The organism is Nostoc sp. NZL (assembly GCF_015714705.1).
GTDB lineage: Bacteria > Cyanobacteriota > Cyanobacteriia > Cyanobacteriales > Nostocaceae > Nostoc > Nostoc foliaceum_A.
The window spans coordinates 1-57,671 of sequence record NZ_WBKL01000028.1; the positions used below are offsets into that span (position 1 = coordinate 1).

Annotated in this window: 46 protein-coding genes and 1 pseudogene; 32 read left to right on the forward strand and 15 right to left on the reverse strand. The window is 41.0% G+C overall.

Annotation, left to right across the window (positions count from 1 at the left end; translation table 11 throughout):
* The first annotated feature begins 340 nt into the window (after positions 1 to 340).
* The 14 genes from F8R90_RS03240 to F8R90_RS03305 all read left to right on the forward strand — a co-directional run bounded on the left by F8R90_RS03240 (position 341) and on the right by F8R90_RS03305 (position 16,847).
* The gene (locus tag F8R90_RS03240; protein WP_196509537.1) at positions 341 to 994 is read left to right on the forward strand and encodes a prepilin-type N-terminal cleavage/methylation domain-containing protein; all 654 of its coding nucleotides are present in this window, start codon (positions 341 to 343) and stop codon (positions 992 to 994) included.
* 64 nt (positions 995 to 1,058) lie between these two features.
* Positions 1,059 to 2,045, forward strand: a complete 987-nt coding sequence (gene hpsC, locus F8R90_RS03245; RefSeq protein ID WP_196509538.1) for a hormogonium polysaccharide secretion pseudopilin HpsC — start codon at positions 1,059 to 1,061, stop codon at positions 2,043 to 2,045.
* A gap of 38 nt (positions 2,046 to 2,083) precedes the next feature.
* Positions 2,084 to 2,779: a prepilin-type N-terminal cleavage/methylation domain-containing protein gene (locus F8R90_RS03250; protein ID WP_196509539.1), complete on the forward strand. Its 696-nt coding sequence runs from the start codon at positions 2,084 to 2,086 to the stop codon at positions 2,777 to 2,779.
* Positions 2,780 to 2,965: 186 nt separating this feature from the next.
* Positions 2,966 to 3,934 carry a hormogonium polysaccharide biosynthesis glycosyltransferase HpsE gene (gene hpsE, locus F8R90_RS03255; RefSeq protein ID WP_196509540.1) on the forward strand — a complete coding sequence of 323 codons (969 nt, stop codon included), beginning with the start codon at positions 2,966 to 2,968 and terminating at the stop codon, positions 3,932 to 3,934.
* 11 nt (positions 3,935 to 3,945) lie between these two features.
* Positions 3,946 to 4,941, forward strand: coding sequence for a hormogonium polysaccharide biosynthesis glycosyltransferase HpsE (gene hpsE / locus F8R90_RS03260; RefSeq protein ID WP_196509541.1), 996 nt, complete (start codon positions 3,946 to 3,948; stop codon positions 4,939 to 4,941).
* A complete protein-coding gene (locus tag F8R90_RS03265; RefSeq protein WP_196509542.1) occupies positions 4,934 to 5,923 on the forward strand; it encodes a glycosyltransferase in 990 nt (329 codons plus the stop codon). Before hpsE (F8R90_RS03260) ends, F8R90_RS03265 begins: the two co-directional genes overlap by 8 nt.
* Positions 5,924 to 5,951: 28 nt before the next feature.
* Complete coding sequence (locus F8R90_RS03270; RefSeq protein ID WP_196509543.1) at positions 5,952 to 6,518, forward strand: pilus assembly FimT family protein; 567 nt, start codon at positions 5,952 to 5,954, stop codon at positions 6,516 to 6,518.
* A gap of 32 nt (positions 6,519 to 6,550) precedes the next feature.
* Positions 6,551 to 7,195, forward strand: a complete 645-nt coding sequence (locus F8R90_RS03275; RefSeq protein WP_196509544.1) for a TIGR04282 family arsenosugar biosynthesis glycosyltransferase — start codon at positions 6,551 to 6,553, stop codon at positions 7,193 to 7,195.
* Positions 7,196 to 7,556: 361 nt separating this feature from the next.
* Positions 7,557 to 8,399 (forward strand): hormogonium polysaccharide biosynthesis protein HpsJ, encoded by an 843-nt coding sequence (gene hpsJ-B / locus F8R90_RS03280; RefSeq protein ID WP_196509545.1) that lies wholly within the window; start codon positions 7,557 to 7,559, stop codon positions 8,397 to 8,399.
* 126 nt (positions 8,400 to 8,525) lie between these two features.
* A complete protein-coding gene (locus tag F8R90_RS03285; protein ID WP_196509546.1) occupies positions 8,526 to 9,434 on the forward strand; it encodes a glycosyltransferase family 2 protein in 909 nt (302 codons plus the stop codon).
* A 520-nt stretch (positions 9,435 to 9,954) separates the two neighbouring features.
* Complete coding sequence (locus F8R90_RS03290; protein WP_196509547.1) at positions 9,955 to 10,716, forward strand: DUF502 domain-containing protein; 762 nt, start codon at positions 9,955 to 9,957, stop codon at positions 10,714 to 10,716.
* 370 nt (positions 10,717 to 11,086) lie between these two features.
* Entirely contained in the window at positions 11,087 to 11,728 is a 642-nt protein-coding gene (nusB, locus tag F8R90_RS03295) for a transcription antitermination factor NusB (RefSeq protein WP_196509548.1), read from the forward strand.
* Positions 11,729 to 12,125: 397 nt separating this feature from the next.
* Complete coding sequence (gene ftsY / locus F8R90_RS03300) at positions 12,126 to 13,799, forward strand: signal recognition particle-docking protein FtsY (RefSeq protein ID WP_196509549.1); 1,674 nt, start codon at positions 12,126 to 12,128, stop codon at positions 13,797 to 13,799.
* 1,656 nt (positions 13,800 to 15,455) lie between these two features.
* Positions 15,456 to 16,847, forward strand: a complete 1,392-nt coding sequence (locus F8R90_RS03305; protein WP_196509550.1) for a PP2C family protein-serine/threonine phosphatase — start codon at positions 15,456 to 15,458, stop codon at positions 16,845 to 16,847.
* 563 nt (positions 16,848 to 17,410) lie between these two features.
* On the opposite strand, the gene F8R90_RS03310 is transcribed toward F8R90_RS03305, so the two are convergent.
* Positions 17,411 to 18,694, reverse strand: a complete 1,284-nt coding sequence (locus F8R90_RS03310) for an ankyrin repeat domain-containing protein (protein WP_196509551.1) — start codon at positions 18,692 to 18,694, stop codon at positions 17,411 to 17,413.
* A gap of 286 nt (positions 18,695 to 18,980) precedes the next feature.
* Here F8R90_RS03310 and F8R90_RS03315 point away from each other — a divergent pair, with 286 nt between their 5' ends.
* Positions 18,981 to 19,451 carry a DUF4079 domain-containing protein gene (locus F8R90_RS03315; protein ID WP_196509552.1) on the forward strand — a complete coding sequence of 157 codons (471 nt, stop codon included), beginning with the start codon at positions 18,981 to 18,983 and terminating at the stop codon, positions 19,449 to 19,451.
* A 57-nt stretch (positions 19,452 to 19,508) separates the two neighbouring features.
* Here the strand turns inward: F8R90_RS03315 and F8R90_RS03320 are convergent, their stop codons facing one another.
* Positions 19,509 to 20,183 (reverse strand): DUF1997 domain-containing protein, encoded by a 675-nt coding sequence (locus F8R90_RS03320; protein WP_196509553.1) that lies wholly within the window; start codon positions 20,181 to 20,183, stop codon positions 19,509 to 19,511.
* Between the two features lie 178 nt (positions 20,184 to 20,361).
* On the opposite strand from F8R90_RS03320, the gene F8R90_RS03325 reads away from it, so the two are divergent.
* Positions 20,362 to 21,021, forward strand: coding sequence for an NAD(P)H-binding protein (locus F8R90_RS03325; protein WP_190896812.1), 660 nt, complete (start codon positions 20,362 to 20,364; stop codon positions 21,019 to 21,021).
* Positions 21,022 to 21,241: 220 nt separating this feature from the next.
* Positions 21,242 to 21,934, forward strand: coding sequence for a glycoside hydrolase family 24 protein (locus tag F8R90_RS03330; RefSeq protein ID WP_196509581.1), 693 nt, complete (start codon positions 21,242 to 21,244; stop codon positions 21,932 to 21,934).
* A 14-nt stretch (positions 21,935 to 21,948) separates the two neighbouring features.
* Here the strand turns inward: F8R90_RS03330 and menH are convergent, their stop codons facing one another.
* The 5 genes from menH to metG all read right to left on the reverse strand — a co-directional run bounded on the left by menH (position 21,949) and on the right by metG (position 27,226).
* Positions 21,949 to 22,770, reverse strand: coding sequence for a 2-succinyl-6-hydroxy-2,4-cyclohexadiene-1-carboxylate synthase (gene menH, locus F8R90_RS03335; RefSeq protein ID WP_230966072.1), 822 nt, complete (start codon positions 22,768 to 22,770; stop codon positions 21,949 to 21,951).
* A gap of 343 nt (positions 22,771 to 23,113) precedes the next feature.
* Positions 23,114 to 23,515, reverse strand: a complete 402-nt coding sequence (locus F8R90_RS03340) for a metal-sensing transcriptional repressor (protein WP_196509554.1) — start codon at positions 23,513 to 23,515, stop codon at positions 23,114 to 23,116.
* 102 nt (positions 23,516 to 23,617) lie between these two features.
* A complete protein-coding gene (lptC, locus tag F8R90_RS03345) occupies positions 23,618 to 24,826 on the reverse strand; it encodes an LPS export ABC transporter periplasmic protein LptC (protein ID WP_230966073.1) in 1,209 nt (402 codons plus the stop codon).
* Positions 24,826 to 25,455 carry a LabA-like NYN domain-containing protein gene (locus F8R90_RS03350; protein WP_041565095.1) on the reverse strand — a complete coding sequence of 210 codons (630 nt, stop codon included), beginning with the start codon at positions 25,453 to 25,455 and terminating at the stop codon, positions 24,826 to 24,828. Before F8R90_RS03350 ends, lptC begins: the two co-directional genes overlap by 1 nt.
* A 166-nt stretch (positions 25,456 to 25,621) precedes the next feature.
* Positions 25,622 to 27,226 carry a methionine--tRNA ligase gene (gene metG, locus F8R90_RS03355; RefSeq protein ID WP_196509555.1) on the reverse strand — a complete coding sequence of 535 codons (1,605 nt, stop codon included), beginning with the start codon at positions 27,224 to 27,226 and terminating at the stop codon, positions 25,622 to 25,624.
* A 378-nt stretch (positions 27,227 to 27,604) separates the two neighbouring features.
* Here metG and F8R90_RS03360 point away from each other — a divergent pair, with 378 nt between their 5' ends.
* The 7 genes from F8R90_RS03360 (at position 27,605) to fabD (ending at position 35,972) form a co-directional block, all read left to right on the forward strand.
* A complete protein-coding gene (locus F8R90_RS03360) occupies positions 27,605 to 28,330 on the forward strand; it encodes a lysophospholipid acyltransferase family protein (RefSeq protein WP_196509556.1) in 726 nt (241 codons plus the stop codon).
* Positions 28,331 to 28,488: 158 nt separating this feature from the next.
* A complete protein-coding gene (locus F8R90_RS03365; RefSeq protein WP_196509557.1) occupies positions 28,489 to 29,316 on the forward strand; it encodes an alpha/beta fold hydrolase in 828 nt (275 codons plus the stop codon).
* 414 nt (positions 29,317 to 29,730) lie between these two features.
* On the forward strand, positions 29,731 to 30,918 hold the full coding sequence (locus F8R90_RS03370; protein ID WP_196509558.1) for an EcsC family protein: 1,188 nt from the start codon (positions 29,731 to 29,733) through the stop codon (positions 30,916 to 30,918).
* Positions 30,919 to 31,075: 157 nt separating this feature from the next.
* Positions 31,076 to 32,557, forward strand: coding sequence for a leucyl aminopeptidase (locus tag F8R90_RS03375; RefSeq protein WP_196509559.1), 1,482 nt, complete (start codon positions 31,076 to 31,078; stop codon positions 32,555 to 32,557).
* 283 nt (positions 32,558 to 32,840) lie between these two features.
* Positions 32,841 to 33,863, forward strand: coding sequence for a phosphate acyltransferase PlsX (gene plsX, locus F8R90_RS03380; protein ID WP_190896829.1), 1,023 nt, complete (start codon positions 32,841 to 32,843; stop codon positions 33,861 to 33,863).
* A 112-nt stretch (positions 33,864 to 33,975) separates the two neighbouring features.
* Positions 33,976 to 34,968 (forward strand): beta-ketoacyl-ACP synthase 3, encoded by a 993-nt coding sequence (locus F8R90_RS03385; protein ID WP_196509560.1) that lies wholly within the window; start codon positions 33,976 to 33,978, stop codon positions 34,966 to 34,968.
* A 122-nt stretch (positions 34,969 to 35,090) separates the two neighbouring features.
* Positions 35,091 to 35,972: an ACP S-malonyltransferase gene (gene fabD / locus F8R90_RS03390; RefSeq protein ID WP_196509561.1), complete on the forward strand. Its 882-nt coding sequence runs from the start codon at positions 35,091 to 35,093 to the stop codon at positions 35,970 to 35,972.
* 313 nt (positions 35,973 to 36,285) lie between these two features.
* Here the strand turns inward: fabD and F8R90_RS03395 are convergent, their stop codons facing one another.
* Complete coding sequence (locus tag F8R90_RS03395; protein ID WP_196509562.1) at positions 36,286 to 42,156, reverse strand: trifunctional serine/threonine-protein kinase/ATP-binding protein/sensor histidine kinase; 5,871 nt, start codon at positions 42,154 to 42,156, stop codon at positions 36,286 to 36,288.
* A gap of 307 nt (positions 42,157 to 42,463) precedes the next feature.
* Here F8R90_RS03395 and F8R90_RS03400 point away from each other — a divergent pair, with 307 nt between their 5' ends.
* From F8R90_RS03400 to F8R90_RS03410, 3 genes are all read left to right on the forward strand, one after another.
* The gene (locus F8R90_RS03400; protein WP_196509563.1) at positions 42,464 to 43,102 is read left to right on the forward strand and encodes a lysophospholipid acyltransferase family protein; all 639 of its coding nucleotides are present in this window, start codon (positions 42,464 to 42,466) and stop codon (positions 43,100 to 43,102) included.
* A 154-nt stretch (positions 43,103 to 43,256) separates the two neighbouring features.
* Positions 43,257 to 44,294, forward strand: coding sequence for an AI-2E family transporter (locus F8R90_RS03405; RefSeq protein ID WP_196509564.1), 1,038 nt, complete (start codon positions 43,257 to 43,259; stop codon positions 44,292 to 44,294).
* Positions 44,295 to 44,371: 77 nt separating this feature from the next.
* A complete protein-coding gene (locus F8R90_RS03410; RefSeq protein ID WP_196509584.1) occupies positions 44,372 to 44,668 on the forward strand; it encodes a DUF2288 domain-containing protein in 297 nt (98 codons plus the stop codon).
* Here F8R90_RS03410 and F8R90_RS03415 read toward each other — a convergent pair.
* Both F8R90_RS03415 and F8R90_RS03420 read right to left on the reverse strand, forming a co-directional pair.
* Positions 44,665 to 46,614: an SPFH domain-containing protein gene (locus F8R90_RS03415; RefSeq protein ID WP_196509565.1), complete on the reverse strand. Its 1,950-nt coding sequence runs from the start codon at positions 46,612 to 46,614 to the stop codon at positions 44,665 to 44,667. The genes F8R90_RS03410 and F8R90_RS03415 overlap by 4 nt on opposite strands.
* A 19-nt stretch (positions 46,615 to 46,633) precedes the next feature.
* Positions 46,634 to 47,308, reverse strand: coding sequence for an OB-fold-containig protein (locus tag F8R90_RS03420; RefSeq protein ID WP_196509566.1), 675 nt, complete (start codon positions 47,306 to 47,308; stop codon positions 46,634 to 46,636).
* Between the two features lie 586 nt (positions 47,309 to 47,894).
* Here F8R90_RS03420 and F8R90_RS03425 point away from each other — a divergent pair.
* Together F8R90_RS03425 and F8R90_RS03430 are read left to right on the forward strand one after the other, a co-directional pair.
* Positions 47,895 to 50,312 carry an endonuclease MutS2 gene (locus F8R90_RS03425; protein ID WP_196509567.1) on the forward strand — a complete coding sequence of 806 codons (2,418 nt, stop codon included), beginning with the start codon at positions 47,895 to 47,897 and terminating at the stop codon, positions 50,310 to 50,312.
* 111 nt (positions 50,313 to 50,423) lie between these two features.
* Positions 50,424 to 50,543 (forward strand): annotated as a pseudogene (locus tag F8R90_RS03430) (IS5/IS1182 family transposase); the annotation flags it as partial.
* Between the two features lie 260 nt (positions 50,544 to 50,803).
* On the opposite strand, the gene F8R90_RS03435 reads toward F8R90_RS03430, so the two are convergent.
* Positions 50,804 to 50,956: a hypothetical protein gene (locus tag F8R90_RS03435; protein WP_196509568.1), complete on the reverse strand. Its 153-nt coding sequence runs from the start codon at positions 50,954 to 50,956 to the stop codon at positions 50,804 to 50,806.
* 970 nt (positions 50,957 to 51,926) lie between these two features.
* Here F8R90_RS03435 and F8R90_RS03440 point away from each other — a divergent pair.
* The 3 genes from F8R90_RS03440 (at position 51,927) to F8R90_RS03450 (ending at position 54,963) form a co-directional block, all read left to right on the forward strand.
* Positions 51,927 to 52,532: a DUF3038 domain-containing protein gene (locus F8R90_RS03440; RefSeq protein ID WP_012406938.1), complete on the forward strand. Its 606-nt coding sequence runs from the start codon at positions 51,927 to 51,929 to the stop codon at positions 52,530 to 52,532.
* A gap of 230 nt (positions 52,533 to 52,762) precedes the next feature.
* Positions 52,763 to 54,409, forward strand: coding sequence for a DUF4335 domain-containing protein (locus F8R90_RS03445; RefSeq protein ID WP_196509569.1), 1,647 nt, complete (start codon positions 52,763 to 52,765; stop codon positions 54,407 to 54,409).
* 269 nt (positions 54,410 to 54,678) lie between these two features.
* The gene (locus F8R90_RS03450; RefSeq protein ID WP_190896852.1) at positions 54,679 to 54,963 is read left to right on the forward strand and encodes a YiaA/YiaB family inner membrane protein; all 285 of its coding nucleotides are present in this window, start codon (positions 54,679 to 54,681) and stop codon (positions 54,961 to 54,963) included.
* Between the two features lie 130 nt (positions 54,964 to 55,093).
* Here the strand turns inward: F8R90_RS03450 and F8R90_RS03455 are convergent, their stop codons facing one another.
* From F8R90_RS03455 to F8R90_RS03470, 4 genes are all read right to left on the reverse strand, one after another.
* The gene (locus F8R90_RS03455) at positions 55,094 to 55,555 is read right to left on the reverse strand and encodes a ferredoxin (protein WP_196509570.1); all 462 of its coding nucleotides are present in this window, start codon (positions 55,553 to 55,555) and stop codon (positions 55,094 to 55,096) included.
* Positions 55,555 to 55,941 (reverse strand): DUF1257 domain-containing protein, encoded by a 387-nt coding sequence (locus F8R90_RS03460; protein ID WP_196509571.1) that lies wholly within the window; start codon positions 55,939 to 55,941, stop codon positions 55,555 to 55,557. The genes F8R90_RS03455 and F8R90_RS03460 overlap by 1 nt, the downstream gene beginning before the upstream one ends.
* A 39-nt stretch (positions 55,942 to 55,980) precedes the next feature.
* A complete protein-coding gene (locus F8R90_RS03465; protein WP_012406943.1) occupies positions 55,981 to 56,190 on the reverse strand; it encodes a DUF2997 domain-containing protein in 210 nt (69 codons plus the stop codon).
* 496 nt (positions 56,191 to 56,686) lie between these two features.
* Positions 56,687 to 57,448 carry a hypothetical protein gene (locus tag F8R90_RS03470; RefSeq protein ID WP_196509572.1) on the reverse strand — a complete coding sequence of 254 codons (762 nt, stop codon included), beginning with the start codon at positions 57,446 to 57,448 and terminating at the stop codon, positions 56,687 to 56,689.
* Positions 57,449 to 57,671: the final 223 nt, after the last annotated feature.

Consider the following 57,671-nt stretch of genomic DNA (forward strand, 5'->3'; position numbering starts at 1 on the left):
ATATTAATCAAGTTCGTGTAGATTGGCGTTTTCGTACAGAAGATGCCAGAGTTAAGCTGTCAAAGATTTATCCAACCCCGCAAAATTAATGGGACAGACCACTAGTGGTCTGTCTCATTAAATATGATCGGTAAACTCATTCTTAATTTTTCTTCCTTTGCGCCCTTTGCGTCCTTTGCGGTTCGTTTCTCAACCCCCTCAAAATTAATGGGACAGACCACTAGTACAGCACGGCGCAAATAAACCACCCATCTGAAATATCTGAAATCCTTGCAAAAACGAATTACGAATTACTCGCAGCGGTACTAGTACTATTTTAGATTTTGGATTTTAAATTTCTATGAACCCACACCAACTACAAGAATCATCTGCTCAGTCTAGCCAGTCTGGTTTTACGATCATTGAGTCGCTGGTGGCAATCCTCGTGGTTAGCGTTTTGCTGGTTGCGATCGCACCTGTCCTAGTCATCTCAACCGCAACTCGTGTGCAAGCTAGACGCATAGAATTGGCAACAGGAGCGGCTAAAGCCTTCGTTGATGCTATTAAGTCTAAAACAATTTCAGAAACTCAAGTATCAAATGTAACTTCTTTACTTGCTAGCGAAAATGCCCCTACAGTCACAACTAATTTGTATTGCTTTCACAAAGATGGAAAAATCACTCCCCCAACTGAGTGTACAACGTACAAAACAAACACCAGCCCAGTGCAGTTTTACATTCAGGCTTTTGGTAAATCAGATGTAACTATCAGTACGAGTACCGCTCAAATCGATAGAGGTCAAGGCTATAGTTTGGGAATTCGGGTGTATCGTTCAGATGCAGAGTTTGGCTCTCTCAAGAAAACTTCTGATGACAATGGCAACCAAAAAACAACAGCAACGTTCACTGGGGGATTAGGCGATCGCAAAGCACCACTAGTAGAAATGACAACTGAAATTGTTAGGGGTCAAAGCTCCTATAGCGCTTTATGCGGAAGGCTTGGTGGTTGTCAATAATTAACCCAGCAAACATAAATAATTTTATGACTAAGTATCCGTCACTAAGGAGAAATGTAGCAAGATGAATATATTGAGGTGGCTGTTAAGTACTCAGCTAAAACTCTCTCACAAGCAAAACAAAAATAGTGGCTTCACGCTGATTGAATTACTAGTAGCTATGATCATTGCATTCCTGGTAATTACGCCGTTACTAGGTTTTATGATCAGCGTTTTAAACACTGACCGCCAGGAACAAGCCAAAGCCAACTCTGAGCAAGAAATTAGAGCAGCACTAGATTATATTACTCGCGATCTCCAACAAGCACTATATATATACGATGATGTAGGTATAGCAGCTATCAACTCCCAGATCCGTCCGGTAACAGATGGTGTTCCAATTCTAGTATTTTGGAAGCGAGAATTTACCAAAGACGCTGTTCAAAGTACAAATACTGCCGGTGAATCTCAAACAGATGATTCTTTTGTATATTCATTGGTAGCTTACTATTTAATTAAAGACGATAATACTAACTGGTCTCAAGCTGCCCGCATCGCCAGATGGGAAATTAAAGATGGGGTTACAAATAGTAGTGGTATTACTTGTACTGGATTTACTGAAAAATATAGACCAGGGTATTGTCCAGATAAAGGTTTTAAGCCTTTTGATTTATCACAAAAGGGTATAACATTACAAGCAAAAATGAATAGTTGGACAAATAGTTTGGCAACAGGGGACACTTACGGACAAGGACAAGTTCCCGTAGTTTTGGTTGATTTTATAGATCAAACAACAACAGTACCAGTACAGGGAGCGCCAGCAGTGACATGCTCTAATGGCTTTAGACAAATTCCAGCAGCAACAGCAACCATTGTCAGAACAGGATTCTATGCTTGTGTAAATTCAGTTAGCGCAAATAATAGAAGTGCTGCTGAAGTTTATTTAAGAGGTAACGCACAAGCTCGCTTATTAGAAGATGAAACTAAAGTACGTTACGCAGAGAGTAAATCTAGTTATTTTCCGAGTGCAAACATTAAGGTTCAAGGAAGCAGCTTTATATTTAGCAAATAGCTTCTATCTTTGACAAAGATTAATAAAAGCAGGATAGTATGCAGAATATTCCTAGTTTAAAATTATTCGATTATTTTCAGTTACACAGCAAAAAAACAAAACAAAAGCAGCAATATTTAGTAAATCGACACTATAGCTACAATCGACATGATGCTGGTTTTAGCCTGATAGAATTAACAGTAGTACTGTTATTGGTAGCAATTTTAGCAGCGATCGCAGCTCCTGGTTGGGTTGCTTTTGTGAACCGACAGCAGCTAAATAAAGCTAATGACGCTGTTTTAGCTGCACTACAAGACGCACAGCGCGAAGCTAAAAAGCAAAAACTTAACTACAGTATCAGTTTTCGCAAAAATAGCACAACCAAAAATGTAGAGGTTGCTATTTATCGTACAGATACTGGAATCAGCACATGGAAACCTTTAGGAACGGATGTAGGAATTAGCTCTGATAAATTTATACTAGGTGCAAATCTCAGTGGCGAAAACACTGTCAATTCTACTGATTCTACTGTACAGTACCCTCCTTCAAGTACGCCAACAAAAATTACCTTTGACTATATGGGGGCTTTACCAACTTCATACTTTGGGACAGGAACAGAGCCACCTGGGTTAAAAATAGTCGTAGCTATACCAACTGCTACAAATTCTACATCTGCCAGTAGCGTCAAGCGATGCGTCATTGTGAAAACTCTCTTAGGCTCAATGATGACAGCAAAAGACTCCCAATGTAACTAAGTAATTTTCATAGCCTAAATTTATAAAAATAAGCAATAATACTGAGCATAAAACTGCACATTGATAGCAAAATTGAAACATCATATGCAGTTTTAATGTTTGATATATTTATTTAAGAGCCATTGATAAATTAGCCCTCGGCTTAATATATAAAAAGCGTCCTAATCAAAATATACCTTTTGACAAATGACTGAAAACCTTGACTTTACTGTAGCTATCCCAACTTACAACGGTGAAAGTCGTTTGTCTGAACTACTAGAGCGACTACAAAACCAACTTTATACGGAAAATTTATCTTGGGAAATTATAGTTGTAGACAATAACAGCACTGATAATACAGCTAAAGTTGTTCAAGCATATCAAAAAAATTGGCAATATCCTTACCCTTTAAAATATTGCTTTGAACCAAAACAAGGTGCAGCGTATGCTCGAAAAAGGGCAGTTGCAGAAGCTAAAGGTAGATTCATAGGTTTTCTAGATGATGACAACTACCCATTATCCAATTGGGTATCCGCAGCTTATGCTTTTGGTGAAAAATATCCTCAAGCGGGAGCTTATGGCAGCCAAATTCACCCAGATTGGGAAGTAGAACCACCAGAAAACTTTCAGCGAATTGCTCCCTTTTTGGCAATTACAGAACGGGGTAATTTACCGCTGTTATATGAAGCAGCTAAAAAAATACTGCCACCTTCTGCTGGACTTGTTATCCGTAGAAAAGCTTGGTTAGAAAGTGTACCAGAACAGTGTATTTTAACTGGTAGAGTTAAAGGTAATATGCTCACCAGTGAAGACTTAGAAATGTTGTCTTATATCCAAAAGGCAGGATGGGAAATTTGGTATAACCCAGAAATGGAGATTTATCACAAAATACCCAGTTCCCGATTACAAAAAGACTATTTAATTCCATTTTTTAGAGGTATTGGACTTAGCCGTTATGTAACTAGAATGGTAAATGTCAAACATGTGTATAGACCAGTTGTTCTTTTAGCTTATATGATAAATGACTTGCGTAAAATTGCTTTACACTTGGTCAAATATCGGACTATTTTGAAAACTGATTTAGTCGCTGCTTGTGAGATGCAACTGTTTGTAAGTAGCCTGATTAGTCCTTTTTATCTGTGGAAAAATGGTTATTTAACTAAAAAATCTAATTAGAAAATCAATATATGAATGAAATATTTAAAAATATAGATTTTACTGTGGCTATTCCTACATATAATGGTGCAAAACGGCTGCCTAAAGTTTTAGATTTACTCTTTAATCAGACGGGGCTAAAAAATATAAATTGGGAAATAGTTATTATTGATAATAATAGTAACGATAATACATATGAGGTAATCCAGGCTTATCAAAAAATAGGTAATAGAAATTTCTTGTTAAAATATTTCCTGGAAAAGCAACAGGGAATTGCCTTTGCAAGAATGCGGGCAATAAATGAAGCTAGAGGCGAGTTTATTGCATTTGTAGATGATGATAACCTACCAGCAAATGACTGGGTTTTACAGTCTTATACTTTCGGCAAAGAGCATCCTCAAGCTGGTGCTTGGAGTGGTCAAATTCACGGTAATTTTGAAGTAAGTCCCCCAAAGGATTTTACAAGAATTCAAGCATTTCTAGCTATTAGAGAACACGGAATAGAACCATATTTATTTGATGCAGATAATTTAAGACTTCCTCCGGGTGCTGCGCTAGTAGTCCGTAAGCAAGCTTGGTGTGAAAGTGTTCCAGAAGAATTGGTTTTTAAGGGAAGACTTAGTAAATTGATGGTTAGCGGAGATGATACAGAAGCTCTCTTATACTTACACAAAGCAGGTTGGGAAATTTGGTACAATCCTGCAATGCATATCGATCATCAAATTCCACATTGGCGGCTAGAAAAAGACTACTTACTAGTACTAGCACGTGGTTGTGGTCTATGTATTTTTCAGCTACGCTTGATCAATGCTAAAAATTGGCAAAAACCAATAGTTTTGGTTAAGACTATCTTGGGTAATTTACATCGCGTATTACAACATATTATTAAGTATCGAGGGCAATTAAAAAGTAATTTAATTGCACTTTTTGAAATTAATTTTTACTGGGCTAGTATGATGAGTCCTTTTTATTCTTTAAAATGGAAGCTAGACAAAATTTTAGAAAATACAACTATACAAAATGATTAATTCAAATTTCAATACAGTAAAGATTTCTGTAATCATCCCAGCTTATAATAGCGAAAAAACCATTAAAGAAACAATTCAATCTGTTTTAAACCAAACTTTTACTAATTTGGAGTTAATTATAATAAATGATGGTTCACAAGATTCCACTTTAGATGTTATTGCAGAAATTCAAGACTCACGAATAAAAGTATTTTCTTACCCTAATGCTGGCGGAAATATTAGTCGTAACCGAGGGCTAAACCTTGCTGTTGGAGAATTTGTTAGTTTTTTAGATGCGGATGATCTTTGGACACCTGATAAGCTTCAGTCTCAGTTAAAGGCTCTGGAAGAAAACGTTACTGCAAAAGTTGCTTATAGTTGGACTAATTATATTGATGAAAACAGTGAATTTGTCCTTTCTGGTACACACTTTACCGCCAATGGAGACGTTTATGAAAAGTTATTGGTAACAAACTTTTTAGAGAATGGCTCCAATCCGTTGATTCGTAGAGAGGCTTTAATCGAATTAAGCGGATTTGATGAATGTCTAAGTGCTGCTCAAGATTGGGATATGTGGCTACGATTAGCCTGTAAATTTGATTTTATATGTGTATCATCTGTACAAATCTTATACCGTATAAGTGCTAATTCAGTTTCTTCCAATCTTGTCAGACAAGAAAAAGCTTGCTTGCAGGTACTTGAGAGAGCATATAAAGAAAGACCTTTAGCAAAGCATACTTGGAATTTAAGTCTAACAAATTTATATAAATACCTGACATGTAAATCCCTACAAAAGCCATTTAACAGACAAAAGGGTTTAGCTGCGGCTAAATTTTTGTGGAATTATATCCTTAATGACTCTTTAAGATTGAAGCGTATAACTTTCACCTTCAAACTATTATTGAAAATTATCATAATTTTGCTAATGCCTGCGTTGCTTGATAGCATTACTAACGAGCGCAAAGTCAGAAGTCAAGAAACTGAAACATTGCTCACCAGCTAGATAGCTGAAAAATCACCAGAAGACAAAAATGAATATCCAGGTGCATTTACAGTCTCTAGTTAATGCAAAAAATCTTTTGAATAAGTCCTCTAGCAGTGGTTTTTCTCTACCAGAGTTGTTAATAGTTGTTCTATTAATTGGTATATTAGCCACGTTGGGAATACCCAACTGGTTCACTTTTGTGGAGACTCGCCGCCTCAACACTGCACAAAACGAGGTTTACTATGCAATGCGCCAAGCCCAAAGGCAAGCCACCAAAGAAAAAGTGACTTGGCAAACTAGTTTTCGTGAGCAAAATGGCATCCTTCAATGGGCAGTTCATCCTGCTACAGTAAATCCATCCAACGCTAACTGGAATAACTTAGATAACAATGTGCGTTTAGATGCGGAAACTACCTTACAAATCTCAAATGGCGTTAGGCAAATTAAATTTGATTACAGAGGTAATATTGTTTCGCTACCGCGAAGTATCACTATCTCCAGTCAGTATGGTGGTAAAGTTAAGCGTTGCGTCTATATCTCTACGATTTTAGGAGCAATGCGAATGGCAAAAGAGCACTCTACAGCAAACAATGAGGGTGATTATTGCTATTAAGATATTTGTAGTTTATTCAAATAAGGTATTGCGTGCTGAACTTACCAGCAAACCCAAAACAGCACTTGATTATTTTCACCCGCTATCCAGAACCAGGTAAGACAAAAACCCGATTGATACCTGCTTTGGGAACTGTTGGTGCTGCCAATCTTCAACGCCAGATGACTGAATATACAATATTTCAGGTTCAAGAATTGCAAAAAACCATTGCCATATCTGTGGAAGTGCGGTTTGCAGGTGGCGATTTGCAACTTATGCAAGACTGGCTGGGGTTGGATTTAGTTTACCAGTCTCAAGGTGAAGGGGATCTAGGTTCGCGGATGGCGCGATCGCTTTTCGATGCTTTTGAATCTGGAGCAGAAAAAGTAATTATCATCGGTACAGATTGTCCTGGAGTGAATACCCAGATTCTAGCCACAGCGTTTGAGAAGTTACACGCCTTTGACCTCGTACTTGGCCCTGCGATCGATGGTGGATATTACTTAATTGGTTTGCGTCAACCCATCCCGGAGTTATTCGTTAACATCGAGTGGGGAACTGCTCAAGTATTCCAAAAAACCGTGGACATTTCCCAGAAACTAAATTTATCACATGTGAACTTATCGCCTCTAGCTGATGTTGACCGACCGGAGGATCTGCCGATTTGGGAACAAGCCTTTGCAGGGGAGATGGAATAATCAGCGAGATGTAGTCTAAACTCCAGTAGAACGCTTGCTAAACCTAACGTCTAGGTTAATTTGACACGAATGGCAAGATGCCCACCGCACAAGAAGTAGTTGAGTATTTTTATTTGGAGATACTTAATAAGCCTTTTTCTACAGCCCCGCACTAGGTCAGTATTTTAAAACACTAGGAATTTCCTGAAGACACTGTACATAACAAATGCTACTGTGGCCTAGTTGAAAACCTAGAGGCAGATAGCCTTTACCAATATTGAATCTGCTTTATATTTGTACACAACAGTTACGGTCATGGGCACAATATTTAAGTAGCTTGAAATATGAAAATCACTCGTATTCACCGCCAGTTTGAAAAACTATGGTCAACCGTTTTGCTTCCGTAAGTACTGCCCTCACACTTAAGGTAGTTGGAATAATCTGCATTTTGTCGTTTCTTGTTGACTTTTTGATTCTATTGTTACCCTTTCAACCGACTGATCGGGTATGGCAAATTAACTTGGCAACAGCGCTAGTTGATCGAGGAATCGTTCCTTTAGTTGGTTTGGGGCTGCTGTTTGCTGCCTATTGGATTGATAGTGCTGATGCAGGAAGCGATCGCCCCCAAGGTATCGATTTAAGATTTCCCGCCGTGATCCTCTCAAGTATTTTAGGGTTGATGTTCTTGCTGATTTTTCCCCTGCACCTCAATAACGTCAATCAAGCTAAGACTCAAACACTCAACCGAATTACCCAAGAAGCAGATCAGGCAGAAACTCAACTGAATACTCGGTTATCGCAATTGCAAGCACAACTAAATACTGAGCAAGGAAAAGCTCAATTAGAGCAACTGCGAAACCAAACCAAAGCTCAGTTTAGTGAAATACTCAAAGATGATCAGAGATATAAGCAAGCACTTGAAAGCTCTCAAATTCCAGCAAATATAAAAGAGTTACTGAAGAAGGCTAAAACAGATCCTCAAGTACTTGACAAAGCTATCCAACAACAAACAGATATTCAAACGCTGCGAACTCAACAACTGAGCCAAGTTCGCCAGCGCAGAGACGAAGCAGAGAAACAAGCTAAAGATACTGCTTGGAAATCTGGACTGCGGATTGGGATTAGCAGTTTGCTGTTGTCCATTGGTTACATTATCATCGGCTGGACAGGCTTAAAAGGTAGAGGTGCTATACAAGGTGGTAAACCTAGAGCTACCGCACGTTAATGCACTATCGGTATGGCAGTAGGACGTATCCAATAATTATTGATGGCTTATACTGCCATACGCCTAATAGCTAATAACAATAAAAAGGCAATTATCACTGACTAAAATCGCTATAAAACTTGGGTAATGTTCTCAATTTACATACTGACATATAACGAAGAGTTAGATATTGCTGCTTGTATCGAATCGGCGATGCTATCGGATGACATCATTGTTGTGGATTCGTGCAGTAGCGATCGCACTGTAGAAATTGCCAGTCGCTATCCCATTCGCGTCGTCCAACACGCTTTTGAAAGCCACGGACGCCAACGCACCTGGATGTTAGAGTCTATCCCCCGGAAGCACGAATGGGTTTACATTCTCGAAGCTGACGAGCGCATGACACCAGAACTGTTCGCGGAATGCGAAAAGGCCAGTCAGAATCCAGACTACATCGGCTACTACGTGGCTGAACGTGTCATGTTCATGAATCGCTGGATTCGTTACAGCACACAGTATCCCCGTTACCAAATGCGCCTCTTCCGCCACGGTAAAGTCTGGTTTACAGACTACGGCCATACTGAACGGGAAGTTTGTGAGGGTGCAACTAGCTTTTTAAAAGAAACATACCCACACTACACTTGTAGCAAAGGCTTGAGCCGCTGGATTGACAAGCATAACCGTTATTCTACAGATGAAGCTCAAGAAACGCTGTATCAACTAGAACAGGGAAACGTAAACTGGCGAGATTTATTTTTTGGCAAATCGGAAGTCGAAAAACGCCGCGCCCTAAAAGATTTGTCTTTGCGTTTACCCGCCAGACCGTTGCTACGGTTTGTATATATGTATTTTATATTAGGCGGCTGTTTAGATGGACACGCTGGACTTGCTTGGTGTACATTGCAGGCATTCTACGAATATCTGATTTTGCTCAAAGTTTGGGAAATGAAGTATCTACCAAAACCCAATTTAGACGCAACAGCAATTCTGGCGCAAGAGAGTACACAACAGTTGCAGTGTGCGGATTCTGAAACTACACAGGTTGATGTCGCGTAAAGGCGACTGGAGATTAGAAGCAGCGATCGGTTACGGCTGACTGGTACGCGATCGCAAAATCAGAATTCAGAGGGACGCACAGCTAGCTATGCGTCCTTATCGCGTTTTCCACCTAAACGAGAACTAGCATAATAAATTAATATTTTTAACAGAACATTTTCATAAAAGCCGCTCTTGCTCAAATGTGAATGACTGACAGATAAAATAATTCCTTAGTTTACCTGCTGGTACTTTCACAATCATGAGCAGCTTTTGATTGAGCGCGGTAGATTAGTAATACCTAAGGGCTTGCAACAATCATTTACAAGTCTTACAAAGAAAAGTAACATCTTCTGGAAATAACCAGCCGCTATCGGATTGGTTGATGTCTATGTGTATGCTTGTAGGAAAATAGCTGATTTCCAGCAACAAGTACGTGTTTTTGCGGCAGCAGCCCAGCTGCTAGCTTCTTGGACAGTTAAGTAACTTGCGGTAGAAGCTGCTTCAAGTAAAGCCTTTGCTATTTGATGAATTTGCTGGTATGGATACCAATAACAAAAGTTCCTCTAGCTTAAAACAGGAGAATCGGGGCTTGGTAATCGATCGCCTAAAACAGGACTTAAAAAACGACCTGATTGCTGGTTTGTTGGTAGTAATTCCCCTAGCAACCACTATCTGGCTGACAATTACCATTGCTAATTGGGTAATCAACTTCCTCACCCAAATACCCAAACAACTGAATCCCTTTGATGGCTTAAACCCAATTTTAGTAAATTTACTGAATTTACTAGTAGGATTGGCTGTGCCGCTACTAAGCATCTTGTTAATGGGCTTGATGGCTCGCAATATTGCTGGGCGGTGGTTGTTAGATTTTGGTGAGCGGTTATTACAGGCAATTCCTTTAGCGGGACAGGTATACAAAACTCTCAAACAGCTTTTAGAAACCATACTAAAGGATTCTAATGGCAAGTTTCGCCGGGTAATTTTGGTAGAGTATCCCCGTCGAGGAATTTGGGCGATCGCCTTTGTCACTGGTGCAATCAGCAGTGATATCCAAGCCCAGATCTCTCGCCCCGTGCTAAGTGTTTTTATCCCTACTACCCCGAATCCGACTACCGGATGGTACGCAATAGTTCCTGAAGACGAGGTAGTGAACCTCTCCATCTCGATTGAAGATGCCTTTAAAATAGTTGTATCAGGTGGCATTGTCGCCCCCAATACGCCCTTGCTTTTCCCCGAATCCACACTAGAAGTAAAACACGACGAAATCAAGCCGCAGATTATTCCCGTTGAAGAAACGTGAATTATCCAAGTATGGTGTAAGCTCTCGCAATTCATCGGGAATAGGCAATAAAACTCCGTAGTTTTATTGGTCTTATATTCCCTCCTTTTGTCAGAAGTAGTGGTTCCCAAGACCCAAATCTTTCTCTTGCGACCTGTTTTTCGCTTACGGCATTTAAGTTCAATGTGTGGAATTTAACCAGAAAAAGAGTTCGTTTTCTCCATATCCTCTTGCAGGAGCAAAGAAAGTCAGAAGATAGTTTTAGTTAAAATCAATCTGGCAAAGTCACAAGTAAATGCGTAATGTTGTTGTTTGACTGTGCCAAAATTGATATGATTATAAATTTGTCCCGCCTAATTAATCAGTTCTCGCACAAGCACCCCTCAGTTTTATGCAACCTCGTAAACCCCAGCAAATTGCTCGTGAATTGGCGCTTTTAAGCCTTAGCCAATTGCCAGTCAACCCAAAGAAATTAGATAAATTGGAAGACGATCAACTAGTATCCAAGTTGGTGCTAGGAGCAGTACGCACTCTGACCTCAGAAGTGCAAGATACCCTCGATAATGCCGCAGGTGAACTGCAACGCAGCAACGAGCGCCTCTTAAGTAGCCAAACTCGGGCCTCCGATCTCAATACTGCCAGAACAATGCTTCAAGAAGCGATCGCCTGCACCCAGACAGCAATCAATCAGTTGGGTACCGCAGTTGATTTCCCAGTATTGATTCAGTTAGCTAATCAGGACAAGGGAGTTCGGAATTACGCTAAAGAGCTTGTGATTACCGTTAACGAAAATCGACACATTATAGATGAACTCATTTCTACTGCCTTAGTAGATTGGCAAGTAACTCGCTTGGCCCAAATTGACCGCGATATTTTGCAAATCGCTGTGGCAGAAATGAAGTTTTTAGGAGTTCCAGACAGTATCGCCATCAACGAAGCTGTGGAGCTAGCCAAACGCTACAGTGGAGACGATGGTCATCGGTTTATTAATGGTGTTTTGCGCCGAGTCACTGAGCAGAAAAAAACAGCATAAGTTAAGTCGACGTAAATAATTGTCCTTGGGATAAGGCAAAAGGCAAGAGGCAATAATAAGGGTTAAAACCCTTGTTCATTTTTCTTCAGATAGTTTGATTTTATTGTGCCAACTTACTTAGTACCACTTCGTAATTCCTATACTACCGTAGAGCAAAGTCTGTAGCCGCTTCTGCGGCTTTCTCCGAGCGGAATTTCTCCCTTGGTGCTAGCCTCTCTTTTTGGGAGAAGGGGAGACACTGCGCGAACGGAGGAAAGCTTCTGTTGTACCGATTCTTTTCAAACTGCGTTGAAAAGGTGAGGATAACCCGGAAGTTTTCACTCCAGGAAAAAGTGCAAAGTTAAATTAAACTCATAACTTATAACTCATAACTCATATAACAACTAAAACTGCTGCAATGGTTTTTAATTGGTTCCGTCGTCAATATAACGATTCCTCTGACACTCCCTCTGATAAGAAACAGGAAGAAACTCCTCCTGCACAAGAACCCCAAGCAGAGCCAGCCGAAACGCCAACATCAATAGATGAAACTGCACCAGACACAACGGCAGACTTGTTAGCGTTTGCTAAAGCTGCTTACAAAAATATTCAGCAAAAACAACAAGCCGAGGTAGTAGAAACCTTACCTGATGTAGCAGATACCTCAGCACTATCAGCACAACCTGAAACCGCAGAAACGACAATTGCGGAAATCACCGAACCAGAAACAACTGAGGAACCTGCTGGTACGACCGTAGAAACATCACAGCAAGAAGTTATCCAAGCAGCTACTGAGGAAGGAAGTACGGAAGATTCCTCAGTGGCAGCAATTGCTGAAGAGCCAGATGTAAAAAGCCCAGAACTAACGGGAATTGAAGTTGAACCAACACCCACCGAACCAATAGCTACGCCAGAGGCAACACAGCCAACAGCACCAGCCACCTTATCCTTCTTAGAACGGGCGGCGGCAGAACGGCAAGCCAAGTTGGAACAACTAATAGCTACTGCTATTGATGTCCCAGAACCGGAGGTAGTACAGCCAGTAGCTACAACCTCAGAGACAGGAGAGGAAATTCCCGGACTGGTATTTGATGATGGGTTTGTCTGGTCAGCGAAAGTTTTAGCAGCCCAAGGTAGAAATCCAGAAGACGTTTCTATTGAGGAGATTACTTGGCTGAAAAAGCTCCGGCAAGGGTTAGACAAAACTCGCCGTAGTATTCTCAACCAACTGAAGGCGATCGTTGGTCAAGGGCCGCTGAACCAAGCTGCTGTAACGGAAATTGAGGCATTGCTCCTGCAAGCTGATGTGGGTGTAGAGGCGACAGATTTTATTATCAATGCCTTACAGACAAAACTTCGAGAAGAAGTCACCGCACCAGAAGAAGCGATCGCTTACCTGAAAAAAATCCTTCGGGATATGCTGGATGCACCGAGCAAAACATCCCACAAAATTAGCTTTACCCCAGAAAAAGAAACCTTGAATATTTGGTTAATCACTGGGGTAAATGGTGCCGGTAAAACTACCACTATCGGCAAAATTGCCCACCTGGGACAAAAATCTGGTTATAAATGCTTGATTGGCGCAGCAGACACCTTCCGCGCCGCCGCCGTGGAACAGGTGAAGGTTTGGGGTAGTAGAAGTGGTGTAGAAGTAATTGCCAATCCTGGAAAAAATACAGATCCGGCAGCAGTTGTATTTGATGCGATCGCAGCCGCCCAAGCGCGGCAAACAGAATTACTTCTGGTAGATACAGCTGGACGACTGCAAAACAAGAAAAATTTAATGGATGAACTCAGCAAAATCCGGCGAATTATCGACAAAAAAGCCCCAAATGCTAATGTAGAATCTCTTTTGGTTCTAGATGCCACTTTAGGACAAAATGGACTGCGGCAAGCCGAAGTTTTCTCCCAAGCTGCCCAACTGAGTGGCGTTGTCTTAACCAAGCTAGATGGCACAGCCAAAGGCGGTGTTGCCCTTGCCGTTGTGCAACAGCTAGGTTTACCTATTCGCTTTATTGGTGCTGGCGAAGGAATTGAAGACCTGCGCCCCTTTTCTAGCTATGAATTTGTCGAAGCTCTCTTGAGTGGCTAATGAAAAAATTTGGGGTTATAAATTTTTCTTGACTACTGATAAGTTTAGGGATGACTGGTCTGCTATTATCACTTGAACTAATTAGAAACAAAATACTAGAAACAGATCAAGTCCTAAAATCATGAGTTTGTCACAACAAATAAGTGACTTTTGCTAAAATTTCAAGCTAATGCCCTTTTTTTACTCTCTAAATGGCATTTAGTTGCGACACACAAGAGCCAGGAAGCTTGCATCTTGCAGTAATGTAAAGGGCAAGCGAGACACTTACCCCCACAAATATAACTATAGCTGTAGGATGGATAGCAGTCTGAGCGGTGAATAGTGCTTTGGAGAGCCAACGGGGGTGAGTCCAGCACTAGGGGAGGAGTTTCCCTCCACAGTTTCTTAGTGTTGACTATGGCGATTTGTACCCCTGTGGGGAAGCAAGCTAGGCGGCATCTCTGAGAGGAGAAGCAACTGCGTTGGCGAGTAGGGAGATATGTACGTAATTTTATTTAATAGTAGGAGGACAAGCGTCAGCTATTTTACCAGCAGCGACATCAGGAAAAGGACAGCTTCCGATGATCATAACTTCGGAAAATCGTCCACTGTGGACTCAAAAAATGAATTGGTGTAAGTAAGCTGGTTCAACACTCCCAGGCATTTTCTCATATCATAGTTGCTGAAGTATCTACAATATTTTCTGTAGTAAATTAAGAGGTTTTAAGTCTGATATTTAAACAACAACACTTTTTCTAGCTTTTGACTTAAAGTTATTGGAGGATATTTTTTTAGATTTAATGTCATCTCTTCCATTCATAGTCTTACACTTACCAAATGAATCCCCCCTAAAATCCAATACAGTTCAGTTAAGCATTTCTTCGTTATTTTTCTTTGCGTCCCGTAGAAAAAAAGGCTGTAGCCTGTGGAAAGCCTCTTTGTGTCTATGTTATAAAAAATTGACTTTGATAAAGAGTTAAGTCCTAACCCAAGCTTATTGCCCTAAAATCAATGACGGGCTAATGGTTTAAATCTCTTGCCACGGACTCTAAAGATTAGGTTGTCTTACTTTTATCCCGTTTCAAGGGGTTTAAATTTTGCATATTCAGTAACTTAAAAATTCGCAAAACGATAAATTAAAAATGGAAAACCTCAATCTTGGCGATTATCCGGGTAATTATGGTATATAAATTAAGTATTTGAAGACTTATTTATATATTCTTAGGTTGGGTAATGGGTATAAGTCTGCTTTTTACCAAACTAAGCTACGATGTGAGCGTCTACAAAATTTTTCACTCAAAAGACTTCTAGTCTCCTAGTTGCCTCTGCCAAAAAAGTTATTCTGAAAGCGTTATGAATTATTCTTTTAATAAAGTATTTTTATTACTTTAGGGATATGCTTTGGTAATTAGGTTATGAAAAAATGAAAACCTTTCTGAACTATCACCGAAGCTAGTAATTTTTACGGGTTGTGTTTTGAATAAAAATACATGAATTTAAATTTTTAAGATTCAATCAAAAAGACAAAAAACAAATAAAATACTTATAAAACTTGCCTGTTACGTCTTTATACTCTTGCTAAAGTGACAAGTCTTGTCTAAATATGGTTTAGCAATGCCAAAGCCAAAAGATTTATAAGTAATCTGAAATTTACCAATATAAAGTGCAATAGTACCTGTGCCTGTGTCTCAACTGCCCTCTCAACCCACTGACAACAATACTAGTGCCGCGACAGATGTCACACCAGTCGTGGCACTCAAAGAACTCGTGGCAAGGTTGCACCGGGAACAGAACAAAATTCAAGATTTGCTAAGTTCTTTAGGCTTTGCCCTGAGAAGTTTCAATAATTTGAATCAGTTTTTGGAACTGATCCCACTGATGGCAACAAGAGTGACAGATGCAGACGGCAGCGCTCTGTTTCTCTACAAACCTAATGGTCAAGTCAGGTTAGAGCAGTTACATTGGCAAGATAGTGGTCAGCGAAAGAATATCCGTAAAGCGCTAGAAATAGCTAGTAGTCAAATCACGCTTCTACCCAATAATGCCCCTCTAGCGAATGCCACGGGGATTTTGGATGACCAGATGCATCGCTATCTGGGGCCTGATGTGCAAATCTTTGGTACGGCAATTCTAGTGAAGCATACAGAACGGGGATGGCTCTACGTCTTGAGCCGTGATCCAGAATATAGTTGGACAGAAACTAGGCAAAAGTTAGTTAGGTTAGTAGCAGACCAAACAGCGGTAGCAATCGAAAACGATGAACTAGCCGTAGAACTAAGAAAAAAAGAACGCCTAGACCAAGAACTAGAAATTGGTGCAGAAATTCAACGGCGACTTCTACCACGTCAATGCCCCACAATCCCTGGTGCAGTACTTGCGGCACGCTGTAAACCTGCCAATCGGGTTGGCGGAGACTACTACGACTTTATTGCTACCAATCACAATAAGATTCAGCCCAAGGCCAAAAGCGGTACGGAAACTAGTCGCTGGGGTTTGGTTATTGGAGATGTCATGGGCAAAGGTGTCCCCGCTGGGCTGATTATGACGATGATGCGGGGAATGCTACGAGGAGAAGTGCTACATGGTAATTCCCCAGCCGGAATTCTGCAAAACTTAAATAGAGTTATGTATGCGGATTTGGAAAATTCCCACCGCTTTGTAACGCTATTTTACTCAGAATATAATCCCCATACCCGAATTTTGTCTTATAGCAATGCGGCACACAATCCTCCCTTATGGTGGCACGCAGCCACGAAAACTGTCAGCCGTTTAGATACTCTAGGAATGTTAATCGGTTTGGATGCCAACAGCCAATATGAAGATGCACAGGCACAGTTAGAGCCTGGGGATACAATTATTTACTATACAGATGGCTTGACCGATGCCGCTGCTGCTGGTGGTGATCGCTTCGATGAAGATAACTTTGTCGCTGGCTTCAATACGGCTTGCAAGTACTGCAATGGGCCAGAGGAGATTGTGGATTACCTATTTGACCAAGTTGAGCAATTCATCGGTGCTGATAAGCAAAACACTGATGATATGACACTAGTTGTTCTGCAAATTTTATAGTCATTAACCATTTTTGCTTGGTCAAGTCATGATTAACCCGATGGTGACTGGGGATTCACCATAGTGATTATACTAAATTTAATTTTTTATTTATTTTTTCCTTGGCTTGCCGTAGCGATCGCTCAAATGTTCGCACATCAACCTTTTTTCAGATTCATTTTTATTCAGCCTTAGGGAGGATACATAAAAAATGATCGTTAGAATACTTTTCTCTTAAAGTAAAAACTATATATTTTGCACATCTAGCACAGTAGGAAACGCCAAGGGGGAGACTAGGTAAAAGGTAAAAGTACAAGGTAAAAAGTAAAAGGTAAATTTACTTCTTCATTTTTTCTTTCTTTCTATCCTTGTGACGCAAGCATTTAGCCTGCTCCCTCTTGTCGTTTTAATTTTTTCTTTCTCCGCCGTAGTAAGTTCACAACAGCTACGACGGAGTTTTGCTTTCTTTGTTTCTTACGCCTAGACTTGGTTTTTTAAATCTCCTCAGTATTTAAGTAAATAACCTTCATTTAATGATTTGTCAACACATTTCTGAAAATATTTTAGTTAAAGAATTCAGATAGCTATTCTTGCGCCCCAGCTTTTTGCAGACTCCGCACCACATTCTTATAACCATTAAATTCTGCAATCATCAAAGCAGTATAACCACCCCGGTTTTTCAAATTCATATCTGCCCCAGCTTGCAGTAACAACTGCACAATTTCGCCGTAACCTGCTGAGGCAGCCCACATCAATGCTGTTGCCCTCGCCGAGTCTTGAAAATTCACATTTGCTCCCTTTGCTAGCAGCAAATGTATTATCTCTATGTACTTGCGTTCGGTTGCCTTGAGCAAAGCAGTTTTGCCATCATCGCCCGGAGTGTTGGCATCAGCACCATAGTCTAGCAGCACTTTCACTGTTTGGGTGTGTCCTTGTAATACAGCCAGCGTCAAAGGTACTTCACCAAGATTTTTCTCAGTAATATCTGCCCCAGAACGTAGTAGTGTCTCGACAATTTGGTTATGTCCCTGCAATGCAGCTACAAGCAGTGGTGTATCACCCAGATGGTTCCTAATTTGGACATCTGCACCCCTGTTAAGTAACAGTTGTACGACATCAATGTAGCCTTCCACAACGGCAAGGTGTAAAGCAGTTTCACCATCTTGGTCTTGGAGATTAATTTCAGCACCTCGATCCAGTAAAACTGCTGCGATCGCACTGTGTCCAGCCGCCGCCGCCGCCGAGAGGGCAGTTCCACCATCAGCATTTTTCAGATTCACATCAGCACCTGCTGCTAGTAGTGCTTCCACAACACCCAGATGTCCCAAATCTGCCGCTAATGTTAAGAGTGTCTCACCCTCCTCATCTCGGATATTGACATCGACACCAGTTTGAACAATTGCTTGTAAAACTTCTATTTGTCCCTGCTTAACTGCTAGTTTCAACGCAGTATCATCATCTTTATCTGCGATACTTACCTTCGCACCAGCAGCCAATAAAACTCGCACTACATGGATATGACCTTTGAGTACAGCTGCCATTAAAGCTGTGCTGCCATCTTCATTAGTGGCATTTACATCAGCACCTTTGGATAGTAAAAGCTGCACAATGTCAAGCTGTTTGGCACTAGCTGCCAACATCAAAGCCGTCAAACCATAGAGTTTTCTGGGCAAGTTGATATTTGCCCCAGCATCCAGCAGCGATCGCACAATTTCGGTGTAGCCTAAATTGGCAGCAAACATTAACGCCGTCGTGCCTTGGCGATCGCACGCGTCCACCCTCGCACCAGCAGCCAGTAGCGCATACAGATGCTTAATATCGCCACTTTTAGCAGCTTTTAGCATCAAAGTATCGTTGTTTTCAATCATGGATGAGATCCCACACAGGGGGTTTTGTTCGTCTACCCTCAAAATTTAGTCTGAGATTGTTTATCCACTTTGGCAAGAGGGTTATGCAATTCAAAATTAAATATTAAATATTAAAATTTAATAAAAGCAGTCTTGGCAAACATTCTGGCTATTGGCTTGATGAAAAGTACAGCGAGGGAGGCTTCACTCTTCTCTTTCTTAGCCTCTTTTAGTTTGTGCAACTTGCAGCACAGGAAATAGAGTTATGCTAATTTTTATGAAGATTTAATAATTGGGCGAGAACACGATGAGTCTGGAACTTTCTGCGTCGGTGAAATATTGGCTGAACTTCTTTCATCCGGTGATCATGTGGGCGCTATTAGTACTTTCAATTTATGCTGCCTACTTGGGGCTGCAACTACAGCGTACCAGAAATGCTCAGGGGGAAGAAAAGAAAGAACTGATTAAAGGTAGATATAACGTCAGACACTACCAAATCGGGTCTATACTCCTAGCTTTGATGGTAGTAGGTGCAATTGGAGGGATGGGTGTCACTTACATCAATAATGGCAAGTTATTTGTCGGGCCTCACCTGCTGGCAGGACTCGGTATGACGGGCCTGATTGCATTTTCTGCTGCTTTGTCTCCTTATATGCAGAAAGGAGCAAATTGGGCGCGTGCAACTCACATTCTGTTGAATTTTACCCTTTTGGGACTTTTTGCTTGGCAGGCTGTCACCGGCGTGCAAATTGTCCAAAGAATTCTCACTAAAGCATAGTAAGTAGTACTTTGTCATTTGTCATGAACTTTTGACAAATGACAAATGACTGTTGAATCACTGCTTTTGCTTGGAATTCTCTGGAAAGGGTATTTCTAAAGATTTATGAAAATCTTCCTGAACTTTGCGAGTTAAGCGGCGGGAGACTTGGCGGACAATTTGGTTAAGTAAGCGATCGCCTGTAGATTGAATTATAGACTTGGGTAATCGCTGAATAAACCGGGGAAAGTGCAAATAAACCATTAAATCCAATTCCCATTCAACCCTGGTAACCTCACCAACGCTAGTGCAAGCATCGTTTTCTATTAACTGTAGAGATGCCCGATAGTCTACGTCATAACCAGGCGGTTGGTAATCAGGAATGGGGATTGTACGGATGCGGTAAATACTCTCCTCTGGAGGCAACAATTCCAAACCAATTTTTGGTTCTACATCATAACCAAAAGCACCAAAACGACCAATTACTAAAGCGTAGCCGTTTTCCCCCAATGGTTGCACCTTCATAGGTTCAGCGCAACGCGAAAACCATGAGGAGTGAGCATTAAGATACTCAGCAACCTTTTCCACTGGGGCAGGCATTTCCATAAAATCTTGATAACGACCGGAAAACTTTGTGAGCGTCGCTACATTTGCTTCTATTAATGTGTCCTCGGCTTCTTCTTGGCTGGAGGCTACAGGTAAAACTGCTTCTGTTATTTCCCAGGATTTATATTCGCCTTTTCTTGAAAGCATAAATGCATTAATGTATACTTTGGCGTTCGTCTATATTAATAATTCCCCATGTGCCTGGGTGATTTCGCACTAAGATCCTATTTTGACTGAAACCTCATTAATCTGCCATCAGCTCCATAGAATTACTAAAATAAAGAACTGAACAAGCACACAATAGTTTCCCAGGATAGCATTTATCATGAAAGCATTTGTAGCAGGGGCAACGGGTGAAACAGGTCGCCGGATTGTGCAAGAGTTGATAGCGCGGAATATTCCCGTCCGAGCCTTGGTGCGGAATATAGAGAAAGCTAGGGGTATTCTGTCTCCTGAAGCCGAATTGGTAGTAGGCGACGTGTTACAACCAGAAAGTTTAAATGCTGCGTTGGGAGATAGCACAGTTTTGTTAGTTGCTACTGGGGCAAAACCTAGCTTTGACCCTACTGGCCCCTATAAAGTGGATTTTGAAGGGACTAAAAATTTAGTAGATGCTGCCAAGGCAAAGGGAATTGAGCATTTTGTCTTAGTGTCTTCTTTGTGTACTTCGCAGTTATTCCATCCACTGAACTTGTTTTGGCTGATTTTAGTGTGGAAAAAGCAAGCTGAAGAGTACATCCAGAAAAGTGGTCTTACCTATACCATTGTGCGCCCTGGTGGGTTGAAGAATGAAGATAATTCCGACGCGATCGTGATGCAGAGTGCTGATACACTTTTTGACGGTAGCATCCCCAGACAAAAAGTTGCCCAAGTTGCTGTTGAGGCGCTGTTTGAAGTAGATGCACGCAATAAAATTGTCGAGATTGTTGCCAAACCTGAAGCTACCTCCAAAACTTTTGGGGAATTATTTGCTAACGTCGCTTAATCAACCAGTGACGAGTTAGGGGTTAAAACTCTTATAGCGTGTCTTACTTGGATACACACGCGCTTTGGGAATAGCATTGCTGTGCCCCTACGAATAGACTGTATTGGATGGAAGTGAACTTTGCCAGAATGAGTTCGTCAATCATTGTTGTTAGCAAAGAGAGCAAATTTGAAGGAGTCGGACTCTGAAAGGCTTTGAATTCAAAGGTGTCGAAAAACTTATTGGCCCAATAGCCGCGCTTCTCGGCTTTGTGTATTTGTTGCAATGGTATATTGGAGACTTGCGATCGCCTTCTGATCCCATCTTTGCAGTTAAACAGCCGCCTTTGGTCATGAAAGAGGGCGACCCATATATCCGCGCTTTAATGCGAACTATCTCGGCAAGTGAGGCCAGTGGGAACCGCCCCTATTCGTTATTGTATGGTGGACAGCAAGTCAACGACCTTAGCCGACATCCTGAGATATGCGTCACAATTGTTACAGGCCCCAATACAGGTAATTGTTCCACAGCTGCTGGCAGATATCAAATTATCAACATTACTTGGTATCGTTTAGCGCCCCGTTATCACCCCAACCCTATGCAGATGGTGTTTTGGACTGCTTATAGTTTTGAGGCAGAATATCAAGATGTAGTCGTTTACCGTTGGTTAAATGATTCTAAAGTTTGGGGAACTGATATTTCTCAACTGTTGCGTCAGGGAAAGTTAAATGATGTTTTGCGGCGACTTTCTCCCACCTGGACAAGTCTAGGATATGGTATAGAAACTAATTCTGTTAGTAGCTCTTTACCTAAAATTTATCAGAAAATGTTGCAAGAGGAATTAACCCCAGCTAATCAACCAACAGCCCCGAATTTGACACCATCGCCAACTCCTTCTAACAATGCAGTAAAGAAGTTGCTAAAAAAGCAGTGATTTTATCCTAATTCTTAACTTGCTGCGGATAAAAAATCTTTGATATTCTCCACAAATATCAAGGGATTTTCAAAATGAATATTATGTCCAGCGTTCTTAATTATTTTTAGCTGGGCAAATTCACATAGTTTAGCCATTTCTGTATTAATAGATATAAATTTTTCATCATATTCACCAACTAGTAAGAGCACAGGAATTGTGTTCTCTTTTAGTTTTTCCCACAAAGAAGGTTGACATCCAGTACCCATGAAGCGTAACGATTTATCTAATTCATGTGGATTATTCTGCAAGCGATTTTCTATCATGCGATCGTATTCTGGCTGATTTTTTATATAACCAAAAATTGGTTGATTATACCAATTTGATAAAAAAGTTGCCAAATCGCTTTTTTCAACACTTCTTGTTAACTTTCTGCCTATTCGTGTATCAAGTTTAATGCGTTCTAATCGTTCTACTTCTGTTAGCAAACCAGGGGAAGCTGACTCTAGCACCACTTTATGAAAACGTTCTGGAAAATGAAGGGTGAGGTATAAAGCCAATCTCCCACCCATTGAGTAACCAACTAAAAAACATTTGGAAATTTTTAACTCATCTAAGAAGCTGATTAAAGCATGAGCAGTGTTTGCCATTGTGTAGTACTCGTCTCCACCCAAAACTTGAGTTTTGCCGTGTCCAGGAAGATCAAATATTAAATAAGAAAATTCGTCAAATAGGAATTTTATGGCTTCATCAAATTCATTGATATTACCCATAAAACCGTGCAGAAAAAGAATCAGTGGTTTATTTAATCTGTCAATGAAAGAATAGTGAAAATGATATTTTTCTAGTAGGATCATAGTCTAGCTAATCACTATCACGGCTGCATATTATATTAAAGTCTGGTTGGTTACAAGATTGATCATCTAGGGTTTTAACGAGAATGGATAGCTTACCGCCATAGGCATCACATTTTCGATCATTGGCAAGATAGGTAAGACAAAATATCCCCGGTTTAATATAGTTTAGAGGGTATATTTACCACCATGCAATTGCTTTAAAACTGCCTAAACCATCAGTTATGACTGTGAGATACTTGTGTTAAGTTTGGCATAAAAAAATTTATGCCTGAGCCAATACATCAAATCTCGTATCTCTACAAAATGTCTTGTCGTGCTAGTTAATTTTTTATTTTTCTAATTCTTAAGGTAAAAACCGATCTAAAGCAGCTTTTAACTGTTTAATTTCAACGTCAATATTACCCTCTTGTGCAGCTCTACCAATACACTCAGTTAAATGTTCATCCAAAACAATTCGCGCTACCCTATCTAATGCGCCTCGCACTGCGGCAATTTGCAGTAGAACATCAGGACAAGGGCTATTTTGCTGCACCATTGTTTTAATACCCCGAACATGTCCTTCTATCCGCGATAATCTATTGGCAATTCGCCGTAACGACTCTTCGCTATGGATGTGAGGATGAGCCGGCTCTCCAGTCCCATGAGTATGATCTGTATGCTCGTGGTTTGTATCGTGATGGTGGGAATGTTCTGCTTGCTGGGATTGTGGCAAAAATTCCTTGCCTAATCGGTTTGATCCATTCATGGGTTATCAAAAGACTTTTATTACTAAGATCCTAGCCTAGTATTCGACCAACCCAAAACCAAAATTTCTGGGTGAAGGTGGGTCCCATTCACCCTAACTTTACTACTGACGATTGGCTCTTTCTTGGGGAATAATTTCTGTTACTACCCTACCGCTAGAACTACCGCCTTTGACAACAATATTTTCTGTTTGCAGATTACCAACGGCTGTTTCACCCGTAAAATTTAACTGTGGATCAACTTGTCGATAAACGACATTTCCCTGAGCTTCAACTAACTTATTGTCTAAATACCAAGTTAATGTATTAGATTTCAAAGACTGGCGACGCTGACCAATGGCGTTAACATTACCTGTTAAATAAACCGTTTTTTGCGGTATTTTCATTTCACCTTGATTGGCGGTGACGGTAAGATTTTCGGCACGCTGGAACATCCGCACGGGGGAATTTGTAGTAACAGTTTCTGCCTTCATGTTCCAGGTCATAGAGTTGCTAGCTATTTGCACTGGTGGGTCTATTAACTCTAATTGAGCATTTTGTTTAATAGTGGCAATTTTCGTTTTTAAGTTGACTTCGGCAGATTTTCCCTTGCCGCGATCGCTAATTTTATTATCTTTGTAGCGATCAATTTCTATGGGGCGATCGCCAATCAGTTTTTCTTCTTTAATATTCCAAATCAAATGCTCGGTTCTTACTTGCATCTGGGGATCAGCGGAATTTGCTACTACCCCTCCAGAAAATTCCATGCGCTGTTCGCGGGTTTTGACTCGCGCTTCTTTCGCCACAGCTTGTAGTTGTTTATGACTACCGTTAATTTGGTTGCGAACAATCAACAAATCTTCTTTGGGACGCCATTCTAATTCATTGCCTTGCAACACAATTCCATTGCTTGGGTCTGTGGCAAATATCTTACCTTTAAGAAACAACTGCTTCCCATCTTGTTCAATGTCTGCAACATCTGCCTTGATTTGGTAAACTACTTTGCCATCTTGGTATAGTTCACCATAAGGGCTTTCAGCTTGGCCAATTTGTTTTTCTTTGGTATATTTTGCGGTTTTAGCCCGGACTTTCCAAATCGGTCTTCCGACTTCATCAGCTTGTTCTAGGGTGACATCAAAGAAAGTTAAATTACTATCTTGATCAGATGAATCCACAGTATTTTGTTGATAAGCTGGCGGGGATTTACCTCCGCAGCTAAGTAAACCAAATACCAAGAACAAGGTCAAAGGTAAAATAAGAAAAGAGGGAGTGGAGGAGAAATTTTGAATTTTTCTCTTTCCTAGTCTCCCCTTTTGATCAAATTGATACGGCATTATTCTTGGATTTCTAGGTGTCCATCACTAGTTCTGGGGTCTTCCAAAAAACCGATACCAGATAAAGGTCGGTATGGATAGCTTTGGCGAGGGGTTTTTTGAATATCCTCTTTGATGGCTTCTAAATCAATGTAGCGATCGCTTACATTAATTAAGCTGTCGCTGGTCATTGATCGCAAGCTTACTACTTCTACCCGCACGCCGCGATAGCTGACTGAATTTACCGCATATGCCAAATCTCCATCACCGCTGACTAAAACTGCGGTATCATAAGAATCGACTAGCGCCATCATGTCTACTGCTATTTCTACATCCAGGTTAGCTTTTTTAGAGCCATCTGGTAGCTGGACTAAATCCTTAGCAATGACCCGATAGCCATTGCGACGCATCCACAGCAAAAACCCCTGTTGCTTCTCGTTTGTCCGGTCTACACCAGTGTAGAAAAAAGACCGCAGTAATCTAGAACCTCCAGTTAATCGACACAGTAGCTTCGTGTAATCGATTTCAATCCCTAGTTGTAGTGCAGCATAAAATAGATTTGAGCCATCAATAAATATGGCGACCCGACCCCGATTCTCCAAAACTTGTTCTGGCGTAAATATTGAATCGGTTTCAAAATTATTCAACATCATTGTGATACCTCAATTTTTATCCCTGTTATTTTTGATACAAATTACCAACTTTTAGATGCTAGTCACAGCGGCTTATGATAATGTTCCGGGGCTAATTTAAGTTCAGCCCCGATAAATTTTTTGAGAAAATAAGAAATTGAACAAAATCAGACTTTGATAAGGACTAATCGTTTTTTGGGAGTTCTATTCGCTTAAAAATTGGTTGGGGTGTACCCAACTGTTGTTTACTGGATAGTATCCCCCATGTAGCATGGATAGCAAAAGGAGCGGTAATTGAACTTTGTATTTGATCGTTAAAGTTTATTCCGAAGCCTAGCTGCTGATAAATATCGCTACTGATGTTCGGAATAATTGGGGATAGCAGATAAGCTGCTAGTCTAACTGATTCTAGAACTGCGTAGAGAACTTTTTCCACCGACTCCTGCTGTCCCTGTTTATATAATGACCAAGGAGCTTGTTCATCAATAAACTTATTACTGGCTTGCACCAGTGAAAGGATAGCCCCGCAGGCTTGATTGAAAGCTAGCTCCTCATAGGCTTTTTCCACCTGTTTCCCTAGACGTAAACCAATTGTTTTTAAAGGATTTTCGTCAGGAATCCCTTCATTGCCGATTGATGGGACATGATTCTCTGCGCAGTATTTCTTCACCATGTTCAAAGTGCGATTGAGCAAATTACCTAAGTCATTTGCCAAATCTGCATTCAAAACATTAATGAACCTAACTTCATTAAAATCTCCATCCTTGCCAAATTCGATTTCCTTAAGGAAGTAATAACGAACGGCATCACTACCATAGCGCTGAACTAGGGCTATAGGATCAAGGGTATTACCCAGACTTTTACCCATCTTCTGCCCATCTTTGGTCAAAAAGCCATGCCCAAATACTCGCTCTGGCAAGGGTAAGCTAGCCGACAACAGCATTGCTGGCCAGTAAACTGCATGGAAGCGCAGAATATCTTTACCAATTAGGTGCAAGTTAATCGGCCACCATGTTTCTAAAGCATTTGCTAAAGTCGGTTCTGCATCTGGTTCTAGTAATGCCGTTACATAACCCAGCAGCGCATCAAACCAGACATAAAGGGTGTGCTTGGGATCAACTGGTACGGGAAAACCCCAATCTAGATTCACCCGTGAAATAGAAAAGTCTTGCAGCCCTTGATTGACAAAGCTGAGGACTTCATTACGCCGACTTTCTGGTTGAATAAAATCCGGTCTAGATTGATAGAATTCTGTCAGATGATTTTGATATTTGGATAAGCGGAAAAAATAGTTTTGTTCGTCTCGCCACTCAACTTCTTTGTTAGTATGAATCGGGCAACGATGTCCTTCTAGCAGATCCCGTTCTTCTTTGAATTCTTCGCAGGATACGCAGTACCAGCCTTTTTGTTGTCCCTGGTAGATATCACCAGATTTCCAGACTCGCTCAAAGAATTCTTTGACGATCGCTTCATGACGAGGTGCAGTAGTTCGACTAAAGCGATCGTATTGAATGTCTAGTAACTGCCATAAATTCACGAAACTAGGGACAATTTCATCGCAAAACTCTTGTGGTGCTTTGCCTAAACTTTCTGCCGATCGCTGAATTTTTTGCCCATGTTCATCTGTACCAGTAATTAGTAATACCTGATGCCCCAGCAGCCTCTGAAATCGCGCTACTACATCTGCTGCGATCGTCGTATAAGCACTGCCTATATGGGGGACATCGTTTACATAATATAGGGGTGTCGTTAGTGCAAATGTCTTTTCTGTTTTATTCACTAGATTCATGCAAAATAAAAATTAACTTATTAAAAAGTTTTACACGTTACTTTGATTGGCAAAACCACGCAATTATACAATATTATTCCTATTTTTTCCAATAATACCTTAATACTAGCAAACTTATCAGACCAAGAATTGTTTTGTAATGTGCATCAATTCAACTCATTTTTACTAAAAGATGAAAATTAACTAATCATAATTTTTTTGAATACTTTCTATTAGATATTATTGTGATCAAAAATACAAAACCGAAAAAGCAGAAAAACTTGCTACTTTTGTAGATTAGACATTTCTATCTTAAGACGGTCATGGCAATAGTAAAGAAATGTAAAAATTAAATTAAGTTAAACCGCCATATTTACCGGAAAAATATATTGATTAGGTATGAGTCGAAATAGCCCCCTGGAGATTTCTCGCGCTTTCCTGGCGGCGCTTTCAACCCAAATGTTTCGTTATTATGAGGATCGCATTCCCCAGGATGCCAGCGTGTTGGTAGTCAGCAATCACCGCAGCTTTATGGATGCATTTATTTTAATGGCGGCGTTATCGAGTCCGATTCGCTTTGCTTGCCATCACTATATGGGACAAGTGCCAGTAATGCGGGAGATTGTCACCGGTCAATTGGGGTGTTTTCCTTTGGAAGAAACTCAAAACCGCCAGCAAAGCTTTTTTTCGCAGTCACAGTTGCTATTGCAGTCCAAGCAGATGGTGGGAGTATTTCCAGAAGGGACTGAACCAATGGTGAAATTTACTCAGCCAAACCAAGTAGGTGAGTTTCAGCGAGGATTTGCCCATTTGGCATTGCGAGCGAATGTGCAGGATCTAGCTATTTTGCCGATCGCGATCGCCTCCTTAGACGAGGTAAACACTTCTGGTTTCCCCTTAAGGTTTTTGAGTTTATTTGACCCTTCAGAACCTTTATTTAATCAAGCTGGCTGGCATCCTCTGGTAATTTATCGTCGGGTTGCGGTGTTAATCGGTCGCCCTTATTGGATTACGCCCCAACATCAGCAAAAATATCACGGCAAGCAAGCCAGAACTGTTGTGGCTGAACTGACAGAACACTGTCATGGTGAAATTAGTACCTTACTGCGTCAAGGTTGCTATTAAAGCCATTCGATTTTGAATTTTGGATTGTCTCCAAAGCTTTCATTAGCTTGCTCTGAGACCTTTTTTGTTTTTGCTCAAAAGTACCGAAGCTAGCAAAAGCAACAATCAGCAGTCCAAAAGTTTTATACCATTGACTAATGACTAATGACTAATGACCAATGACTATCTCAGAAGTTGAGCTAAACCCTTGTTTCCTGACTCCTAAACGAGTACAGCCAGAGTATCCGCTGTTGGTATATTTGCCAGGAATGGATGGAACTGGTCAACTATTGCGATCGCAAACCGCTGGATTAGAAACTGGCTTTGATGTCCGTTGTTTGGCGATCCCACGCCAAGACCTTAATACTTGGGATGTGCTAGCTAAGAGTGTATTGGACTTAATCCACGCCGAATTAGAAAAAAGTTCTCAGAGGCCAGTTTACCTGTGTGGTGAGTCGTTTGGTGGTTGCTTGGCAATGAAAGTAGCAATCCAAGCACCGCATTTATTTAAGCGAATTATTTTAATTAACCCAGCTTCTGCCTTTCGTCTTCGCCCTTGGTTGAATTGGGCATCCCAACTAACTTACTTGGTGCCATCCGAGTTGTATGATGTTGGCGCACTGGGGTTGTTGCCATTTCTAGCATCTTTGCCACGAATTTCTCGGAGCGATCGCCATGAACTGCTGAAAACTATGCGTTCTGTCCCGTCAGAAACCGTTCTTTGGCGGTTGTCTTTACTACGAGAATTTGATGTAGATGACGAGAAATTAGGTCGCTTAACTCAACCAGCTTTGCTGATTGCCGGTGGTAGCGATCGCCTTTTGCCTTCTGTAACTGAAGTGAAGCGGATAGCTAATATCTTACCAAACACCAAAATTGTGGTGTTGCCGAATTGTGGACATGCTTGTTTGCTAGAGGAAGACATTAATCTCTATGAAATTCTTAAAGATAATGACTTTTTAGAAAGTAATGCTGATATGAGTACGGGGCTAGAGGTGAGACGATAGCCTACTAGTATTCCTAGAGGACAGAACAGCAAGGAACTTGACGTGCTGTAGTGGTCGGTATACCTTGGGGAAAAGTACCCAACGCTAATAATTGCACCTTTAACTACCAAAATGGTTCTTGGGTGTTCAATAATCTCAGTTTATAACAGCGCTTTTCAGCCGATGCTGGTGCTTTGTCTCTGTCTTTCATTGTCTTGCTAGATCAAACGCGGGAATTAGATATAAATCGAGTTTTGGCGTATTTGGGAACACTCACCCTTGAGCAATATGTTCCTATTATGACCGATTAAGATAGTAGTTTGGATAATAAAATAGTTAATCTTAAACTGATATTTACGTTTATAGAGGGATGTAAAGCCGCTCATATTTCGCTACAAGTTTAAATAGAGAGGCTTTACAAGATGGTGTCAAGCAATGGCAGACAAACCCCAAAAAATAGAGGTGAATAAATCTGTTAATTCACCCAGAGAAACTTCAGAAGTAAATATCCAAGCTCAATCATCAGTAGAAAATGAACCGTCTATATTAGAGTCTTTTCTTACAAATGTTGCTCAGACTGGCAAAGCAGTTTTAGACACAGCAGTAGGGGTGGGAGAAGCGACGGCGAAACAAACACACAAGTTAATTGAGCAAACAACTCAAACCAGCGGTCAGGTTGTGAATCGCCTCAGCGAAAATTGGTTGATTAGAAAACTATCTGGAGTATTAAATCTAAATTGGCTGATTGGTAATACTGACGCTGTTGATTTGGAAAAAGCAGAAGCTGCGGTAAACAAGCTCAAGCAACAGTATCCAAATGAATCACCCAGCCAGATTGCTCACCGAATCATGTTGGAAAAAGCGACTCAAGCAGGCACAGTTGGACTAGCTACTAGTATTTTGCCAGGAGTAGCAGTGGCGTTGTTGGCAATTGATTTAACAGCGACAACAAAATTGCAGTCAGAAATGCTTTATCAAATTGCATTTGACTATGGGCTAGATTTAAAAGATCCTGCCCGTAAAGGCGAAATTTTAGCAATTTTTGGTCTGGCTTTGGGTGGAGGGCGTCTTTTGAAAGCTGCGGGATTAGGCTTGCTGCGAAATGTGCCGTTTGCAGGTGCAGCGATCGCAGCTAGTTCAAATGCGACGATGATTTATTCATTGGGATATGCTGCTTGTCGATTTTACGAAGCCAAGCTAGATGAATCAACTTCGCTTACATCGCCACAGACAATAGCAACATTGAAAGCTGAAAGTGAAAAGTATCTAGAAACTGCGATCGCTCAAGAAGCAGTCATGGATCAAATTTTAGTTCACATGATCCTCGCTAGTCATCCAGAGAAGACTTTGCAAGAAATTTTGCCAGAATTACAAGCTGTAAATCTTAGTAATAACTCATTGGATGCCATTGCCCAAAATATCAAATCACTTAAGTCTTTAGATATATTACTCAATCAGCTGAATCGTGATTTTGCCATACCCTTGCTGGCTCAATGTTACAAAATTGCCCAGCTTGACGGTAAGACTACACCAGTTGAGCAACATATAATGACAGCGATCGCCAGCAAATTTGACATTGATACAAATGCAATTGAGTCATTGGTCATTGGGCAGAGGAGGTAAAAGAGTGGAATTCTCAGCGGAGTTCACGAGTATATAAAGACAGAATTAGCCTTTTAAAGGTGATTCAAAAGGTTGAATGATCCCCACTCCCCTCAGCCTGAAACAAGAATTTTGAGCAATACTGGTACAAGTAGGAATATTTACACAAAATCCCAACATGACAATTCAACCTAGTGATAAGCCTTTGCTAGAGTGGGCAGGCGATAGTTTGGCAATTGGATTATTTGAAGATGCAGTAGAGTTAACTGGAGAATTGGCAACTTTAGATCAAAAGTTTTCCGGGGTTTTAAAAGAACTAATTGCTGAAGAAGAATTTAAAGGTAAAGCCAACAGTACCATCTTCACTCGTGTGAATCCTGGTAGCCCGGTGCGTAAATTGATTCTGGTAGGTTTAGGCAAACCAGATGCACTAAAACTCGATACTTTGCGACGCGCTGCTGCTGCTGTAGCCAGAGTGGCAAAAAAGCAAAAAAGCAAAATTCTGGGATTTAGTTTCCCATTGTGGAATAACGATCCAGCCGCAAGTGCCCAAGCGATCGCAGAAGGCGTAGAATTGGCACTTTACCAAGATAATCGTTTTAAATCAGAACCAGAAGATAAAGGTTCACAAATAGAAACCGTAGATTTACTAGGATTTGGTGGACAAGAAGCAGCCATCACCCGCGCCAATCAAATTGTCTCAGGGGTAAATTTGGCACGGCAGTTAGTGGCAGCGCCAGCCAACGCGGTAACACCAATTACTTTGGCCGAAACTGCTCAAGCGATCGCTAAAGACTACGGTTTACAAGTAGAAATTCTGGAAAAAGAAGACTGTGAAAAGTTGGGTATGGGTGCATTTTTGGGAGTAGCGCAAGCTTCCGAGTTGCCCCCTAAATTCATTCACCTGACTTACAAGCCAGAAGGTACACCCAAAAAGAAACTAGCAATTATTGGCAAAGGTGTAACCTTCGATTCCGGCGGACTCAACATTAAAGGTGCTGGTAGCGGCATCGAAACCATGAAAATTGATATGGGCGGTGCAGCTGCTACCTTGGGTGCGGCAAAAGCAATTGCTCAAATTAAGCCAGATGTTGAAGTTCACTTCATCTCGGCGGTGGCTGAAAATATGATTAGCGGTCGTGCTATGCACCCTGGAGACATACTTACAGCATCAAACGGCAAAACAATCGAAGTGAACAACACCGACGCTGAAGGACGTTTGACCCTAGCAGATGCCTTGGTGTATGCCGACAAATTAGGATTAGATGCGATCGTGGATTTAGCTACCCTAACCGGTGCTAACGTGATTGCCTTAGGTGAAGATATTGCTGGTTTGTACACTCCCGACGATGCTGTTGCTTCCCAGTTAGAGAAAGCCGCCCAAACCTCAGGAGAAAAGATTTGGCGGATGCCAATGGAAGAAAAATATTTTGAAGGGCTAAAATCTGGCATTGCCGACATGAAAAATACTGGCCCGCGTCCAGGTGGTTCCATTACCGCAGCCCTTTTCCTTAAGCAATTCGTCAAAGAAACACCTTGGGCGCACTTAGATATTGCTGGCCCAGTGTGGACAGATAAAGAAAATGGCTACAACGGCTCTGGGGCAACTGGCTACGGCGTTCGGACGCTAGTTAACTGGGTGCTGGAGATTGGGGAGTAGAGGAGGCAGGGGAGCAGGGAGCAGAGAGCAGGGGGAGATGAGGGGGACAAGGGGGACAAGGGAGAATTATTGAACAAGTTTCTTCCTTGTCTCCGCCCTCTTCCTTGTCTTTTCCCAATGCCCAATGCCCAATGCCCCATTCCCCATTCCCAATTCGTGCTATCTTGAGCTTGCCAGCAAAAATTGTTGCAATAGTAACAGAAGTAATTTGGCAGTCAGAAAGTTAAGCTTTTTCGGCAAAGCCATCTGGTAAAATTTATAAGGTTTCTAAAAGCTCTGAGCAATGGGATCGACTCGCGTACGGATCGCAATTGACGCAATGGGAGGGGATCACGCACCCGGTGAAATCGTTGCTGGCGCACTGCGAGCAAGGGAAGAATTGGGTGTAGATGTATTACTGGTTGGTGATCCCCAACAAATAGAAGCTGCCTTGCCGCCAAAAACGAATTTAGGGCAGATGGAGATCGTTCCTGCTGAGGAAGCGATCGCTATGGATGAGGAGCCTTTAAATGCAGTTAGACGCAAACGCAAGGCTTCTATCAATGTGGCGATGGATTTAGTCAAGCAGCAAAAGGCAGATGCCGTATTTTCTGCTGGCCACTCCGGGGCAGCTATGGCATCAGCTTTGCTCCGCTTAGGACGATTGCCGGGAATTGACCGCCCAGCCATTGGAACTGTTTTTCCGACAATTATTGCTGGTAAGCCAGTGTTGGTACTTGATGTCGGCGCGAATGTAGATTGCCGTCCGAAGTTTTTAGAGCAGTTTGCCGTCATGGGATCGGCTTACAGTCAATATGTCTTGGGTACAACCGAACCTAAAGTGGGTTTGTTGAATATTGGTGAAGAAGACTCTAAGGGCAATGATGCAGCCGTCCGCGCCCACCAATTACTACGCGAAAATTCCCAAATTAATTTTATTGGCAATGCCGAAGGGCGTGATGTGCTTTCCGGTCGCTTTGATGTGATTGTCTGTGACGGCTTTGTAGGAAATGTCTTATTAAAATTTGCCGAAGCAGTCGGAGAAGTGATTCTGCAAATTCTGCGGGAAGAATTACCCCAAGGATTGCATGGTCAAATCGGTTCAGCACTCTTAAAACCAAACCTGAAGCGGATTAAGCAGCGGATGGATCACGCAGAACACGGCGGCGCTTTGCTGTTAGGCGTGGCAGGAGTCTGTTTTATCGGTCACGGAAGCTCACAAGCTCCTTCAATTTTTAATGCAATTCGTATGGCCAAAGAAGCCGTTGACAACCAGGTGCTACAACGAATTCAGTCCCAATATATCCTAGAGCGCGAAAGCGGTTAGCGATTCAGTCATAAGTCATGAGTCATTTGTCATTTGTCATTTGCAAGGACGAAAGACAAAAGACAAGGGCAAGGGACAAAAGACAAAAAGCTGATAGCTAGGGAGATTAGGAGTGGAAAACGTAGGCATAGCAATTACCGGAAGTGGCTCGGCAGTACCAGCAACTTCCTTACACAATCAGACATTAACTGAACTAGTTGAAACATCAGACGAGTGGATAACTACAAGAACTGGAATTCGTCAACGGCGATTAGCATTGCCATCTGAGTCCTTGAGTGTACTCGCTACTGCCGCCAGCAGTCAGGCGATCGCAGCTTCGGGAATTAAACCAGAAGACCTAGACCTGATTCTGCTAGCGACTTCCACCCCTGATGATTTGTTTGGTAGTGCTTGTCAAGTACAGGCTCAATTGGGAGCCACCAACGCAGTAGCTTTTGACTTGACAGCAGCCTGCTCTGGTTTCGTGTTTGGTCTAGTTACAGCAGCCCAATACATTAGAACAGGTGTCTATAAAAATGTACTGTTGATAGGGGCAGATATCCTCTCCCGTTGGGTAGATTGGCAAGATAGGCGCACTTGTGTATTGTTCGGTGATGGTGCAGGGGCAGTAGTATTGCAGGCTTCTAAAAGCGATCGCTTGTTGGGATTTGCACTGAAAAGTGATGGGACTCAAAACCATCACCTCAACCTTGCCTATGCAGGCGCTTCTCAAGAACTACTCACTGGTGTAAATATCACCAAAGGCACTTACCAACCTATTACTATGAACGGCAAAGAAGTCTACCGCTTTGCTGTCCAGAAAGTGCCAGAAATCATTGATAAAGCCTTGTTTCAAGCCAACCTTAGTGTTGACAAAATAGATTGGCTGCTGTTGCATCAAGCCAATCAGCGGATTATCGATGCCGTCGCCCAACGCTTGAATGTCCCAGAACATAAGGTTATAAGTAATCTCGCTCAGTACGGCAATACCTCTGCTGCTTCCATTCCCTTAGCTTTGGATGAAGCAGTGCGGCAAGGTAAAATTAAACCTAATGATATTGTTGCTGCATCCGGCTTTGGTGCCGGTCTTACCTGGGGTGCGGCAATTTTTCAATGGGGAAGGTGAATATTTTGTCCTACCCTGCGGGAAGCCGCTGGCGCGTCTATGTCATTAGTCATTTATCCTTTGTTAATGACCAATAACTAATGACGAATGATCAATGTCCAATGACCAATGACTAATGACTAATGACTAAAACTGCATGGGTGTTTCCCGGACAAGGTTCTCAAGCACTGGGAATGGGAATTGATTTATTAGATATAGCCTCCGCTAAAAACAAATTTGCCCAAGCTGAGGAAATTTTGGGCTGGTCTGTAACAGAAATCTGTCAAAACGAAGAAGAAAAGTTATCACACACGCTATACACTCAGCCAATTCTTTATGTGGTAGAAAGCATTCTTGCTGACCTTCTCCGAGAACGTGGACACCAGCCAGATTTAGTTGCTGGCCACAGTTTGGGAGAATATTCTGCCCTTTATGTAGCGGGTGTCTTTGAGTGGTCGGCTGGTTTATATCTAGTAAAGCGTCGTGCAGAACTCATGGATAGTGCCGTTGGTGGGATGATGGCGGCTTTGATGAACTTTGACCGCGAACAGTTGGAAAAAGTCATTGCCCAAACGCCTGATGTGGTGCTAGCAAATGACAATAGTTCGGGTCAGGTGGTAATTTCAGGCACGATTGAGGCTGTACAAGCAGTGATGACTCAAGTTAAAGCAAAACGTGCTATTCCCCTAAAAGTTTCTGGAGCATTTCACTCACATTTAATAGCACCCGCGGCTACGGAATTCCAAGACATTTTAGAATCTGTGGAATTTCAGCCAGCTACTGTGCCAGTCTTGTCTAATGTAGAACCAATTCCATCTATTGATGCCGAGATTTTAAAGCAGCGCCTAAATAAACAAATGACTGGTTCTGTAAGATGGCGAGAAATCTCTCTGCAATTACCAGCTAACGGTATCCAACAAGTAATGGAAATTGGGCCTGGTAAAGTCCTAACTGGCTTGATTAAACGCAGTAGCCCTGACTTAATTTTAAAAAACATCCAGAGTGCTGCTGATTTACCTGTTTAGTTTTTTTATAACTTCATTTCAATTAAAATTCTGTACCCTCGTGCAGAGCAGAGTTAAAACTCAATTTGCCATTGTGGGTTTCTTCAACAATTTGACGTGCGATGTCTGACGAAAAGCCGCTGACGCTCCTTCGTCGCTACCGCTTCGCTAATGCGTCTACGCTAATCCTAATTCCGTCCTTTTTTTTGATAAATTCTGTTATCACCCCTCTACCGTTAAGTAACTAGGCGCAATTTTTACAGTTTTATCTTCGATTGATGTTGCAATTATAATATCGAAGCCATCTTTGAGGAATGGGAAAAATAAATTCTCATCAAGCTATGAAGTTAGCTTCTATCGGTAGGGTTACGACAAATTCAGTACCTTCGCCTGGTGTAGAATTTACCTCAATCACTCCTCCATGTTTTTCTGCAACAATCTGACGAGCGATCGCTAATCCTAATCCTGTACCCTTACCCACACCTTTTGTAGTAAATAAGTGGTCAAAAATCTTTTGTTTTACTTCTTCATTTATCCCATTACCATTATCAGCAATAGAAATTTTCACGCCTTGATTTGCTACTGAGGTTTTAATGATAATTCGGTTGGGATTGTCCTTAATTTCCTCAAAACTCCGTCCTGTATTTGATTCATCTAGCGCATCAATGGCATTGGCCATAATATTCATAAATACCTGATTTAGTTGCCCAGGGAAACAAAGAAACTGCGGCAAATTACCATAATCAGTTATAACTTCAATTGTTGGACGTTCTTCGTTTGCTTTAAGGCGATGTTTGAGAATTAAAATCGTACTGTCGATACCTTCATGGATATTAAACGGCACTTTGTAATCTTTATCAGCACGGGAGAAAGTTCGGAGACTGGTACTAATATTGTGAAGGCGATCGCACGCCATAGTCATTGAATCAATAATCTTGGGTAAGTCTTCTAAGCTATAATCCAAGTCAATTTCTTCAGCATGTTCTTTGATTTGATCATCGGGATTGGGAAGACTTGCTTGATATAGTTTTAAGTGTTCAACTATATCCGCAATGGTAGGTTTAGTTTGTTTGAGACTAGCAGCAATGAAGCCCAAAGGATTATTCATTTCATGGGCTACCCCAGCAACTAAATTACCCAATGCAGACATTTTCTCACTCTGAACCATTTGTAATTGTGCTTGTTGTAATTCTTCTAAAGCTTTTTTCAATTCTTGGGATTTTTGAATGACGGCGGCTTCGGCTTGTTTGCGTTCTGTGACATCTAACAACAAGCCATCCCAAATAATTGAGCCATCAGCTTGTTTAATTGGACGGGATGCAGCTTGAATCCATTTTAACTGACCAGAAAGGGTGATAATTCGTCCTTGATATAGCCAAGGCTCCAAGGTTTGAGCAGAAATGGTAATAGTCTCTTGATAACGCACCATATCCTCTGGGTGAGTCAGAGATATCAAACTGTTAGCATCAGCTACTGCCTGCTCTGATGGGACTTCGTAAATTTCATAACAACCGGTACTAACATAGCTTAACCTGGTGATACCATCTGGTAAAAGTTGGAATTGATAAATCATTCCCGGAACATTTTCCGCAAGGCGGTGAAAACGGGCTTCGGTGTCCTGTAAATTAGTGTATAATTGGGCATTTTCTAAGGATATTGCTGCTTGGGAAGAAAGTAAGTTAATAACGCTGAGGCGATCGCTAGTAAATACCCCTTGAGTTAGTTGATTTTCTAGGTAAAGAATCCCTACCAAATGCCCTTGATTAATAATCGGGGTACATAATACACTCTGAGGTTTTATTCGGTGCATATATTCCCCAATTACACCAGGAATATCTGTTTGCAAGTTATCGATCACAACTGTTTGTTGGGTATTTTTAACGTAATTGATAATTGTTATGGGAATATCTTGACAAGTATCTAGTGGTTGTGAATCAAGAATGGTTTGTATCGCAATCTGGGAATTTGATCCATGATTAATAAAGGTAGTTGCCCTAACTTGCCAAGTATCTCCTTGGGGAAGAATTAGTGCAGATTTTTTCGCGCCAGAGTTTTCTAGGATAATGCGGGTGAGGCTAGCAATGAGTTGATCTAATTCTAGAGAACTGGATATAGCTTGAGCGGCTTTAAGGACAGACGTAAAATCCAGACCATCAGAAATACAAGTGCTGTCAGTGCTAGAACTACGAGTAGATGAGGAAGTACCACGAAAGCTAATAGTTTCTAGAGGGTTAAGGTTAATTCGTTGTTGTTCCAAGATGGGTTGAAGCAGTTGGGGATAGCGCTTTTCTAAGTCATTAGTTTTGGCTTTTGCGCCCCAACGAGCGTAGCAGTAGTATGCTTCTTGCATATATGCTTGAGCGACTTTTTCTTTACCCCAGTCGAGGTAGAATTTGGCTGCTAATTCGTTGCTAAGTGCTTCTTCTTGGATGTAGCCGTTGGCTTTGGCAAGGGAGATGGCGCGATCATAATATTCCATCGCCTTGAGCTTATCTCCCATTACCCGCGCTGTTTCTGCCTCAACTAAGTCGTACTTGTGCTGAAAATTAACAGGAGCATAGCCAGCCCAATAGTGCATGAGTTTTTGGTTGGTAATTACCTGATTTAACCAACATTCTTGCTGATTCTGTTCGCGATCGCAGCTAGAATAATTTGCAAGTAAGCACAAAGAGTAGTACAAGTTATGTGCCACAACTAATAGTAGACCAAAGGCTCCATCCATATACTCAGTGGCTTTTTCTGCATTGCTTGCAGCCTGTTCATACTGGTCAAAGGTATAAAGAATAGCTGTTTTGGCAAGATAGATGGCAAATAGTGACTGATGATTGTGGGTGTTGTGGAGATGTGGCAACATTCCTGTCTCATCAAAATCAATACCAGTCAGGTAATATTGGTGAGAGGATTGTCCGAGTAAATTTAAGGTGACTTGCCTCCAAATTTTGGCATAATCAACACAATGTTTTTGTTTAAATTTTAAAAGTAGATCGATATATTTTGCTTGCCTTTCTTCAATAGTATCTAGAGTTTCTCCAATTAAAAATAAATGCGTACATTCAGCCATCATTGAATAGCTAGCATGTTCGATATCTCCAACTTCTAGCCCACACTGGATACTTTGTCGTAAAGCTGTGAGTGTATTTCGACCATGCTCCTTGTAAGCACAGATAAAAACACCAAAAATCATATAAATTTTTGAACTGATTTCTTTACTCTGGTATTGTTCTAGTAGCTTTAAAGCTATTTGACTTGAGTAATAAGCGGTATCGACATCTCCGATTACAGCACAAAGAAATACACCATAACTTCCATAGGCGAAAGCAGCCAAAGATGAATGTCCCTGTTCAAGACAAAGATGAAGCTTTGTCAGTGCTACTGACGGAAACATATCCGGTTTGACATGATGAACAGGAGGTGTAATGCTAATCAGCAACCGCAGTGCAGCTAGAGATTCCAGATTGGTCATTTCTGGAATATCAGCTAACTTTGTTAAAGTTGGTAGTTGAGCTAAACGATTCTCCTGTTCTACATCAGTTGACCTCAACGAAATGTTTAACTGCTCCAGTGCTTTTAACCCTGTTTCAATGGCCTTAACTTGCTGATCTTGGGCAATATAAATCTGAACTTTGAGTTCATAAGCTTTAATTCTGTCCAACATTTGCGTAGTTTGCTGCAAGATAAGGTCTGTCAGTTTGATAGCCTCTTCAAAGCTAGTATTTAAGTATTCTGCTTTTGCTGCATCTTCATACAGCGCTAGGGTGAGATCGTAATGACTTTGCCAGCTATCTGCTGTTAGCAGTTCCATTCCTAGCGTTAGATACTCAATCGCAGCAGTGTAGGCAGTGGCAGCTATAGCTTTCCGTCCAGCTAACAGATTTAACTGAGCTAGTTGATCTCGTTCTATCTGTTGAGTAATTAACCCTAACCCCAGGTTCAATTGACTAACAATTTGAAATATTTTCTCTTCTTTTTCGCTTTTAGAAATATTATTTAACAGGATCTGACCAAGTTTTAAGTGAGTAGTCTGCTTCTGAGCTTCTGGAATCAAAGAATAAGCAGCTTGTTGAACGCGATCGTGTAAAAATTTATATATTGGGACTTGGAAATTGGAATTTAAAGGCTTTGATTCAGAATCCTGCCCACTGTGTTGAAAGAATTTATAAACATCACCAGTAGTTAAAAGTAACCCTTCTTCCAAAGCTTTCCACAAATCAGCAGCCGTTTCAATTTCCGATGATTCCGAAACAATTGCCAAGGTTGCTAAATCAAATTGATTGCCAATACAAGCAGCTAACTGTAAGATATTTTGAGTTGATTGTGGCAATCTTTGTAGTTGAAATGCCATAAAGGCAACAACATCATCTGTAACCGCTAGAGTCGTAAGTTGTGCAATGTCACATTCCCAAAAGCCTGATTCAAAGTTAAATTGGATCAGCCTATCTTGATGTAATACTTTGATAAACTGTGTAGCAAAAAATGGATTACCTTGAGTTTTTTGAGATACAAGTAGGGAAAGAGGCAACGCTAAATCCTCAGAACACTTAAGTGTGTCAGCAATTAACTGATTCACTTGTCTTTGACTTAGTGGTGCCAATGTAATTGTATTAATAGTTGCTTGTGTTTTTTCAATTTCACCCAAGGTCAATATTAACGGATGTGCTTTTTTGACTTCATTATCACGATATGCACCAATTAATAAAAGATGTCCTGTATCAGCCATTAATAACTGCATTAACTTCAGCGATGCTAAATCTGCCCATTGTAAATCATCTAAAAACATCACTAATGGATGTTCGGCAGTGGTAAAAACTTGGGTAAACTTTTGGAATATTAAATTAAATCTAATTTGTGCTGCATTTTCTGATAATTCTGGAGGCGATGGTTGTTGACCAATAATTCTTTCTAATTCTGGGATGACTTCAATAATTACTTGTCCATTTTCACCCACAGCCTCTAATATTTTGCTTTTCCATTGCTGGATTTGTCCATCACTTTCTGTTAATAGTTGCTTCATGAAATCCCGAAATGCTTGCACCAATGCACTTAAGGGAATCTTCCGTTGAAATTGGTCAAATTTTCCTTTGATAAAATAACCGCGTTGTCTAACAATCGGTTTATGAATTTCATTAACAACCGCAGTTTTACCAATACCAGAAAAACCAGCTACCAGCATCATTTCTGTTGCACCAAGGCTAACTCTTTCAAATGCTTGGAGTAGGATTTCTATCTCTGTTTCCCGTCCATAAAGTTTATCAGGGATAATAAAGCGATCGCACACATCCCGTTGGGCAATTGGGAAACTTTTAATTTCACCAGTTTCTTGGATTTGAGATAAACAATTTTCTAAATCAAATTTCAGTCCCAATGCACTTTGATAGCGGTCTTCAGCATTTTTCGCCATCAATTTCATCACGATGTTACAGAGAACTTGGGGAATAGGAAAAGAAACCTCACCCCAACCCTCTCCTTGGCATGGAGGGGGAGCCAAAGGCGAGCGAGGTTTATTCATATTTGCTGGAAGTTTTGCTAAATGGCAATGTACCAACTCCATCGGATCATTTGATTGAAACGGTAATTCTCCCGTCAATAATTCGTAAAAAGTCACACCTAAAGAATAGAAGTCAGCTCGGTAGTCAATTCCTCGATTCATTCTTCCTGTCTGTTCAGGAGAAATATAACTAAGCGTCCCTTCTAATACATTAGGATTCATCAGTGTTTGACTTTCCCGCGGTAATAGGGATGCAATACTAAAGTCAATTAATTTAACTTGTTTGGTTTCTGGATTAATTAGAATATTGGCGGGTTTAATATCTTTATGAATAATCCGAGCGCAATACAAGATATCTAAGGTATTGCAAAGTGCGATCGCTATCTGTAAAAACTCCGTGAGATTTCGTAGGTTTTCCCCTGTTCCCCATTCTTTAAGAGAAATTCCACCAAAGTCTTCCATCACCAATGCATAGCTATTTTGATACGGTTCTAGGCTATAAGTTTGGATGATTAGAGGAGAATTGATATTTTTGGTAATGGTGTATTGATTGCGAAACTGCACCAGTTCACTAAAACTTGGATAAGGATTTTTCAACAGTTTAATTACCACAGGTAAAGAGTCAGTTTCTCGATAACCGCGATAAACTATGGTTCTCGAACCATTATAAAGTTGTTCGTTAACTTGATATCCGGGAATAGTAACTAGAGTGGTAACCATATTGCTAAATCCTGACGATTTACAGATTTAGTATTCCCAGATGGGTGAAGCAATTCATAATTTAAAAGAATATCAAACAATAAATTATCCAATATTCGTAGATATGATGCGTTACGGAGTTTCGCCTAATACTGGATATTTTTTAATTGGAAGCCCCTAAAAGGATATTTTCAAAGCTAAGGAATGTAGCAAAAAAGCTGACTTCAAATTGTCGAAATCAGTACCTTGGGTTTCTACAGCTTTTTGGAGTTTGCTCTGGGCCTTGCGATCGCGTATGCTAAATTCAGTCTGATTTGAATTATCTTCTGTGGACAAAAACCGCGAACCGTTTATCAGTCTGGCACTTTACCACGCCTTTAAATGGTCGGTCGTTAGCCCCATGCTTCACGCTTACTTTCGGGGCCAGATTTATGGTACGGAAAATGTTCCCCAATCAGGGCCATTGTTAGTAGTGAGTAATCACGCTAGTTATTTTGACCCGCCAATTGTCTCCAACTGTGTACGTCGTCCAGTGGCGTACATGGCTAAGGAAGAGTTATTTAAAATCCCAGTTTTGGCGCAAGCGATTAAATTGTACGGTGCTTACCCGGTGAGTCGAGGAAATGCTGATCGCAATGCCATCCGTTCCGCCCTAGAATATCTCAATAATGGTTGGGCTGTCGGTGTTTTCTTGCAAGGTACTCGCACCCCAGATGGTCGAATTACAGACCCCAAGAGAGGAGCACTACTGCTAGCGGCGAAAGCAAAAGCCCCAATATTGCCGGTGAGTGTTTGGGGTACTGAAGAGATTTTACAAAAAGGATCGTCCCTACCTCGCGCAGTTCCCATCACTGTGAGAATTGGTAACTTGATTGATGCGCCTAGTTCCACTAATAAAGAGGAATTGGAAGCGTTGACACAAAAGTGTGCCACGGTAATTAACGAGATGCATGATTTAGGAAGATGAGTTAGACAAGCAAGAGATATATGCTTTAGGGAGGTAGCGATCGCACCTTAGCCTCTGTATGTTTAAGGTCAATGTGCTCTAGCAATGAAGTCTAACTTTATGCTTAAATGCAACTGCTAGGCAAATCTACAATCAATTTAACCCTAAACAGCATATGAGCGGCTTTGAAGCCAAGAATTTTTGGGAGCGATTAAATAATCTGGCGCTAGTCCGCTTTTTGCTTTTGGTTGCTTCTGGCTGGGCAATTGTACAGCTTTTAGCTTACTTTGAAGCGGTCATTGTTATTTTTACATTTGCTGCAATTTTGGCTTTTTTACTCAGCTATCCTGTACAGGGACTGCGGCGTTTTTTGCCCCACGGTGTAGCGGTTGGTGTCATTTTCTTGCTCAGTATTGTGATTATAGGCGGTCTGATAATTACCGTGGGCTTAACGGTTTTATCTCAAGGACAACAATTAATTGATAGTATCACTGCATTTTTAAATTCTTTAGTACCTTTATTAGAGCGGCTAGAAGGATTTTTGCAAAGCCGTAATTTACAGATAGATTTAAGTTTTATTGAAGAACAATTGCGGAATCAAGCTGTATCAAGCCTTGTGACTAGTTTAGCTATTTTACAAGGGTTTATGACAAATTTCGTAACTTTTATATTGATTGCAGTTGTGGCTTTTTTCATGCTATTAGATGGAGAAAAATTGTGGAACTTTATTTTAAAAATAGTCCCAAAACACCGCCGTCACAGATTTACAAATATAATCAGACGCTCTTTTTTAGGTTTTTTTAGAGGTCAGTTATTATTAAGTGCATTTCTCACAAGTTCTACTTTCCTAGTTTTCTTAATATTAAAAGTACCTTTTGCTTTGATATTGTCAATAATAGTTGGAATTCTTGATATCATTCCTGGCATAGGAGCAACATTAGGAGTAAGCACAATTACTCTATTTGTGTTGTCTCAAGGTGTCTGGTTAGCATTGAGAGTATTGATAGCTTGTATTGTCCTCCAGCAGATACAAGACAACTTGATTGCGCCCCGAATTATGCAAGGTGCGCTGAATCTTAATCCTGTAGTGGTATTTTTTGCTTTGCTAATAGGCGCTAGAGTAGCAGGATTATTAGGTGTTTTTATATCTATTCCTATAGCTGGAGTAATTGTATCTTTATTTGAAATTGATGAAATGAAATCAGAAGTTTAGTAATTGGTTATTTGTCATGAAGTACCTTTTAGTTAATAATGGGAAAATAGCCATCTACAAATAAACATTGGGGAATGATGTCGGATTTAAGAGCAGAATTAACAGAAATTTTGGATGAGGCAGAGTGGGAGTGGCTAATTCCTCATGTACAAAGAGATGCAGTAATTTTGGTGGCACTTGAGCTAAACTTGGTGGATGTTGGAGTAGCGATCGCCAGTGATAACATACCATCAGTGGAACAGTGGATTGATAAGCAATTGATTGCCAAACCCACGACAGTACAGGTGGGAGAATGGAATAGCGATCGCACTAAGCGATTTAATACTCTGATTGTTCAGCCTTACGTTCTGGCGCAAGAAATAGTTGCAGCTTAATCAGTTTTTGTGGCGTTTTCCATCAGAGTTGGTGTTGTGATAGTTTCTAAGGAAATATGGCTTGTTGTGTCAGTTATTACTTGGTTATTGCCACGCACTAACTGGCTGATTTGGCCAATTAATTCGCCTAATTTGCCTTCGTCAAGTAAAGTATTGATTAAGGAAAGTCCACTGGTGGATAGTAGTAATTTGTTAATATCTTGACTGCTACTACTGCCGTTTGCACCAGGGAATGAGTAAATACGAGTATCTCCTAAAACTCCCGGTTGTGGTGCTAAAGCGGTGACAATTTCTGGTAGTTTATCGGCTAATTCTGGCCAGATTGAGGTAATAATTTTGGCAGTGAGGTTGGCGTTACTAATGGAATTTTCGGCAGAAATTTTTGCTTGAATACCTTCTGCTTCTGCTAAAACTTTATCGCGGTTAGCTGCTGCTAAAGTGCGAATTGCTTCAGCTTCTAATTCTGCTGCTTGTTGGGCGATTTCTGCTTGACGACGACGGCGGAAAGCATCGATTTCCACAACGTTGCGATCGCCAATACTCCGTTCTTCGGCTTCTCGTTCCGCAGCAATCACCGATAGGCGTTTGTTGCGTTCGGCTTTTTCAACTTCACCTGCTGTCTTAACTGATTCCTCGGCTTTGGCTTGTTGTGCTTGTGCAACAAAGCTTTCGCGTTTTTTGTTAGCAATAGCGATCGCTACATCTTCTTGAGCAAGCTTTGCCAATCTTTCTGACTCAGCTATCTGCACTTGTGCTTGTAGCTTTCCAGATTCTACACTTTGTTGACGTAAAATCTCTGCAAGTTCAGATTCCTGTTTTTGCAGTGTTTGTGCTACATTTAGTTGTTTATTGCGCTCTTCTAGGGAAATATCAGCTTCAATTTGGCTTTGCTGCACCGATAATTTTTTGCGAATTTCTTCTTCTTCAATTGATTTTTCCTGCAAAATTTTGGTACGGCGTACTGTTGCAGCTTCTCTATCTTTGGATTCTTGAATTTCGCGTTCTTTCTGGGCTTTTAGTGCTTCTACTTGTAATTTTTGCTCCAATTTAACGCTTTCTTGCTCTTGGGCAATTTGTAGCGATCGCTTTTGGGCATCTAGTTCTTTTTGCTCAATTGTCACTTGTGCTGCTAACTCAACTTCCCGTTTTTGTTGAATTGAGCGCTGAATAATTTCTGTTCGTAAACGCACACCTTGAGCATCAAAGAAGTTATCTGGATCGTAGGTAACACTTTCTAATATTTCTGAGATTGCAATGTTATTTAGAGTTAATCCCACTTTTTTCAAATCGGTGCCAACTAAGTTCAATACCTCCTGAGCAAACCCCAATTTATCAGAGTCTATCTCCGCTAAATCCTTAGTTTTAGCTGCCGCCCTAATTGCATCATCTGCTCGTTTCTCTAAAGCATTTTTAATATCTTCAGGAGTAATTTTAATGCCATTCTGAGATAGTCTAGCGGCTGCTGTTAAAACATCGTCTTCGGAGGCATTAATACATACATAAAAAGTGACTCTAATATCTGCTCGTAAGTAATCTTTAGTCCGAACTGCAAGTTTACCTGTGCGTTCCACATCAATGGAAATTTCTCGCAGAGGTACACGAGTTAGCTGATGAAATCCCGGTAGAACAATACAACCCCCATAGAGAATTACCGATTTTTTTTTAATAAAAAGACCACCAGTCCTGACGAAAGCTTCGTTGTTGGGTGTCACTACATAAACCCGCGTATAAGCAAACAGGCTAAATAGTAGTAATAAAACTAAAGCAGCAATAATTCCAGGAAATACTAATCCCCCGTTAATTTGGGCAACAGTCGGCTGGATTTTGACTGGAAGTGTTTGGGAAATTAATGTTGTTTGCTTTTTTTGTGTTTGAAAATTAATTTGTGGAGCTTCAGCTATTGTGACGCTAGGTAAGGACTGGATGAAAGTTAACCAAAAAAGCATATTTTTCCTCTCACTAAATTTAATTTATCTGAGATGAGTTAGTTAACCATTGTTCTTGATCAGGACTATCTTTGGCAATAACTACGTAAATTTGTGCTTTATGTTCAATGATTAAAACTTTTTCCCCACGTTGTGGTGCAATAGTTGCCCAGTCTGGTATCACAGCACTAACTGTTAAAAGATTACGTTTTGTATCCAGTACATCTACTTGTCCAATTCTACCTTGATTGCCGATAGGAATGTAAGCAGACGTAACAATACCAACGCAACCTATCAAGCGATCGCTACTCGCATCCTCGCCAAACTCGGCAAAAATCTTGCCAATTGGTCGTGCTATCAATCCTCCCATTAATAAACTGATCATCAGCGAACCAAATAATATAACACTTCCAACAAAAGCAGTAATATTATTTGAAGTTCCACTAATAAAAACATTTAACATCCACCCTAAAACGCCCCACAGGCTTAAATCTGTTGCTAGTAACAATATGAGTGGTGCTTTACCAAAACCTACCCATCCCAGAAATTGCCCAAAGCTCAATTCGTTATTGCTATCTGCATCTAAGTCTGCATCTACATCAACATCTGCATCAACATCTTGCCCTCCCCCGCCGGAAATTATCATAAAAAAGAACAACAAGACTCCCATCCCCAGAAAAATCCAATAGGGCAAGTTGGCTGGGCTAAACAGCATAATATTTTGTAAATTACATGTGCTGGTAGTTTTATAGCATCTAATCCATTTGAATTTCTTTTATTAATACTACAACTGTCAATACAAAAAGCTACATTTTTATCTTATGAGTATTTGCCTGAAAAACAATTATATTTTATTTAAAATAAAATATAATTGTTAAGCAAATATTAACCAAAGCTTAAGTAAATAAAAGACGATTTAACTCATACCACAGCATTTCATCAAAAGCTGTGGAAAAATCGAAGTCATTAGTACCAATGACTAATAACTTTGGAGATGGGAGGAATAGCCGCCCACTCAATGAAGGGATCGGAGGGATAGTCGATTTTCTTTGATTACCGAAAAATGTCTATTTTTTTAAATACAGTCACATTGCATAATTATATGAAGTCAAAAAAAATGTTTAACTTTAGACTAGAATAAGATTTTAGGTAGTATAAAATACATCAGTTGATCATCAGTGAAGGTAAGCAAAGGGTAAATATACCTCTTCACTATTGACTAAAGCAAAATTTTCTCCTTTAAAATTTATCCATCTAGGAGCTAGAATTGTTACCATAATTTCAGATTAGATGTTGAAACCTTGATCCAATCTGAAACCTTAGAACTATTAGAATGGCATCGCCTCTGCCAGCACCTTGCCACCTTTGCGGCAACTAAGCTGGGGGCGACAGCTGCGCGTCATCTGAAAATACCCGATTCTCAGACCCAAAGCGAACAGTTGTTAGAGCAAACCAAAGAAGTCTACCAACTGGAAAGCCGCCTCACCACGGGACTGTCATTTGAGGGAATTCAAGATATTGGCGATTCCTTAGAACGGGCAGAACGCAGTGGAATTTTGGCAGGGGATGAACTGTTAGCGATCGCTACCACCCTCGCTGGTGCCAGAAATTTGCGCCGTGTCATTGACAATCAGGAAGATTTGCCGATACTCACTGGGTTGGTTGCCGATTTGCGGACTTATCCAGAACTAGAACAGGAAATTCACCGCTGTATTGATGAACGGGCCCAGGTAACTGACCGCGCGAGTCTAAAACTGGGAGAAATTCGCACAGATTTGCGGCGATTACGCAGTCAAATTACTCAAAAGCTGCAAAATATCTTACAAGCAAAATCTGGAGCAGTTCAAGAACAGCTAATTACGCAACGGGGCGATCGCTTTGTCATCCCCGTAAAAGCACCCCAAAAAGATGCCATCCCCGGCATTGTTCACGATACATCTACCAGTGGTGCCACCTTGTACGTGGAACCTAATTCGGTAGTACCTCTAGGCAACCAACTGCGGCAGATCATCAGAAGAGAGCAAGCCGAAGAAGAAGCGGTTCGCCGTGCTTTGACGGAGCAAGTAGCCGCAGTTAAACCAGATTTGGAAAGATTGTTAGCGATCGCTACTACTTTGGATCTGGCAACCGCTAGATCGCGCTATAGTTACTGGCTAGGAGCGAATCCCCCGCGATTTATCCAGCGGGAAGACAGTGAAATCATTACCTTGCGGAACTTACGACATCCTCTGTTAGTGTGGCAGCAACAGCATGAACAAGGGCAACCAGTAGTTCCTGTAGATTTACTGATAAACCCGCTAATTCGGGTAGTGACCATTACCGGGCCAAATACTGGCGGTAAAACTGTAACCTTAAAAACCTTGGGGTTAGCAGCATTGATGGCCAAAGTGGGTTTATTTGTCCCCGCCCGCGAACCAGTGGAAATACCTTGGTTTGATAAGGTGTTGGCAGATATTGGCGATGAACAATCCTTACAGCAAAGTTTATCCACATTTTCTGGGCATATCCGCCGGATTAGTCGGATTCTAGAAGCATTGGGTACTGGGAACTTGGGACTGGGGACTGGAGAAAAAGAAATTCCTAATCCCCAATCCCTAGTCTTACTCGATGAAGTCGGTGCAGGAACCGATCCAGTTGAAGGTAGCGCTTTAGCGATCGCCTTGTTGCAATATCTAGCCAACCACGCCCAGCTAACAATCGCCACCACTCACTTCGGGGAATTAAAAGCCCTGAAATACGAAAATGAGCGGTTTGAAAATGCCTCTGTAGAATTTGACGAAAGTACTCTCTCGCCTACTTATCGTCTCCTGTGGGGCATACCTGGACGTTCTAACGCTCTGACTATTGCCCTACGCTTGGGATTAAAACCAGAAGTGGTAGAAGAAGCGAAAATTCAAGTGGGAGAGGCCACAGATGAAGTTAACCAGGTGATTGCTGGCTTAGAAGCGCAACGCCGCCGCCAGGAAACCAAAGCGGCCGAAGCCCAAAGTTTGTTGCAGCAAGCGGAACGTTTATACAAAGAAGTATCCGCAAAAGCCGCAAGTTTGGAGGAGAGAGAAAGCAGTTTGCGGGCTTCACAGGAAGTAGCAGTAAAACAAGCGATCGCTCAGGCGAAAGGTGAAATTGCCCAAGTGATTCGCCGTTTGCAGCAAGGTACGCCTACAGCCCAAGAGGCGCAGCAAGCAACTAATGCCTTGAATCAAATTGGCCAGCAATATCAGCCAGCAACGCCAGCAAAACCAAAAGCTGGGTTTATGCCCAAAATAGGCGATCGCGTCCGCATTCCCAAACTCGGACAGATAGCGGATGTGATCACCGCCCCTGATGAAGATGGCGAGTTAAGTGTTCGGTTTGGGCTAATGAAGATGACTGTGAAGTTGCAAGACGTAGAATCTTTAGATGGTCAAAAAGCAGAACCAATCGTCAAACCCAAACCAGCCCCAGCAGCAGTAACACCACCACCGCAAAGTGTTCCAGAAATTCGCACCTCGCAAAACACCATTGATTTGCGCGGTAAACGGGTGGCTGATGCCGAATACATTTTAGATAAAGCCATCTCGGAAGCTACAGGCCCAGTCTGGATTATTCACGGATACGGCACTGGTAAGCTGCGACAAGGAGTTCACGCCTTTTTGCAACAACATCCCAGAGTGAAAAACTACGAACCAGCAGAACAAGCAGATGGCGGCAGTGGTGTTACCGTTGCTCACATCAAATAAAGTTTACTTGCAAATGGTAATCTTGAGAATCTTTAGAGAGAATACCAACCAAGATTTACTGTTTGCGAGTTTCTTTATTAACTCAATCGATTAAGAATCAGCGTTGAACAGGTGAATCGTCGTCTAAAAACCTTTAAAATTTTGGATTATAGATATCGAAATCGTCACCGACGTTTTGGTTTAAGGTCGAATTGGATTGCGGGTATTTATAATCACGAATTAGCCCTATAAATCGGAGCAAAAAAATAAATTGATTAAATAATTTCAGTAATTAATCAATAACTGAAACCATGTTTGCTACCAATTTATTTAGTCAGAAAGTAGTAGAAAGCTAAATGCTATATATAGCATTTAGCTTTCATATCTCTGTTATGTTAATTTAGTTCCTCCAAAATTTGATTTATCTTGAGTGAGTTATGTAAGTTTTCTCCTTTCCCCACAAATTTTCCAATTTAAACTAAGAGCCTGCGTAATCTATGAGTTTTGCCGACTTAGCGCCAGCCGCCCCAGCCACGGTGACCCCAGCCACGGTGACCCCAGCCACGGCGACCCCAGCCACCTCGACCCCAGCCACCAGCTACAACCTGCTGTTCATCTTTGGATAGCTCTTCAAGCAAATCAGATTTAACGACTTGGTTTGACATAATTATTGACCTCACTTACTTAATCAGGTATCAAACATATATCTACAAAAAAGACATATGCTTAATACCTATGGTTTTATTTTTAAAACTGTTTTGTAGAGATTAAATTATCCTAAAGTTAGAAATAAAAAAAATAATTTTATCACTTATGGAACATGAAAAATCTAGCCTTTAGTCACCTTAAATTTCTTGATAAAAGCTGCAAAAGATATTGATGTTTTGTATCGGCTCAATAATTCGGTGTAGCAAAGGAAAAAAAGTGAAGCGAGGTACACACAGTGTCATAAAATTTGTCTTGCACCGACGGGAACAAAGCCCTTAGTAGACTTAAATAATAAACCTGTTGTGTTATTTCTTTCATGTGCGTGGTTTGTGGTTAGTTCTGCAATACCAACTAAGTTGGACAAAATCAATTATCCAATATCTTCAAACGCTGACTTTATTAAATTTTTAAGTTTGTCATCAGTTTTTTGGAGGTATCAATCGTCCTGATGTTGCCCAGTCTGTCCTGAAATAACAGGCTACACACAAGCAAAATTGGGGTGAGATAATGTTCAGCAGCAAGAAGAACCTTTAGCAACAGGCAAAAGATTTGTATAGTAATTATGTATACATGAAGACCAAATAATAAACATCAAGAAATTTCAAAATTTAAAACCGCAAATAAATTAGGAGGTATTCTACATAATTACTTAGCGATAATTAGCGGTTAGCATTCTTAAGATTGTTTATTTATACTCTTGTACGGAGCTAGCAGCGAAAGTCGAGTAAACCTTAACTAGAATTGATAATTTTCTACTTTGTCGAAAATAAATTTTCATCTAGAGTAGGACAAAGATACCTGCTGTTTACCACATAGAAAAAATCTAGCTGAAGCCTCAGGCTCATAGCTATGGGAAACCAAGCTTGATGCTAGAGAGTCTGGTTTCAAAATGGGTAACAGCAACATCCCCTATCAGCTTGATCACCTATGCTAAAAGTTATGCACTCGGCCGCCAACTCAGCCACTCCAAATTCCCAGTGGGAGGATTTAATCAAGCTTCCAGCCCCAAACACAGTTCAATGGGACAATATCAAAACCCAATTAGACTTGGTGCTGTTGGCGCTAGAAACTTTAACTGGGATTGGTTCAGAGGCTATGCTTTCGGCGGCAACTGATCTGAATTTAGAGTCAAGAGTGCCAGACCGCGTAGCTTTATGGCGACTGCGCCAATCAAATCCCCTACGCAAAGGTCAAGGAGGGCGAAAAAAGCTAGATGTCGAAGAAGCGCGATCGCTTGTTCTGATCATCTGCTACCTAGCCAAACAGCACCAGGAATTGATTCGCCGCGCTGTCGGACTGTTGGAACAAATGGCAGAAAATAACCGGGAACCTCACCAGGCTGCTTTACTTGGAGATTATATTGATGCTTTTTGCAACACCTACCAAGAGCGGATGGAAGAGGACGAGAAAATCTCAACGGATTTACTTACCAACCTGGCACTAAAACTGCTTGTAGATTTACTTTTTTACAGTGCTCCTGGTGGGCATCGCCGTCTCTGGCTAGCACTTATAGATCGTTCTACAAAATTTTAGATTTGAAATTCCTCAACCAAAATTCGCTTTGGAAAGTTTGCTAGGTAAGGATTCCTTTTTGATGGTCGTTAGCTTTTGGGCGATGCGCTATCAGTACTGCTTCCTCCTTGCATAAAGGAAGGAACCTGACAAAGTTATGAGTGGAGGAATCCGCCGTTTCAACTTTTCTTTGCAAGCAACTGGCTCAACTTTTTGCAAAATCCCAAATAGTCTTCTTCGCAGTTCCTGCCATGCCTCTATCAAATTCTGTCATTCGTTGCTACACACCGCCTACTTGCACGCTAGAAGTATTCGCCCAAAGCTCACCTCTGTCCCGTTGGATGGGGAAAACTGTCCTCAAGCACCTGAGCTTTGAGCTACGTTTTGATGATCCCCGACTACCGGAAGAACACAGAGTCCCAATTCAAGGCGATCGCGACCAACTCGAAGCCTTATGTGATGCAGTTACAAACTACGTACAAGAATTCCTCCAACAGTCTCCAGAAAGCTTTTGGGTCAGCTTCTCCGGTACCCAGCAGTCAAGCACAGCACTGGATGAGCCGGAATTAAAGTCTTCAACAAAAACATTAAATTCCTTTAATACCCAGATTTCTGGGGCAAATATCCACCTAGAACCAAGCAGCTATTTAACTCATAATTTATTTCTCGGTTCTCTTGCTAACCACTCATCTGGCCCCGTAATTCAACTCAGTCTGCTGCAACTATTTGATTTGGCAAGTGCTTTAGATGAATACTCAACTGATGTTATGGCACTCCCAACTCTCAATAGCAGGAGTTCGACTCTGAGGTTCCCTGCTTGGGCCCCTATTGCCGCAGTATTAGTATTAGGTGTAGGTTTTTTACCAGTTACTTGGCAATATGCTAACAACATTAGGGAAAAGCAACAGCAGACAGCTAAAACAGCAGATCCAGCAGCCCTAAAGACTGCTTTAGAACCTTCACCCTCACTAAACTTTCCCACGCCTGAACCCGGATTTACCACTCCATCAGATAATTTACTAGGTTCTACCCCTCCACTTTCTACATCCAGTTTGCCCCAAGCACCTCTAACAGCCCCTAGTTCCAGTTTCTCTACACCGCCACCTCTATTTCCAAATAATGCACTGACAATACCGCAGGGTACGACTTCAACCCTTCCTACTAATCGAGCGATGCCTTCTCTGCAAGACGCTACGCGAACGGCGAACGCTAACGCACCATCCAGCAAAACCCCAGGACAGGAAATAGCCATACTACCAAATCTGGGACAGAACCCTACAGGAGCAAGTCCCCAAGCTGGTACTCTCCCTCAACTGCGGAATTTGCCACCCAGACTATCTTCTAGCACAAGCAGCTTACCAACTAATATCTCACCAGTCCCTCCATCTATTGGCACTATACCCAATAATAGTGCTAGCAATATCCCTACCCAACCTTCCCCACTAAACTCACAACAGCTAGAGGAAAGAATTAATTCTCTACAGCCACCTTCTCCTGGGGAGAAACCTGCTTCACAACTTCCCTCCTCTAGAACTGCGGATAATAATCCATTCATCGATCAATTAGGGGATGGACGCAAAACCCCTACATCCACAGAAGTGGCTACTGGCACTTTATTTGATACACCCCAAATAGCAGAAGCTAGAGAATACCTAAAAAAACGTTGGCAACCACCCACTGGACTAGGACAAACATTAGAGTACAGTTTGATAGTTAGTGTTGACGGCACAGTTGAACGAATTTTTCCCCTTAATAAGGCAGCAAGAGAATTCGTTGATACCGCTGGGATGCCTGAAGTTGGTCAACCTTTTGTTTCCGCCAATACACGTGGACAAAACGTCAGAATTCGAGTTGTTCTCAGTCCTGATGGCAAGGTACAGACGTTTCCAGATGAATAAGTAAACTAATCCGTTTAATGCCACTTGTAGAACTGGTACAAACCTTGTGCCAGTTTCTATTTAATTCAATTGCTCTTGAGGTTGTATTTTGGAGTCCAGTTACCAAACTGGTCTTACTATTGATACCAGTAAACCTACCAATCAATACAATTACTATTAACACCAATTCTCCAAAATAAAACTACTGTTACAAGTCTGGAAACCCAGATTAAATCTTACGCCTATTAATTATGAATTGGTATAAATAACTCATATAAAAGGTAGGAAATATGCAAACGATTGGTACTCAAAAAGACAGTCCAGCTTGGGTTATTCAAACTTGGGCAGCTTTTGTGATTTCTATTTCTATGACCACCTTTGGTATTGTAAATTTGCCTGTGAATACTTGGGTAAAAGGCTTTATGGGTATGGGTTTAGCTTTTTCTGTTGGCTCAACTTTTACTTTGGCAAAAACTACTAGAGACTTGCACGAAACTAGAAGATTAACTGCTAGATTAGACGAGGCGAAAGTAGAAAAATTGCTTTCACAACACGATCCTCTAAATTTAAAATGAAGGCAGTCATACCAATTTTAGATTAAGATTAAAAGGCTTTACCAAAAAGCTGTTAGAAATTAACTATATTACCAAAAACAAAAGGACTGGTATATCCAGTCCTTTATTATATTAATTTAACGTTTTTATCTTAATAACGGGATTTTTTTGTCTTTAACTTTTGCTTTTTACGCCGACGTTCACTAGCAGCAACTGCCTGTTCTACCGGATAACCCACTACAGGAATTACCTGATATTTGCGCTCATCTTCTAACTTCTTCAGTTCAGTGTAATCAACCCAGTGAATGCAATCAACTGGACAAGTGTCAATTGCTTCTTGGATAATTTCTTCCGCGTCCCCATCTTGCCGAACCACGCGCGATCGCCCGTAATCTGGTTCAATGTAAAAGGTGTTACGTGCAACATGAGCGCAGTGCTTGCAACCAATACAGGTGATTTCATCAACATAAACACCATTTTGGCGCAGAATACCGCCCAATTCCGGTTCTAAACCAGAACGTTCTGGGGCATCCCGTAAAAAACCCCCTAATTCTGGTTCCAAACCGGAACGATTGTCTTCTTGTTCTTCCGGCGACGGCAGAAAATCAGCCATTACGCACTCCAGCGCTGTACTACTAGGCGAATTGAACCATCTTCATTTTTTTGTTGTTCAGCGACTTGAAAGCCAACACGAGCGGTTTCTTTCACAACTGTTTGATAAGCATAGCGCTGTGTTACCTGGCGCAAAAATCCATCTACAGACAGGTTTTGCTGCCAATATTGCAAATCAGCTACCAGTTCATATTCCTTGCCATTCCATCTAAAGCCGATGTCGTAGCCATTTTCCTGCTCAATACTAACTTCCGCAGGATGGGTTTGACCGCGATAGCCGCGTACTTCGCGTGGTCCGGGTTTCCAGTCTATGCCTAATTCAGTCAGAGCATCTTTTAAAGAATCAAGGTTACGGATTTGAGTCTTAATTTGGCTAAAGTGTGACATGGTGGTTGTGAATTAATTACACTAAACTACTGTGAAAACTTACCAATCGCTGTAAGTGGTGTGTGTATTCGCCACATTAGATTGCTGCACCTTCGCGGCGAAATATTCTGAGGTTGGCTCATGATTAAGTACTTGCCCCAGCTGTGCCTCTATTGCTGCTGTAACCTCAGCGCAAGAAGCACCCACAATGCCAGTGACTTTTTCTTGTACCCGACCGTCTGGATAGATTATGAACTCTAATGTCTCCATGCTCTTGGCCAACCACGATAAGTACGCTTAAATTCTACTGCCTTAGCAGAAGGCTACAAATATAGCCATCGGAACATTTTTACTTAGATACAAACTTGCCATTTGTTAAATAATGTTCCATCTCTCAACATATATATCTCAGAATCTTTACAAAACTTATTAATTTTATAAGCAGACACATCAGTCTTTAGTTAGTCTCTCTTAACCTTACCAATTAGTCAAGGTAACTACTAAGCTTGCTAAATAAGCTGCAAAAGCCCTAAAAATAAGCATTAGACGTAGTATAGCCAGCAGGTCAATTCACAAAAATATAAAATTTATTGAAAAATTTTATCATTACCATTAGGTTGGACTTGTTGTAGCAAGGGTTCTCACTTAGGTTAGATGCAGCGCCGGGTATGCTGAAAGAGCACTAGCTGTTTATACCTCTTGAGTACGCGGCAACAAGTAACCTCTGGGTCACAACTAATCATTAAATGAAAACACTCCTTTGGATTTATGAACTTATAGAAGGAGCTAGTTGCCAAACCCTCGAATATTCTCTAATAACTTGCCGAGCCTGATCAGAGATAAATATTGTAGCTGTTTGGACAGCAATCTTTGCAGCATCTCGGCGACGTTGAAACTCACCTTCTTTACTGTGATATTCTTTTGCCAAATATGCCATTTCTCTAGTAATATAGTGCTTATTAATTAAGTGAAAATTACAACCTAATAACATTATCAAAATAGCAAGATTAGCTGCTATCTCTTTTTCTATATCTTCAAACCTAGTTAAGACTTGATATGAATAAATACTTGCATGGGATACGTTACACAACGCTCCCCAAAGAATTTTTAACTCTTTAAGTTCTGGTGTAACAATTTTCTTCAAAATTGCGTTTGAAAAATAAATTGTTTCTCCAGCTATCCACTTCGATATGAGATTATCATTTTTTCGTAGAGAAGCGAACTTTGCAATCATTAAAGCTTCATAGACTGATCGTAGTAAAGCTAAACCTGAACCGTGTAAACCGTCTAAAGTTAGTATTAGGCTTGAGTAAAGAGCAATTTCACTTTTTATCACTGCTGAAAATATTGGTTTTTCTGCATCACCATGCTGCGTCAGGTGACGATGTTGAAGAAAACCGACAAATAATTCAACATATTCATGCTGTGTATCAATACAGTTTTTGATAACCGATATGTGTTTAGAAAACTTTTCTTGAGCAAGAGTTAGGTTGCGTTGACGTTCTTTTTCTAATTCATCGAATCGCATATCTAAACTATTAAGTTACATCACTTACTATTGAAACACCTTAGCTTTTTAATTTTACTTCAAGTCTGTAGTTACGGCATCATCGAGCAGTGCATCGTCGTGTTGTTTCGCCATTGTTGCAAATGCTTCCTCCCACCTATTACGAGATTTTGCCAACAAGCACTCAATTTTTCAATAACTTTTAATGCGATCGCACTTTTAGGTATGCGTGTAATATGTGTAG

What these genes read in the sequence shown, in the direction of transcription:
- F8R90_RS03325 (WP_190896812.1), top strand. Translation starts at nt 20,362, where the DNA reads ATGAAAGCATTTGTAGCAGGGGCAACGGGTGAAACAGGTCGCCGGATT.
- metG (WP_196509555.1), bottom strand. Translation starts at nt 27,226, where the DNA reads ATGAATCTAGTGAATAAAACAGAAAAGACATTTGCACTAACGACACCC.
- F8R90_RS03350 (WP_041565095.1), bottom strand. Translation starts at nt 25,455, where the DNA reads ATGTTGAATAATTTTGAAACCGATTCAATATTTACGCCAGAACAAGTT.
- F8R90_RS03415 (WP_196509565.1), bottom strand. Translation starts at nt 46,614, where the DNA reads ATGCTTTTTTGGTTAACTTTCATCCAGTCCTTACCTAGCGTCACAATA.
- ftsY (WP_196509549.1), top strand. Translation starts at nt 12,126, where the DNA reads ATGGTTTTTAATTGGTTCCGTCGTCAATATAACGATTCCTCTGACACT.
- F8R90_RS03240 (WP_196509537.1), top strand. Translation starts at nt 341, where the DNA reads ATGAACCCACACCAACTACAAGAATCATCTGCTCAGTCTAGCCAGTCT.
- hpsJ-B (WP_196509545.1), top strand. Translation starts at nt 7,557, where the DNA reads ATGGTCAACCGTTTTGCTTCCGTAAGTACTGCCCTCACACTTAAGGTA.
- F8R90_RS03450 (WP_190896852.1), top strand. Translation starts at nt 54,679, where the DNA reads ATGCAAACGATTGGTACTCAAAAAGACAGTCCAGCTTGGGTTATTCAA.
- F8R90_RS03455 (WP_196509570.1), bottom strand. Translation starts at nt 55,555, where the DNA reads ATGGCTGATTTTCTGCCGTCGCCGGAAGAACAAGAAGACAATCGTTCC.
- F8R90_RS03315 (WP_196509552.1), top strand. Translation starts at nt 18,981, where the DNA reads ATGAGTCTGGAACTTTCTGCGTCGGTGAAATATTGGCTGAACTTCTTT.
- F8R90_RS03375 (WP_196509559.1), top strand. Translation starts at nt 31,076, where the DNA reads ATGACAATTCAACCTAGTGATAAGCCTTTGCTAGAGTGGGCAGGCGAT.
- menH (WP_230966072.1), bottom strand. Translation starts at nt 22,770, where the DNA reads ATGATCCTACTAGAAAAATATCATTTTCACTATTCTTTCATTGACAGA.
- F8R90_RS03310 (WP_196509551.1), bottom strand. Translation starts at nt 18,694, where the DNA reads ATGATTGAAAACAACGATACTTTGATGCTAAAAGCTGCTAAAAGTGGC.
- F8R90_RS03440 (WP_012406938.1), top strand. Translation starts at nt 51,927, where the DNA reads ATGCTAAAAGTTATGCACTCGGCCGCCAACTCAGCCACTCCAAATTCC.
- F8R90_RS03460 (WP_196509571.1), bottom strand. Translation starts at nt 55,941, where the DNA reads ATGTCACACTTTAGCCAAATTAAGACTCAAATCCGTAACCTTGATTCT.
- lptC (WP_230966073.1), bottom strand. Translation starts at nt 24,826, where the DNA reads ATGCCGTATCAATTTGATCAAAAGGGGAGACTAGGAAAGAGAAAAATT.
- F8R90_RS03250 (WP_196509539.1), top strand. Translation starts at nt 2,084, where the DNA reads ATGCAGAATATTCCTAGTTTAAAATTATTCGATTATTTTCAGTTACAC.
- F8R90_RS03410 (WP_196509584.1), top strand. Translation starts at nt 44,372, where the DNA reads ATGTCGGATTTAAGAGCAGAATTAACAGAAATTTTGGATGAGGCAGAG.
- fabD (WP_196509561.1), top strand. Translation starts at nt 35,091, where the DNA reads ATGACTAAAACTGCATGGGTGTTTCCCGGACAAGGTTCTCAAGCACTG.
- F8R90_RS03365 (WP_196509557.1), top strand. Translation starts at nt 28,489, where the DNA reads ATGACTATCTCAGAAGTTGAGCTAAACCCTTGTTTCCTGACTCCTAAA.
- F8R90_RS03320 (WP_196509553.1), bottom strand. Translation starts at nt 20,183, where the DNA reads ATGCTTTCAAGAAAAGGCGAATATAAATCCTGGGAAATAACAGAAGCA.
- F8R90_RS03465 (WP_012406943.1), bottom strand. Translation starts at nt 56,190, where the DNA reads ATGGAGACATTAGAGTTCATAATCTATCCAGACGGTCGGGTACAAGAA.
- hpsE (WP_196509540.1), top strand. Translation starts at nt 2,966, where the DNA reads ATGACTGAAAACCTTGACTTTACTGTAGCTATCCCAACTTACAACGGT.
- F8R90_RS03445 (WP_196509569.1), top strand. Translation starts at nt 52,763, where the DNA reads ATGCCTCTATCAAATTCTGTCATTCGTTGCTACACACCGCCTACTTGC.
- F8R90_RS03285 (WP_196509546.1), top strand. Translation starts at nt 8,526, where the DNA reads ATGTTCTCAATTTACATACTGACATATAACGAAGAGTTAGATATTGCT.
- F8R90_RS03360 (WP_196509556.1), top strand. Translation starts at nt 27,605, where the DNA reads ATGAGTCGAAATAGCCCCCTGGAGATTTCTCGCGCTTTCCTGGCGGCG.
- F8R90_RS03420 (WP_196509566.1), bottom strand. Translation starts at nt 47,308, where the DNA reads ATGCTGTTTAGCCCAGCCAACTTGCCCTATTGGATTTTTCTGGGGATG.
- nusB (WP_196509548.1), top strand. Translation starts at nt 11,087, where the DNA reads ATGCAACCTCGTAAACCCCAGCAAATTGCTCGTGAATTGGCGCTTTTA.
- F8R90_RS03265 (WP_196509542.1), top strand. Translation starts at nt 4,934, where the DNA reads ATGATTAATTCAAATTTCAATACAGTAAAGATTTCTGTAATCATCCCA.
- F8R90_RS03405 (WP_196509564.1), top strand. Translation starts at nt 43,257, where the DNA reads ATGAGCGGCTTTGAAGCCAAGAATTTTTGGGAGCGATTAAATAATCTG.
- F8R90_RS03395 (WP_196509562.1), bottom strand. Translation starts at nt 42,156, where the DNA reads ATGGTTACCACTCTAGTTACTATTCCCGGATATCAAGTTAACGAACAA.
- hpsE (WP_196509541.1), top strand. Translation starts at nt 3,946, where the DNA reads ATGAATGAAATATTTAAAAATATAGATTTTACTGTGGCTATTCCTACA.
- F8R90_RS03290 (WP_196509547.1), top strand. Translation starts at nt 9,955, where the DNA reads ATGGATACCAATAACAAAAGTTCCTCTAGCTTAAAACAGGAGAATCGG.
- F8R90_RS03470 (WP_196509572.1), bottom strand. Translation starts at nt 57,448, where the DNA reads ATGCGATTCGATGAATTAGAAAAAGAACGTCAACGCAACCTAACTCTT.
- F8R90_RS03435 (WP_196509568.1), bottom strand. Translation starts at nt 50,956, where the DNA reads ATGTCAAACCAAGTCGTTAAATCTGATTTGCTTGAAGAGCTATCCAAA.
- F8R90_RS03370 (WP_196509558.1), top strand. Translation starts at nt 29,731, where the DNA reads ATGGCAGACAAACCCCAAAAAATAGAGGTGAATAAATCTGTTAATTCA.
- F8R90_RS03270 (WP_196509543.1), top strand. Translation starts at nt 5,952, where the DNA reads ATGAATATCCAGGTGCATTTACAGTCTCTAGTTAATGCAAAAAATCTT.
- plsX (WP_190896829.1), top strand. Translation starts at nt 32,841, where the DNA reads ATGGGATCGACTCGCGTACGGATCGCAATTGACGCAATGGGAGGGGAT.
- F8R90_RS03340 (WP_196509554.1), bottom strand. Translation starts at nt 23,515, where the DNA reads ATGAATGGATCAAACCGATTAGGCAAGGAATTTTTGCCACAATCCCAG.
- hpsC (WP_196509538.1), top strand. Translation starts at nt 1,059, where the DNA reads ATGAATATATTGAGGTGGCTGTTAAGTACTCAGCTAAAACTCTCTCAC.